This window comes from Pseudomonas sp. PA-5-4B (assembly GCF_021606215.1).
Classification (GTDB): Bacteria; Pseudomonadota; Gammaproteobacteria; order Pseudomonadales; family Pseudomonadaceae; genus Aquipseudomonas; species Aquipseudomonas edaphica.
Genome location: NZ_WKDB01000011.1, coordinates 1 through 56873 on the forward strand (window position 1 = coordinate 1; position 56873 = coordinate 56873).

55 protein-coding genes (1 of these 55 running past the window's edge) are annotated in these 56873 nt (G+C 59.7%); 37 read left to right on the forward strand and 18 right to left on the reverse strand.

All coding sequences use genetic code 11. From position 1 onward, the window contains the following. Positions 1–1091: MFS transporter (locus GIW28_RS07640; RefSeq protein WP_236490389.1), on the reverse strand; the 1091-nt coding region annotated here is incomplete at its 3' end. Positions 1092–1201: 110 nt separating this feature from the next. Between GIW28_RS07640 and GIW28_RS07645 the strand changes: the two genes are divergently transcribed. After that, complete coding sequence (locus GIW28_RS07645) at positions 1202–2104, forward strand: LysR family transcriptional regulator (RefSeq protein ID WP_236448196.1); 903 nt, start codon at positions 1202–1204, stop codon at positions 2102–2104. A gap of 121 nt (positions 2105–2225) precedes the next feature. Here GIW28_RS07645 and GIW28_RS07650 read toward each other — a convergent pair whose 3' ends face one another. Next, a complete protein-coding gene (locus GIW28_RS07650; RefSeq protein WP_099490001.1) occupies positions 2226–2501 on the reverse strand; it encodes a DUF6124 family protein in 276 nt (91 codons plus the stop codon). Positions 2502–3087: 586 nt separating this feature from the next. Here GIW28_RS07650 and phnC point away from each other — a divergent pair. The 13 genes from phnC to phnP all read left to right on the forward strand — a co-directional run bounded on the left by phnC (position 3088) and on the right by phnP (position 13524). Further along, entirely contained in the window at positions 3088–3921 is an 834-nt protein-coding gene (phnC, locus tag GIW28_RS07655; protein ID WP_017136206.1) for a phosphonate ABC transporter ATP-binding protein, read from the forward strand. Positions 3922–3953: 32 nt separating this feature from the next. Further along, positions 3954–4955, forward strand: a complete 1002-nt coding sequence (gene phnD / locus GIW28_RS07660) for a phosphonate ABC transporter substrate-binding protein (protein WP_017136207.1) — start codon at positions 3954–3956, stop codon at positions 4953–4955. Positions 4956–5098: 143 nt separating this feature from the next. Then, positions 5099–5881 (forward strand): phosphonate ABC transporter, permease protein PhnE, encoded by a 783-nt coding sequence (gene phnE, locus GIW28_RS07665; protein WP_017136208.1) that lies wholly within the window; start codon positions 5099–5101, stop codon positions 5879–5881. A gap of 36 nt (positions 5882–5917) precedes the next feature. Continuing rightward, positions 5918–6622 carry a phosphonate metabolism transcriptional regulator PhnF gene (phnF, locus tag GIW28_RS07670; protein ID WP_169985717.1) on the forward strand — a complete coding sequence of 235 codons (705 nt, stop codon included), beginning with the start codon at positions 5918–5920 and terminating at the stop codon, positions 6620–6622. Between the two features lie 3 nt (positions 6623–6625). After that, entirely contained in the window at positions 6626–7063 is a 438-nt protein-coding gene (gene phnG, locus GIW28_RS07675) for a phosphonate C-P lyase system protein PhnG (RefSeq protein ID WP_099490085.1), read from the forward strand. After that, positions 7063–7653, forward strand: a complete 591-nt coding sequence (gene phnH / locus GIW28_RS07680) for a phosphonate C-P lyase system protein PhnH (protein ID WP_138451751.1) — start codon at positions 7063–7065, stop codon at positions 7651–7653. The genes phnG and phnH overlap by 1 nt, the downstream gene beginning before the upstream one ends. Next, a complete protein-coding gene (locus GIW28_RS07685) occupies positions 7653–8729 on the forward strand; it encodes a carbon-phosphorus lyase complex subunit PhnI (protein ID WP_170038999.1) in 1077 nt (358 codons plus the stop codon). Before phnH ends, GIW28_RS07685 begins: the two co-directional genes overlap by 1 nt. After that, complete coding sequence (locus GIW28_RS07690) at positions 8722–9588, forward strand: alpha-D-ribose 1-methylphosphonate 5-phosphate C-P-lyase PhnJ (protein ID WP_170039002.1); 867 nt, start codon at positions 8722–8724, stop codon at positions 9586–9588. Before GIW28_RS07685 ends, GIW28_RS07690 begins: the two co-directional genes overlap by 8 nt. Further along, complete coding sequence (phnK, locus tag GIW28_RS07695) at positions 9549–10358, forward strand: phosphonate C-P lyase system protein PhnK (protein ID WP_171045849.1); 810 nt, start codon at positions 9549–9551, stop codon at positions 10356–10358. Before GIW28_RS07690 ends, phnK begins: the two co-directional genes overlap by 40 nt. Then, entirely contained in the window at positions 10355–11077 is a 723-nt protein-coding gene (gene phnL, locus GIW28_RS07700) for a phosphonate C-P lyase system protein PhnL (RefSeq protein ID WP_236446641.1), read from the forward strand. Before phnK ends, phnL begins: the two co-directional genes overlap by 4 nt. Further along, complete coding sequence (locus GIW28_RS07705) at positions 11067–12212, forward strand: alpha-D-ribose 1-methylphosphonate 5-triphosphate diphosphatase (RefSeq protein WP_017136216.1); 1146 nt, start codon at positions 11067–11069, stop codon at positions 12210–12212. The genes phnL and GIW28_RS07705 overlap by 11 nt, the downstream gene beginning before the upstream one ends. Continuing rightward, complete coding sequence (gene phnN / locus GIW28_RS07710; protein WP_236446639.1) at positions 12212–12784, forward strand: phosphonate metabolism protein/1,5-bisphosphokinase (PRPP-forming) PhnN; 573 nt, start codon at positions 12212–12214, stop codon at positions 12782–12784. Before GIW28_RS07705 ends, phnN begins: the two co-directional genes overlap by 1 nt. Further along, positions 12775–13524, forward strand: coding sequence for a phosphonate metabolism protein PhnP (gene phnP / locus GIW28_RS07715; RefSeq protein ID WP_236446637.1), 750 nt, complete (start codon positions 12775–12777; stop codon positions 13522–13524). The genes phnN and phnP overlap by 10 nt, the downstream gene beginning before the upstream one ends. 117 nt (positions 13525–13641) lie before the next feature. Here phnP and GIW28_RS07720 read toward each other — a convergent pair whose 3' ends face one another. Then, positions 13642–14373: an ArsR/SmtB family transcription factor gene (locus GIW28_RS07720; RefSeq protein WP_138453468.1), complete on the reverse strand. Its 732-nt coding sequence runs from the start codon at positions 14371–14373 to the stop codon at positions 13642–13644. 74 nt (positions 14374–14447) lie between these two features. Here GIW28_RS07720 and GIW28_RS07725 point away from each other — a divergent pair, with 74 nt between their 5' ends. From GIW28_RS07725 to GIW28_RS07780, 12 genes are all read left to right on the forward strand, one after another. Further along, on the forward strand, positions 14448–15569 hold the full coding sequence (locus GIW28_RS07725) for a cytochrome P450 (protein ID WP_236446635.1): 1122 nt from the start codon (positions 14448–14450) through the stop codon (positions 15567–15569). A gap of 278 nt (positions 15570–15847) precedes the next feature. Further along, on the forward strand, positions 15848–16672 hold the full coding sequence (bufB, locus tag GIW28_RS07730) for an MNIO family bufferin maturase (RefSeq protein ID WP_017136221.1): 825 nt from the start codon (positions 15848–15850) through the stop codon (positions 16670–16672). After that, complete coding sequence (locus GIW28_RS07735; RefSeq protein ID WP_017136222.1) at positions 16662–17456, forward strand: HvfC/BufC N-terminal domain-containing protein; 795 nt, start codon at positions 16662–16664, stop codon at positions 17454–17456. Before bufB ends, GIW28_RS07735 begins: the two co-directional genes overlap by 11 nt. Before the next feature lie 653 nt (positions 17457–18109). After that, positions 18110–18742, forward strand: a complete 633-nt coding sequence (gene bufA1 / locus GIW28_RS07740; RefSeq protein WP_017136223.1) for a BufA1 family periplasmic bufferin-type metallophore — start codon at positions 18110–18112, stop codon at positions 18740–18742. A gap of 265 nt (positions 18743–19007) precedes the next feature. Next, complete coding sequence (locus GIW28_RS07745) at positions 19008–20405, forward strand: KamA family radical SAM protein (protein ID WP_017136224.1); 1398 nt, start codon at positions 19008–19010, stop codon at positions 20403–20405. Positions 20406–20440: 35 nt separating this feature from the next. Beyond that, positions 20441–22000, forward strand: a complete 1560-nt coding sequence (locus GIW28_RS07750) for a thioredoxin family protein (RefSeq protein WP_017136225.1) — start codon at positions 20441–20443, stop codon at positions 21998–22000. Then, positions 21997–22968 carry a JmjC domain-containing protein gene (locus tag GIW28_RS07755; protein WP_157786482.1) on the forward strand — a complete coding sequence of 324 codons (972 nt, stop codon included), beginning with the start codon at positions 21997–21999 and terminating at the stop codon, positions 22966–22968. Before GIW28_RS07750 ends, GIW28_RS07755 begins: the two co-directional genes overlap by 4 nt. A 28-nt stretch (positions 22969–22996) precedes the next feature. Further along, positions 22997–23956: an EamA family transporter gene (locus GIW28_RS07760; RefSeq protein WP_080593748.1), complete on the forward strand. Its 960-nt coding sequence runs from the start codon at positions 22997–22999 to the stop codon at positions 23954–23956. Continuing rightward, positions 23953–25230, forward strand: coding sequence for an ATP-grasp domain-containing protein (locus tag GIW28_RS07765; RefSeq protein ID WP_017136228.1), 1278 nt, complete (start codon positions 23953–23955; stop codon positions 25228–25230). The genes GIW28_RS07760 and GIW28_RS07765 overlap by 4 nt, the downstream gene beginning before the upstream one ends. A gap of 49 nt (positions 25231–25279) precedes the next feature. Next, positions 25280–25906, forward strand: coding sequence for a glutathione transferase (gene yfcF, locus GIW28_RS07770; RefSeq protein WP_017136229.1), 627 nt, complete (start codon positions 25280–25282; stop codon positions 25904–25906). Between the two features lie 50 nt (positions 25907–25956). Then, a complete protein-coding gene (cysS, locus tag GIW28_RS07775; RefSeq protein ID WP_017136230.1) occupies positions 25957–27327 on the forward strand; it encodes a cysteine--tRNA ligase in 1371 nt (456 codons plus the stop codon). 31 nt (positions 27328–27358) lie between these two features. After that, entirely contained in the window at positions 27359–28600 is a 1242-nt protein-coding gene (locus tag GIW28_RS07780) for a cysteine desulfurase-like protein (RefSeq protein WP_017136231.1), read from the forward strand. Positions 28601–28630: 30 nt separating this feature from the next. On the opposite strand, the gene GIW28_RS07785 is transcribed toward GIW28_RS07780, so the two are convergent. After that, entirely contained in the window at positions 28631–29830 is a 1200-nt protein-coding gene (locus tag GIW28_RS07785) for an MFS transporter (protein WP_236446633.1), read from the reverse strand. 178 nt (positions 29831–30008) lie between these two features. Between GIW28_RS07785 and GIW28_RS07790 the strand changes: the two genes are divergently transcribed. Continuing rightward, positions 30009–30623, forward strand: coding sequence for a DUF5666 domain-containing protein (locus GIW28_RS07790; RefSeq protein WP_017136233.1), 615 nt, complete (start codon positions 30009–30011; stop codon positions 30621–30623). An 85-nt stretch (positions 30624–30708) separates the two neighbouring features. On the opposite strand, the gene GIW28_RS07795 is transcribed toward GIW28_RS07790, so the two are convergent. The 8 genes from GIW28_RS07795 to gcl all read right to left on the reverse strand — a co-directional run bounded on the left by GIW28_RS07795 (position 30709) and on the right by gcl (position 40169). Further along, the gene (locus GIW28_RS07795) at positions 30709–31713 is read right to left on the reverse strand and encodes a sulfate ABC transporter substrate-binding protein (protein WP_170039947.1); all 1005 of its coding nucleotides are present in this window, start codon (positions 31711–31713) and stop codon (positions 30709–30711) included. Positions 31714–31809: 96 nt separating this feature from the next. Further along, the gene (locus GIW28_RS07800) at positions 31810–32634 is read right to left on the reverse strand and encodes an ion transporter (RefSeq protein ID WP_017136235.1); all 825 of its coding nucleotides are present in this window, start codon (positions 32632–32634) and stop codon (positions 31810–31812) included. Between the two features lie 31 nt (positions 32635–32665). Continuing rightward, positions 32666–33538 carry an urea transporter gene (locus tag GIW28_RS07805; RefSeq protein ID WP_138453073.1) on the reverse strand — a complete coding sequence of 291 codons (873 nt, stop codon included), beginning with the start codon at positions 33536–33538 and terminating at the stop codon, positions 32666–32668. Between the two features lie 137 nt (positions 33539–33675). Further along, a complete protein-coding gene (gene pyk / locus GIW28_RS07810; RefSeq protein ID WP_236446631.1) occupies positions 33676–35091 on the reverse strand; it encodes a pyruvate kinase in 1416 nt (471 codons plus the stop codon). Continuing rightward, positions 35081–36361, reverse strand: a complete 1281-nt coding sequence (locus GIW28_RS07815; RefSeq protein ID WP_099549033.1) for a glycerate kinase type-2 family protein — start codon at positions 36359–36361, stop codon at positions 35081–35083. The genes pyk and GIW28_RS07815 overlap by 11 nt, the downstream gene beginning before the upstream one ends. 168 nt (positions 36362–36529) lie before the next feature. After that, positions 36530–37420 carry a 2-hydroxy-3-oxopropionate reductase gene (locus GIW28_RS07820; RefSeq protein WP_026013623.1) on the reverse strand — a complete coding sequence of 297 codons (891 nt, stop codon included), beginning with the start codon at positions 37418–37420 and terminating at the stop codon, positions 36530–36532. A 180-nt stretch (positions 37421–37600) separates the two neighbouring features. Then, complete coding sequence (hyi, locus tag GIW28_RS07825; RefSeq protein ID WP_056857114.1) at positions 37601–38383, reverse strand: hydroxypyruvate isomerase; 783 nt, start codon at positions 38381–38383, stop codon at positions 37601–37603. 10 nt (positions 38384–38393) lie between these two features. Beyond that, on the reverse strand, positions 38394–40169 hold the full coding sequence (gcl, locus tag GIW28_RS07830; RefSeq protein WP_017136240.1) for a glyoxylate carboligase: 1776 nt from the start codon (positions 40167–40169) through the stop codon (positions 38394–38396). 256 nt (positions 40170–40425) lie between these two features. On the opposite strand from gcl, the gene GIW28_RS07835 reads away from it, so the two are divergent. Further along, entirely contained in the window at positions 40426–40866 is a 441-nt protein-coding gene (locus GIW28_RS07835; protein WP_017136241.1) for a GlcG/HbpS family heme-binding protein, read from the forward strand. Positions 40867–40993: 127 nt separating this feature from the next. On the opposite strand, the gene GIW28_RS07840 is transcribed toward GIW28_RS07835, so the two are convergent. Further along, positions 40994–41452, reverse strand: coding sequence for an REP-associated tyrosine transposase (locus GIW28_RS07840; RefSeq protein ID WP_099549031.1), 459 nt, complete (start codon positions 41450–41452; stop codon positions 40994–40996). Positions 41453–41662: 210 nt separating this feature from the next. After that, a complete protein-coding gene (locus tag GIW28_RS07845; RefSeq protein WP_017136243.1) occupies positions 41663–42268 on the reverse strand; it encodes a TetR/AcrR family transcriptional regulator in 606 nt (201 codons plus the stop codon). A gap of 133 nt (positions 42269–42401) precedes the next feature. Here GIW28_RS07845 and GIW28_RS07850 point away from each other — a divergent pair, with 133 nt between their 5' ends. Together GIW28_RS07850 and GIW28_RS07855 are read left to right on the forward strand one after the other, a co-directional pair. Next, on the forward strand, positions 42402–43307 hold the full coding sequence (locus GIW28_RS07850; RefSeq protein ID WP_236448093.1) for a DUF808 domain-containing protein: 906 nt from the start codon (positions 42402–42404) through the stop codon (positions 43305–43307). 65 nt (positions 43308–43372) lie between these two features. After that, a complete protein-coding gene (locus tag GIW28_RS07855; protein ID WP_236448092.1) occupies positions 43373–45370 on the forward strand; it encodes an FUSC family protein in 1998 nt (665 codons plus the stop codon). A gap of 29 nt (positions 45371–45399) precedes the next feature. On the opposite strand, the gene GIW28_RS07860 is transcribed toward GIW28_RS07855, so the two are convergent. Further along, positions 45400–46188 (reverse strand): MlaA family lipoprotein, encoded by a 789-nt coding sequence (locus GIW28_RS07860; protein ID WP_017136246.1) that lies wholly within the window; start codon positions 46186–46188, stop codon positions 45400–45402. Beyond that, a complete protein-coding gene (locus tag GIW28_RS07865) occupies positions 46181–47479 on the reverse strand; it encodes a serine/threonine protein kinase (RefSeq protein ID WP_236458952.1) in 1299 nt (432 codons plus the stop codon). Before GIW28_RS07865 ends, GIW28_RS07860 begins: the two co-directional genes overlap by 8 nt. 235 nt (positions 47480–47714) lie before the next feature. Between GIW28_RS07865 and GIW28_RS07870 the strand changes: the two genes are divergently transcribed. Further along, positions 47715–48083, forward strand: coding sequence for a hypothetical protein (locus tag GIW28_RS07870; protein WP_099549028.1), 369 nt, complete (start codon positions 47715–47717; stop codon positions 48081–48083). A 113-nt stretch (positions 48084–48196) separates the two neighbouring features. On the opposite strand, the gene GIW28_RS07875 is transcribed toward GIW28_RS07870, so the two are convergent. Further along, entirely contained in the window at positions 48197–49750 is a 1554-nt protein-coding gene (locus tag GIW28_RS07875; RefSeq protein WP_236447700.1) for a glycoside hydrolase family 17 protein, read from the reverse strand. 332 nt (positions 49751–50082) lie between these two features. Here GIW28_RS07875 and GIW28_RS07880 point away from each other — a divergent pair, with 332 nt between their 5' ends. The 3 genes from GIW28_RS07880 (at position 50083) to GIW28_RS07890 (ending at position 53132) form a co-directional block, all read left to right on the forward strand. Continuing rightward, positions 50083–50934 (forward strand): glycine betaine ABC transporter substrate-binding protein, encoded by an 852-nt coding sequence (locus GIW28_RS07880; protein ID WP_017136250.1) that lies wholly within the window; start codon positions 50083–50085, stop codon positions 50932–50934. 231 nt (positions 50935–51165) lie between these two features. Further along, positions 51166–51477, forward strand: coding sequence for a DUF485 domain-containing protein (locus tag GIW28_RS07885; RefSeq protein ID WP_017134441.1), 312 nt, complete (start codon positions 51166–51168; stop codon positions 51475–51477). Further along, positions 51474–53132: a cation acetate symporter gene (locus GIW28_RS07890; protein ID WP_017134442.1), complete on the forward strand. Its 1659-nt coding sequence runs from the start codon at positions 51474–51476 to the stop codon at positions 53130–53132. The genes GIW28_RS07885 and GIW28_RS07890 overlap by 4 nt, the downstream gene beginning before the upstream one ends. 271 nt (positions 53133–53403) lie before the next feature. On the opposite strand, the gene gltA is transcribed toward GIW28_RS07890, so the two are convergent. After that, complete coding sequence (gene gltA / locus GIW28_RS07895) at positions 53404–54693, reverse strand: citrate synthase (RefSeq protein WP_017134443.1); 1290 nt, start codon at positions 54691–54693, stop codon at positions 53404–53406. Positions 54694–55057: 364 nt separating this feature from the next. On the opposite strand from gltA, the gene sdhC reads away from it, so the two are divergent. The 3 genes in view from sdhC to sdhA are tightly spaced (at most 3 nt apart) and all read left to right on the forward strand, a layout consistent with a single transcriptional unit that may run on beyond the window. Next, positions 55058–55432, forward strand: a complete 375-nt coding sequence (gene sdhC, locus GIW28_RS07900) for a succinate dehydrogenase, cytochrome b556 subunit (RefSeq protein ID WP_016979564.1) — start codon at positions 55058–55060, stop codon at positions 55430–55432. Beyond that, complete coding sequence (sdhD, locus tag GIW28_RS07905; protein WP_003172805.1) at positions 55426–55794, forward strand: succinate dehydrogenase, hydrophobic membrane anchor protein; 369 nt, start codon at positions 55426–55428, stop codon at positions 55792–55794. Before sdhC ends, sdhD begins: the two co-directional genes overlap by 7 nt. 3 nt (positions 55795–55797) lie before the next feature. Next, a protein-coding gene (gene sdhA / locus GIW28_RS07910; RefSeq protein ID WP_017134444.1) for a succinate dehydrogenase flavoprotein subunit crosses the window boundary here: on the forward strand, positions 55798–56873 show its 5' portion. The gene runs 697 nt beyond the window's last position; the window shows 1076 of its 1773 coding nt (coding positions 1–1076); the start codon lies at positions 55798–55800; its stop codon lies off the right edge, out of view.

Sequence of the window (56873 nt, forward strand, 5' to 3'; positions counted from 1 at the left end):
CAACCAAACTGCGCCATCAACCACCCACTCACCGTCGCCCCAACCGCTCCACCCACAAACGTCGCGGTCATATACAAACTGTTAATCCGCCCCTGCGCCTTGGGGTCCACCGCAAACGCCCGCGTCTGATTGGCCACCAACCCGGCCTGCACACCGATATCCAGCACGATCACGCCCAGCACCAGCAAGATCAGCGAGGTCTGCGCCCCTGCCAGCAGCAAAAACGCCAAGGTCACAATCCCCACGCTGGCCCCGATCACCTTGCGACAACCCAGTTTGTCTGCCGCCCGGCCGCCATACGACGCTGCGAACGCACCCACCGCGCCGATAATTCCGAAACCACCGGCCCAGGCACTGCCCAGCTGCCACGGCCCATTGGCGAGCAACCCGGCCAAATTCACCCAAAACGCGTTGAAGCATGCCCACAACAACGCCTGCACCAACATTGATTGCCGAATCGGGCTGTTATCGCGCATCAACGGCCACAGTGAAGCCAGCAGGCGAGGGTAGGACAGGTTCGTACTCGGCACGCCCGGCGGCAGTAGCCTCGCCGCGATAAACCACACCGGGATCATGAACGCCGCCTCCATGGCGTACACCGCCCGCCAGCCATACGCCTCACCGACCACACCACTGATGGTGCGGCCGAGCAAAATCCCCAACATGATCCCGCTGACCACCGTGCCCACATTGCGCCCGCGTTCGTGGGGCTGCGACATCACTGCCGCAAAGGGCACCAGTTGCTGCGGAACGCAACACACCACGCCCAGCCCGAACGAGGCGCCGATCAACGCCCAGATACTCGGCGCAAAAGCCGCCGCCAAGGCAAAGCAGAACGCCAGCGCAATCTGCCCGAGTACCAGCTTGCGCCGGTCAAAGCGGTCGCCCATGGGCAATAAAAACGCCAACCCGGTGGCAAACCCCAGCAAGGCCGCGCCTGCCACCAGGTTGACCGTCGACACTGCGACGCCCATGTCCGAGGCGATCAACGGCAGCACCGGCTGGGTGCAGTAAATGTTGGTGACCACCGCGCCGGCGATCACCGCCATCATGATGATCTTGCCTCGCGGCGGTGCATTCTCGGATGTCATGGCGTTTGCCTCATGTCGCTGGGGGATGAGTCGCCAACCTTACGCAGTCGCGTTTATGTCGATAATCCCCTAGGATCGGGAATCATCCTTCCAAAAATTGATAGGGCGTTATGAACCGTCTTGAATCGATGTCGGTGTTTGTTGCGGTGGTGGAGGCGGGCAGCCTGTCGGCGGCTGCGCGCCAGTTGGGCATACCGCTGGCCACCGTCAGCCGTAAAGTCGCGGAACTGGAAGCTCACCTGAAATCCCGGCTACTGCACCGCACCACGCGGCAGTTGTCGCTGACGGACGTGGGCGCTTCCTATCTGGCGGCGTGCCGGCGGATTCTCGAAGAGATCGGCGAAGCCGAACGGGCCGCCACCGGCGAATATGCCGTGCCCAAAGGCGAGCTCACGGTGACCGCGCCCATTGTGTTCGGGCGCCTGCATATCGTGCCGGTGGTGGCGGAGTTTCTGGCGCAATACCCCGAGATCAGCGTCAACCTGATGCTCACCGACCGCGTAGTACACCTGATGGAAGAACAGTGCGATGTGGCCGTGCGTATTGGTGACTTGCCGGACAGTTCGCTCAAGGCGCTGCAAGTCGGCACGGTGCGGCGGGTGGTGTGTGCCAGTCCCCACTATCTGCAAACCCATGGCGAACCGACCACGCCGCAGGCGCTGGCGGACCACAGTTGCATCACCTTTGAAGTGCTGTCCTCGGTGGGCGCCTGGGTGTTTGGGGCGGGTAAAGCGCAACAGAGCGTGCCCGTGCATTCGCGGCTGTCGGTGAACACCGCGGAAGCGGCGATTACGGCGGCAACGCTGGATGTTGGCGTGATTCGGGTGCTGTCGTATCAAGTGGCGGACGCAGTGCAAAAGGGTGATTTACAGGTGGTGCTGCAGCCCTACGAATCAGCGACGTTGCCGATCAGCTTGGTGCACAAAGGGCAGGCGCCATTGCCGCTGAAGGTGCGCGCCTTCCTGGATTTCGTCACCCCGCGACTGCGCGTGCGTGACGCAAATATCCCCTGATGTACGCACAACCAATGTGGGAGCTGGCTTGCCTGCGATACCGTTGGGTCAGTTGGCAGATGGGTAGCTGACACACCGCTATCACAGGCAAGCCAGCTCCCACACTAGATCGCCTCAGCCATCAGGCCACGGGACACTCCCGATTCAGCGCTTGATCCACCAACAATTGCGCAATCTCAACCATCTGCACCACTGCCAGCACCTGCTTGCGGCTTGATCCATCCAAGTGCTCGGCACAGTCGTAGGCACACACCGTCGCCGATTCCAGCATCTCGCTGGCATTGCTCAAGGCAACTTCGGTACTGAGGCCGGGGCGGACGGTGAAGATGAGGTTGGGTGGGGTTTGTGGGGTGTCATCCGAGGCGGATGGCGGAGGGTTAGGCGTGACTTTTTTCATGGTGAAGCTCCTATGAATGAGCACCTCCATCTCGCTACCACACGATGTAAGGAGGCGACTGTACACGGGGTGGTAGACCGGTCATAGAAACCCGGCAGGCCGAAGCCTCCCGTGCACAGCCGCCACAAAGCAGCCCGCACAAAAAAACGCCCGTAAGCGTTTTGGGGATCTATGAAAGAACCGGGCTACCACACCCGTTCGCTGATTTTGCAGCGACCCGCGAAGGTTAGCGGCGAGGTTGCTCGGACGCAACCTGAAAGATGTGTAGGGCAGGTCCCACAACTGACCACCCACCCTGTGGCGAGGGAGCTTGCTCCCGCTGGACTGCGCAGCAGTCCCAACCCAGCCACCTTCGATCCACCTGACACACCGCGTCCGTCGTTTTTTGGGGCCGCTTCGCAGCCCAGCGGGAGCAAGCTCCCTCGCCACAGGGGATTGCGGTGGCTTTGCAACCTTTCACAAAACCTTCATCAAACCGCCCCCCGCCAGTCATGTGCAAGTAATAGCACTGACACCTCCCGCGCCTACTGTCGTTTGAACTCAACCGCAGCCCTTGTGTGGCTGTTCAAACCAGACAGAGAAGCCCATGACTCACGCTATCCATGTCGATCACTTGAACAAGACCTTTGCGAAGAAGTCCGCATTGGTCGACCTCGAACTCACCATTGCCGCAGGTGAGATGGTCGCGCTGATTGGCGCTTCCGGTTCCGGCAAGTCCACATTGTTGCGCCATTTGGCGGGCCTGGCCTGTTGCGACAAGAGCAACGGTGGCAGCGTCAAGGTGTTGGGCCGGGAGGTGCAGGCCAGTGGGCGCTTGAATGGCAAGGTGCGGCGGTTGCGCGCAGACATCGGCTACATCTTCCAGCAGTTCAACCTTGTCAACCGCCTGAGCGTGCTCGACAACGTATTGCTCGGCTGCCTGGGCCGCATGCCACGCTGGCGCGGCAACCTCGGTTTGTTCAATGCCGAGGAAAAAGCCTTTGCCCTCGAATCCCTCGCCCGTGTGGGTTTGGCCGATTTGGCCGGGCAGCGTGCTTCGACCTTGTCCGGCGGCCAGCAGCAGCGCGTGGCGATTGCCCGTGCATTGACCCAGCGCGCCGAAGTGATCCTCGCCGATGAGCCTATTGCCTCGCTGGACCCGGAGTCGGCGCGCAAGGTCATGGAGATCCTCGCCGACATCAACCGCCGCGACGGCAAGACCGTGGTGGTGACCCTGCATCAAGTCGATTACGCCATGCGTTATTGCCCGCGTGCCGTGGCCCTTAAAGGCGGCCGGATTCATTTCGACGGGCAGGGCAGCGCCATGAGCAGCCAGTTCCTCAACGATTTGTACGGTGCCGACGTCGACACCAGCCTGATGTTTTCCGACCACACCCGCACAGCCGTCGCCACGCCTCGGCTGGCCATGGCGCGCGCTTGAAACCCTACTCACGACCCACAGGAATCCCGTCCATGTTGAACCGTATCGGCCAAGTGTTTCTGTCTGCGGTGTTGCTGGCCGGCGCCGCCATGGGCAATGCCCAGGCTGCCGACAAAGCCATCAACTTCGGCATCATGTCCACCGAGTCTTCGCAGAACCTCAAGAGCATCTGGCAGCCGTTTTTGGATGACATGCACAAGAAAACAGGCCTGACCATCAACGCCACCTTCGCCTCCGACTACGCCGGTTTGATCCAGGGCATGCGCTTTAACAAGGTCGACGTGGCCTGGCTGGGCAACAAGGCGGCGATGGAAGCCGTGGACCGTTCCAACGGCGAGATCTTCGCCCAGACCGCCGCCGCCAACGGCGCCGCCGGTTACTGGAGCGTGCTGATCGTGCGCAAGGACAGCCCGATCAACAACGTCGACGACATGCTCAAGAACGCCAAGAACCTGACCTTCGGCAACGGTGACCCGAACTCCACCTCGGGCTACCTGGTGCCGGGCTACTACGTGTTCGCCAAGAACCATGTGGATGCCGCCACCGCGTTCAAACGCACGCTCAACTCCAGCCATGAAGTCAACGCACTCAGCGTGGCCAAGGGGCAGTTGGACGTGGCCACCTTCAACACCGAAAGCTGGGACCGCCTGGAAGTCACCCAGCCGGACAAAGCCGCAATGCTCAAGGTGATCTGGAAATCGCCGCTGATTCCGGCCGACCCGATGGTGTGGAGCAAGGCGCTGACGGACAGCGAGAAAACCAAGATCCGTGATTTCTTCGCCCACTACGGCGACACCGATGAAGAGAAGGCGGTGTTGAAGAACATGCAGTTGGGCAAGTTCCTCGCCTCCAACGACGACCAGCTCTTGCCGATCCGCCAGCTGGAGCTGTTCAAGCAGCGCACCACCATCAGTGCCGACAACAAGCTTGAGGCAGCCGACAAGGCCAAGAAGCTCGCCGACATCGATGCTGACCTGGCCAAGCTGCAACAGCGCATCTCCGAGCTGGACAAGAAGACCGCAGCAAACGGCTAACCCCAGTAGGAACCGGATTCATGTGGGAGCGGGCTTGCCCGCGATTGCGGTGTATCAGCCAACAAATTTGTAACTGACAGACCGCTATCGCAGCGGTGCGGCGATCCGACAAGCCAGCTCCCACATTTTGATCGAGGACAACCATGACGACTTTACATGCTGAAGCGGTGGGTAAAAGAACCTGGCCGCAATACCTCGGCTGGGGCCTGTTCCTGGTCCTGCTGGCCTGGGCCTGGCACGGCGCCGAGATGAACCCGCTGGCGCTGTACCGCGATTCCGGAAACATGGCGACCTTCGCCGCCGACTTCTTCCCGCCGGACTTTCACGAATGGCGCTCCTACCTCAAGGAGATGATCGTCACCGTACAAATCGCCCTGTGGGGCACGGTGCTGGCCATCGTCTGCTCGGTGCCGCTGGGCATCTTGTGCGCCGACAACATCACCCCGTGGTGGGTCCACCAACCGCTGCGCCGCGTGATGGATGCCTTCCGCTCCATCAATGAAATGGTCTTCGCGATGTTGTTCGTGGTCGCCGTCGGCCTCGGTCCGTTTGCCGGTGTATTGGCCTTGTGGATCAGCACCACCGGCGTGCTCGCCAAGCTGTTTGCCGAAGCCGTCGAGGCCATCGACCCCGGCCCGGTAGAAGGCGTGCGAGCCACCGGCGCGAGTGCTTTGCAGGAGGTGATCTACGGCGTGATCCCGCAGGTCATGCCGCTGTGGGTGAGCTACGCGCTGTACCGCTTCGAAGCCAATGTGCGTTCGGCAACCGTAGTGGGCATGGTCGGCGCCGGCGGGATCGGCGTGATCCTCTGGGAAAACATTCGCGCTTTCCAGTTCGTACAAACCTGCGCGGTGCTGCTGGTGATCATCGTGGTGGTGAGCTGTATCGACGTGCTGTCCCAACGCCTGCGCAAGCAGTTCATCTGACGCCTGAGGGGTGCCCGCGCGGCGCTTTTTTTAAGCATGCAGTTGTCTAGACAAGATGAGCCGGTGTACCGCGAACTCGCGGATATCCTGCGCCGTGAATTGAGCAGCTACCAGGCCGGTGACTTCCTGCCCGGCGAGGTGCACATGGCCGAGCGCTTTGGCGTCAACCGCCACACCTTGCGCCGCGCCATCGACGAGTTGGTGTTCGAAGGCAGCCTGCTGCGCCGTCAGGGCAAGGGCACCCAGGTGCTCGACCGCCCGCTGATTTACTCGATGGGCGCCGAGACCTCCTACAGCCAATCGCTGTCGGCCCAGGGCGTCGGCGTGCAGGCGGTGTTGCTCAAGCGCCGCTATTGCTACGCCAGCCGCGACGAAGCCGAGCATTTGGGCATCGCCGAGATGGCCCCGATGATCGAGCTGCAAACCCTGCGCAAGCTTGATCACCAGCCCGTCAGCCTGATCCGTCATCGCTACTGCGCCAGCCGTGCGCCGTTGCTGGCTGATTACAACGGCGGCTCCCTGCGTCAGTACCTGCGTGAACGAGCGCTGCCGCTGACCCGCACCCAAAGCCTGATCGGTGCGCGTTTGCCCAACCGTGATGAAGCCGCGCTGCTGATGATGCCTCGGCACTTGCCGGCTCTTACGGTGTTTACCCTTTCCTGCGATCGCGATGGCCGCCCGGTGGAGCTGGCGCAGTCCACCAGCCGTTCGGATCGCTTCCAGTACCAAGTGGTGACTTGAATGATGAGTGTGTCCCCGCGACAACATTGGATCGGCGTATTAGCCCGCGCCCAGCTCAATGAACTGCAACCCTTTGAGGCCGCCTTGAAGGACGCCGAATACCAACTGATCCGCGCCCCGGAAATCGGCATGACCCTGGTGCGCGGGCGCATGGGCGGTGACGGCGCGGCCTTCAACGTCGGCGAAATGAGCGTGACCCGCTGCGTGGTGCGCCTGGCCGACGGCCGCACCGGCTACAGCTACCTGGCCGGGCGCGACAAGCTGCATGCCGAGTTGGCCGCGTTGGCGGACGCCCATCTGCAAGGCACGCAACCGAGCCTGTGGCTCAGCGACTTGATCACCTCCCTGGCCACTGCCCAAGCCAAACGCCGCGCCGAAAAAGAAGCTGACACCGCTGCCACCAAGGTCGAGTTCTTCACCCTGGTGCGAGGAGAAAACTGATGAACGCTCACCTGTTGCAACCGGCGTTTGTCGAGCCGGTGCTGGATGCCCAACGCGGTTTTCGTGCGGCCCTCAAGGCGCTGGCCGAACCCGGTTTGATCCAGCATCTGCCGTCCGCGCCACGCCTCGACGGCCTGGCGCCGGCTACTTACGCGCTGTGCCTGGCCCTGCTGGATATGGACACGCCGCTGTGGCTGGCGCCGAGCTTCGACACGCCGCTGATCCGCGCCAACCTGGCCTTCCACTGCGGTTGCCCGCTCACCGATAAACGCGAAGACGCGGTGTTCGCGCTGCTCGGCGAGCAAGACCTGCTCGACCTCGGCGGCTTCGACCACGGCAACGACCGTTACCCGGATCAGTCCTGCACCTTGCTCGTGCAGCTTACCGACCTGGAATCCGGTCGCGGCCTGCACTGGCGCGGCCCAGGGATCAAAACCCAGCGCCTGGTCAACCTGCCGGTGCCGCAAGCCTTCTGGCAAGAGCGCCAACGCCGTGAAGCTTTCCCGCGTGGCCTGGACCTGGTGTTCACCGCCGGCCACCACCTGATCGGCCTGCCGCGCAGCAGCCGTATTGCACAGGAGCACGCCTGATGTACGTAGCCGTCAAAGGTGGCGAACAGGCCATCGACAATGCCCACCGCCTGCTGGCAAAAAAACGTCGGGGCGATACGGCCATTCCTGAATTGAGCGTGACGCAGATCCGCGAGCAATTGCCGCTGGCGGTGGCGCGGGTGATGACCGAAGGCTCGTTGTTCGACGAAGAGCTGGCTGCGCTGGCGATCAAGCAGTCAGCAGGGGATTTGGTCGAGGCGATCTTCCTGCTGCGCGCCTACCGCACCACGCTGCCGCGCTTCAGCCCGAGTCTGCCGATTGATACGTCGCAGATGTGCTTGAGCCGACGTTTGTCGGCCACGTTCAAGGACGTGCCCGGCGGCCAACTGCTCGGCCCGACCTTCGACTACACCCACCGCCTGCTGGATTTTTCGCTGCTGGCCGAAGGTCAATACCCAGGCCCGCAGACCACGAAGGATGCGCAAATTGACGCCTGCCCTCGGGTACTCGGTTTGCTCGCCAAAGAAGGCTTGATCAAAAACGAAGCCGACGACAACGCCAGCGTCGCCGACATTACCCGCGACCCGCTGGAATACCCGGCCAGCCGCGCCGAGCGCCTGCAAGCCCTGGCCCGTGGCGACGAGGGTTTCCTGCTCGCGCTGGGCTACTCGACCCAACGCGGTTACGGCCGCAACCACCCGTTTGCCGGTGAGATTCGCATCGGCGACGTCGAGGTGTGGATCGACCCCGAAGAGTTGGGCTTTCCCATCTGCCTGGGCAGCATCGAAGTCACCGAGTGCGAGATGGTCAACCAATTCGTCGGCTCGGCCACCGAGCTTGCGCAGTTTACCCGTGGTTACGGCCTGGCGTTCGGGCATGCCGAGCGCAAGGCCATGGGCATGGCGCTGGTCGACCGCTCGCTGCGCGCCGGGGAATACAACGAAGAAGTCGTTTCACCGGCCCAGCGCGAAGAGTTTGTGCTGGCCCATTGCGACAACGTCGAGGCGGCGGGGTTTGTTTCGCACCTCAAATTGCCTCACTACGTGGACTTCCAGTCCGAGCTGGAACTGATCCGCAAACTGCGCCAACCGGCCGAGGGCAACCGCCATGAATGACTTGACCCAACCGGCTGTGCGCGACCCGGCGTACAACTTCGCCTACCTCGACGAACAGACCAAACGCATGATCCGCCGCGCCTTGCTCAAGGCCGTGGCGATTCCCGGTTACCAAGTGCCGTTTGGCGGCCGCGAAATGCCGTTGCCTTACGGCTGGGGCACCGGCGGCATGCAATTGACCGCCGCGATCCTCGGTGATGATGACGTGCTCAAGGTGATCGACCAGGGCGCCGACGACACCACCAATGCCGTGTCGATCCGGCGCTTTTTCGCCCGCACGGCGGGGGTTGCCACCACCGAAGCGACGCCCGACGCCAGCGTGATCCAGACCCGCCACCGCATCCCGGAAACGGCGCTGCAGGCCGGTCAGATCATGGTTTACCAGGTGCCGATCCCCGAGCCGCTGCGCTTTATCGAACCCTCGGAAACCGAGACCCGCACCATGCACGCCCTCAATGACTACGGGGTGATGCACGTCAAACTCTACGAAGACATCGCCACCTTCGGCCATATCGCCACCAGCTACGCCTACCCGGTGATGGTCGATGAGCGCTACGTGATGGACCCGTCGCCGATCCCCAAATTCGACAACCCCAAACTCGACATGAGCCCGGCGCTGATGCTGTTCGGCGCCGGTCGCGAAAAGCGCCTGTACGCGGTGCCGCCGTACACCCAGGTCACCAGCCTGGACTTCGAAGACCATCCGTTCGAAGTGCAGCAGTGGGAACACAACTGCGCCATCTGCGGCAGCCACGATTCCTTCCTCGACGAGCTGATTCTCGACGACGCGGGAACCCAGAGTTTTGTGTGTTCCGACACCTGGTATTGCGCCCAACGGGTCAAGGAGAACAACCAGTGAGCCAGCCTTTGCTTCAAGTACGTGACCTGTCGTTGCTGTACGGCCCGGAGAAGGGTTGCCAGGGCGTGAGCTTTGATCTTTACCCTGGCGAAGTGCTGGGAATTGTCGGCGAATCCGGCTCAGGTAAATCCACCTTGCTCTCGCTGCTGAGCGGGCGTTTGCCGCCGCAAGCGGGCAGCATCGGCTACCGCAGCAAGGACGGCGAATGGCTGGATTTGTACAGCGCCAGTGAAGCCGAGCGCCGCACCTTGCTGCGCACCGAGTGGGGCTTTGTCGAGCAGAACCCACGGGACGGCCTGCGCATGGGCGTGTCGGCCGGTGCCAACATCGGCGAACGCCTGATGGCCCAAGGCGTGCGCAACTATGCGCAACTGCGCGGCGCCGGTCTGGATTGGCTCGGCCAGGTGGAAATCGACCCGCAGCGCATCGACGATTTGCCGCGCACCTTCTCGGGCGGCATGCAGCAGCGCCTGCAAATCGCCCGCAACCTCGTCTCCAGCCCGCGCCTGGTATTCATGGACGAACCCACCGGCGGCCTGGATGTGTCGGTGCAAGCGCGCCTGCTCGACCTGTTGCGCGGCCTGGTACGTGAGCTGGATCTGGCGGTGGTGATCGTCACCCACGACCTGGCCGTTGCGCGTTTGCTCGCCGACCGCCTGATGGTGATGCGCCGCTCCCATGTGGTGGAAACCGGGCTCACTGACCAGATCCTCGATGATCCACAGCACCCTTACTCTCAACTGCTGGTGTCTTCGGTATTGCAGCCATGACAAATGCCTTGATCGAGGTCCGTGACCTCTCGAAAACCTTCACCCTGCATCAGCAACACGGCGTGGTGCTTAACGTGTTGCGCGGTGTGGCGTTCAGTGTGCAGGGCGGTGAGTGCCTGGTGCTGCATGGCCAGTCCGGCGCGGGTAAAAGCACCTTGCTGCGCACCCTGTACGGCAACTACCTGCCGGCGGGCGGCAGTATTCGTGTGCAGCATGCCGGTGAGTGGCTGGAGCTGGTCGGCGCCGAGCCGCGTGACATTCTTCAGGTGCGTCAGCAGACCCTCGGTTACGTCAGCCAGTTTCTGCGCGTCATCCCCCGCGTGGCCTGCCTGGACGTGGTGATGGAGCCGGCCCTGGCGCGTGGCTGGGCCAAGGCCGATGCGCAAGCCCGCGCCGAACAGTTGCTTACGCGCCTGAACATCCCGCAGCGCTTGTGGCAACTGGCGCCCGGCACGTTCTCCGGTGGTGAGCAACAGCGCGTCAACATCGCACGTGGCTTCATGGTCGCCTGGCCGGTGATGTTGCTGGACGAACCTACCGCGTCCCTGGACGACAACAACCGCCAGGTGGTGCTGGAACTGATGAACGAAGCCAAGGCCGCCGGCGCGGCGCTGATCGGCATCTTCCACGACCGCGCCGCCTGTGAAGCGGTCGCCGACCGCCATTTCGACATGACCCCATCGCCCGTCGCCCAAGAGGAATACGCCCATGCCCGCTGAACAGATCCTCACCCATGCCCAGGTCGTCACGGCGGAGCGCATGTTCCAGGGCACGGTGGTGCTGCGCGACGGCAAGATTGTCGACCTCGCCGAAGGCCGCAGCCAGTTGCCCCAGGCCCAGGACCTGGGCGGCGATTGCCTGCTGCCGGGCCTGGTGGAGCTGCACACCGACAACCTGGAAAAACACATGACCCCGCGCCCAGGCGTGGATTGGCCGTCGATCTCGGCGGTGCTCAGCCATGATGCGCAAATCATCGCGGCGGGGATCACTACAGTGTTCGACGCGGTGTCCATCGGCGATGTGAACCCCAAGGGCAACCGCATGAAAAAGCTGCCGGCGATGCTCGACGCGATCGCCCAGGCTGAAGACGCCGGCCTGACCCGCGCCGAACACCACCTGCACCTGCGCTGCGAGCTGTGCCACCCGGACACCCTCAGCGTGTTCCGCGACCTGGTGGAAAACCCGCTGGTGCGCCTGGTGTCGGTGATGGACCATTCGCCGGGCCAGCGACAGTTCGTGCTCGAATCCAAGTACCGTGAGTACTACATGGGCAAGTACCACCTCAACGACGAAACCATGGACGCGTTTATCGTGCTGCAAATGGCCAATTCCAAGCAATACAGCGACCGCTATCGCGCCGCCATTGTTGCGCATTGCCTGGAACGCGGCCTGTCGGTGGCCAGCCATGACGACGCGACGCTGGCGCATGTGGAGGAGTCGGCGGGCTATGGCATGACCATTGCTGAATTCCCCACCACACTTGAGGCGGCCAAGGGCTGCCAGGCGCTGAACATGAAAGTGCTGATGGGCGCGCCGAACGTGGTGCGCGGAGGGTCGCACTCGGGTAATGTGGCCGCCGCCGGCCTGGCTGCCGAGGGATTGCTGGATATACTTTCCAGTGATTACTACCCGGCCAGCCTGTTGCAGGCGGCCTTTGTGCTGGCCGATCAACAGGATGGCGGCGACCTGTCGCGGGCCGTCAAGATGATCAGCCTGGCGCCTGCACAAGCGGCGGGCCTCAATGATCGCGGTGAAATTGCCATTGGCCTGCGAGCGGATTTGGTGCAAGCCCGCCGCTGCGAGGGGCTTCCTGTAGTGCAACAAGTCTGGCGACAAGCGAAGAGGGTGTTTTGATGGCAGGCAGGTTGATCTATCTCATCGGGCCATCCGGTTCGGGCAAGGACAGCCTGCTGGATGCCGCACGCCCGCGCTTGGCCGAGCGCGGCTGCCGCATTGTGCGCCGGGTGATCACCCGCTCGCCGGAAGCGGTGGGCGAGGCCGCACAAGGGGTGAGCCCGGAGCAGTTCGCCGCGATGCAGGCCGAGGGCGCGTTTGCCCTCAGTTGGCAGGCCAATGGCTTGTGGTATGGCATTCCCAAGGCCATCGACGAATGGCTGGCGGCGGGGGACGATGTGCTGGTCAATGGTTCGCGTGCGCACCTGGCACAAACCCGCGAGCGCTATCCGAGCTTGCTGGTATTGCTGTTGACGGTGGATCAGGCCGTATTGCGCCAGCGCCTGATGGCACGCGGGCGCGAGTCCCAGGCCGATATCGAGCAACGCCTGGCGCGCAATGCGCGGTTTACTGCTGATTTGATCGCGGGCAATGGCCGCGGATTGTTTGTACTCGACAATTCCGGTCCGCTGGAAAACACCGTCGAGCGCTTGCTCTGCTGCCTCGATCACGGGCACACGGCATGCGCCTGACTTTACTGGGCACCGGTGACGCGCGGCAGGTTCCGGTGTATGGCTGCGAGTGCGCGGCGTGCGGTCTGGCGCGCAGTGACGCCAGCCTGCGCCGCCGCCCGTGCAGCGCGTTGATCGAGTGCGGCGAGCAGCGCTGGTTGATCGACAGCGGCTTGCCCGACCTCTGTGAACGCTTCCCGCCACGCAGCTTCAACGGGATTTTGCAGACGCACTATCACGCCGATCATGCGCAGGGTTTGTTGCACCTGCGCTGGGGCCAGGGCTTGATCATTCCGGTACACGGCCCCGCCGACTCGGAGGGTTTGTCCGACCTCTACAAACATCCAGGCATCCTCGATTTCAGCCAGCCGTTTGCCGAGTTTGAAACACGGCAGTTTGGTGAGCTGAGCGTCACTGCATTGCCGTTGCAACATTCAAAACCGACCTTGGGTTATCTGCTGGAAGGCGAGGGGCGGCGCATCGCCTACCTCACCGACACGGTGGGTTTGCCGCCGGCCACGTTGGCCTGGTTGCAACGGCAGCCGTTGGACGTGTTGGTGCTCGACTGCTCCATGCCGCCGCAGCCGCAAGCGCCGCGTAACCACAATGACCTGACGTTGGCGTTGCAGGGCATTGAGGAGACGGGTGCGAAATTGGGCGTGCTGACCCATGTAGGGCACACCTTGGATGCCTGGTTGCTGGAACACCGACGCGAGTTGCCACGGCATGTGACGGTGGCCTGGGATGGCCGGATTATTTGAACACCGCATAACCCTGTGGGAGCTGGCTTGCCTGCGATGGCATCAACTCGGTGTGCCTGATGTGCAGAGGTGCCTGCATCGCAGGCAAGCCAGCTCCCACATTTAGACTGTGTTGCATCAGGTAGATAGGCTTTTGCTTTGCACTTGATCTGGCTCTTGCTTCAACCACTCGACTCCAAAGCGCGCTGCAAACGCCTTGCGCCCCTTGGCGGTGACCCCCAGCGCGCGGCTGTCCAGATCCTGAGTCACCCACCCGCGATGGATCACGCATTGCAAAAAACCTGCGCCTAATGCCCCGGCCAAATGCGGGCGGCGCATGCTCCAGTCCAGGCAGGCACAGGCGAAACGCCGACGTTGCGCGCGCAACGCAGGCATATCCAGCCCCAACGCGATCATTGCGGTTTCGCCGGGGGCCGTCAGTGCATAGGTGCCGTCGCCAACCAGCCAACCAGAGGCAATGAAATGGTCGTGCAGGTGCACCGCCAGCGTGCCGGCCATGTGGTCGTAGCAGGTGCGTGCGAGCTGCAGGCGGTTGGGCGTGCTGGGGACAAATGCCTGGGCGGTGTTGCGGCTGATCACCATCAACCCTTCGATGGCCTGGGCCACGTGTGCGCCGGCGAGGCTGTAGTAGCGGTGTCGGCCCTGGGTGTGCAGCTTGAGCAGGCCATCGTCCTTGAGCCTGGCCAAGTGGGCGCTGGCCGTCGAGGTGCTGACGCCGGCAATCACGGCCATCTCGGTACTGGTGCGCGCATGGCCATCCATCAGCGCGCAGAGCATTTTTGTGCGCGCAGGCTCTGCTATCGCACCGGCGATTTGTGAGAGTGCCGCGTCATCATCAAAGGCGTTCATATTTCGTTCCTGAACGAATCATTGCCGCGTGGGAGGGCCGATAGTAACGCTTCTTTAAGCACAGGACGTCCCGGATGACACCGCTGCAAGCCGCTACCCATGTTGATCCCTATCCGTATTACGCAAGCCTGCGTCGCCATGAAGAACTGCTGTTCGATGCCGAGTTGGGGCTGTGGGTCGCCAGCCGCGCCAAGACGGTGGAGGCGGTGCTGACACACCCGGATTGTCGCGTACGCCCGTTGCATGAGCCGGTGCCCAAGGCGCTTGCACAGGGCGCGGCAGGACAGGTTTTTGCGCGGTTGATGCGCATGAACGAAGGCCCGGCGCATCGATGCCCGCGGGCGGCGATTGAACCGGCGTTGGCGGCGGTGGAGGCGTCGGCCATTGCTGAACGGGTCGCTCGGTTGATCGGCAGCGTGCAGACCCTGGATGCGCTGATGTTTACCTTGCCCGTCTCGGTGGTCGCGTCGCTGCTGGGATGCCCGGCGCCACAGCTGGCGTGTGTCGCCGGGCTAACGCGGGCGTTTGTCGCCGGCCTTTCACCGCTGAGCAGTGAAGCGCAGTTGTGCAATGCGCAGGCCGGCGCGTCGCAGTTGCAGCAGATGTTTTGTGCGGTGTTGGAAGAAACAGCGCTGCTGGCTCATATCCGCACTGGCAACTGGGAAAGTGCGCAGGTATTGACGGCCAATTTGATCGGCCTGTTGTCGCAGACCTGCGAAGCCAGCGCCGGGTTGATCGGCAACTCACTGGTGATGCTCGCGCGGCACCCTGAGCGGGTTGCGCAGATTATGCGCACGCCAGCCCTCGCCACGGCGCTGGTGGAGGAGGTGGCGCGTTACGATTCACCGGTGCAAAACACACGGCGATTCGTGGCGGCGCGCTGCACCATCGGCAACCGGGTGTTGGCGGCGGGAGAGAGTGTTTTAGTCCTGCTGGCATCGGCCAATCGGGACGCTGAGGCCAACCTCGATCCCGACAGTTTTGTGCTGGCGCGCACGCAACGGCGTCTGTTCAGCTTTGGTATCGGGCGCCATCAGTGCCCAGGCCAACAGATGGCGTTGACGATCGCCGCGCAAGCGCTGTTGGGTTTGTTGCGTCATCAGCCTGCCTTGCTGGCGGACGCTGGCCGGTTCAGCTACTGGCCCTCGCTTAACGGCCGTATCCCCAGGTTCAGCGCTGCGGCGCTAAGCCAGTAACCCTTCTCCCTATTCCACAAACGCTTGAGCCTTGGTACTCGCCATTCGACCTGCCGGAAGCGATCAGCTCGGCGGTAGCGCGCTCGATGAGGGCGAGAATATTCTGGCGGATGCGGCGTTGGAGAAGTGGGTGCGTTGTTAACCGGTCAATTCCGGCGCCCGGCTATACAGGTCCTGAGACACCCATTGCTGCACGATAACGTTCGGTAAAAACGCCGGGCTCAGCGCCCCTGCTGCGCTATGATCCTGGGCGGACCATTACGCGAGTGAATTATCCAGTGAGCCCGTTACCACGGATTGGTGTTGGCCTCAGAGCCCCCCACTATCAAGATTTCATGAACCATCACCCTGCGGTCGATTGGCTGGAGGTTCATACGGAGAACTACCTGGGCCCCGGAGGGAAAGACCTGCATATCCTCCGTCAGTTGGCACAGCGCTACCCGATCAGCCTGCATGGCGTCGGTTTGGGTATCGGCTCAGTCCATGGCTTTAGCAACGCACATGTCGAGCGAATTCGGGCCTTGGCCGAGCTGATCAACCCCTTTCTGATTTCGGAGCATTTGAGCTGGGGGGCTGTGGAAGGGCGCTGCTTGAATGATTTGTTGCCATTGCCCTTGGTGGAGGCGTCACTGAACCTGGTCTGTGATCGGGTCGATCAGGTTCAAAACGCTCTGGGCCGGCCGCTCATGCTCGAAAACGTGTCCACCAGCTTGCGGTTCAAGGGCGACACGCTGGGAGAAACCCAATTTCTCGCTGAAGTGGTCGCACGCACGGGGAGTGCTGTGTTACTTGATCTGAACAACCTTTACGTGAACCAGTGCAACCACGGTGAACCTGCGCTCGAGGCGATGCGCAGGCTGGATTCGACCAGCGTTGGCGAATTGCACCTGGCCGGCCATAGCCACGCTGAGGGGCTGTTGATCGATGACCATGGCAGTGCTGTGGCGGAGCCGGTCTGGTCGTTGTATCGCACGGCTTTGCGTCAGTTTGGGCCGGTGCCGGTGCTGGTCGAATGGGACACTCACCTGCCGCCGCTGGGCGAGTTGCTTGATCAAGTACGGATCGCCAGGGCGATTGCCGAAGAGGTGTTGCATGACACTTGAAGAACTGGCGGTGTTACAGCTCGAATTTTCCCGCGCTCTGGAGGACCCGGCTCCATCACCCCGCTTACCGCAGAGCTGGCTGCTGGCCGGTGTATCGGGTAGTGAACGACGCTTCGCTCGCTACCGCAGTGGCCTGTGGCAGCATCAGGAGCAATCGTTGGCACTCACTCATCCGGTGATCAAGGCATTGGTGGGCGATGAATTCTTTCGCACCCTGGCTTTTTCCTATGGTCAACGGTATCCCTCGCATCACCCTGATCTGGGGCGGTTCGGTGAGCACCTCGCGGAGTTTCTGGGTACTTATGTGCCCGTGGCAGCGTATCCGTATTTCGCCGACGTGGCAGCCTTGGAGTGGGCAGTTCATTGCGCCTGCACAGCCAGTGACGTCAATGCATTGGATGCTCGGGCAATGGCGGCGATAGGTGCCCAGGCCCTGGAAAGTACGCAACTCACTTTGGCTCCGGGTTGTGCATTGGTGAGCAGTGGGTGGCCGATCTTTGCTATCTGGGCGGCCCATAACAAGGGTGACCAGAGCGTGCCGAAGGTGGCCGGTGGCGCCTGTTCGGCGCTGGTGTATCGAAGTGGCTGGCGCGTGGAGGTTCGCGAGGTTGATGCTTGGGAGTTCACTGCACTGGCCCGTCTGCTGGAGCATGCGACCTTGGGGGATGCACTGCTGGCCGCGCAGGAACACTATGCAATGAATCGCGATGACGGCGCGTTCATTGACAGCGCTGCATGGGTGACGCGCTGGTTGTGTGATGGGTTGCTGGTCGCCATACCGTAGGTTTTTGAACAGCATTGTTTCACTGGGTGTCACGCCGCTTTCCCAGGATAGGCGCGCAGAGCCGTGGCCGGGAACCAAGGGCTTTCAGATGATTGGATCCAATTTTAACATCTTGAAACATTTGCCGGTCTGAATTAATTCGACATATTTAAGCCATGGGCTATAAAAAATAACGCATAGAACAAAAGCAGTTACCAAGTGTGCATTCAGGAATAAGCACTGTCCGTGCTCCTTTGCTGATCTGGTAACGATACGCTTGGCAGCGTGCGTCTTTGGCTAAGAAAGACGCGTCGCAGACCCGGGTCAGGAATGGATTCCGACGATGCCGCCCCGTGCGGCAAAGTTTTGCAAGGAGCAACACATGCATCCGATCTGCTTAACAGCCGCCTCTGCGTCGTGTCGGCCGGAGAACCTTCTGGTTGCGGGGCACAAAAGCTCCGAGCTTCGGCGTCATGTCGAGTGCCTGGTTCATTCCCTTCGTCTGATCTTCTGCCCCACCTTGATCGCCGAGCCCTGAAAGGCTCCGATCGGCTCAGTGTCGTCTTCACATCTTTGATGAATAACCCCTGACTGGCTCCAATGTTAGTTGGCTCACGTACGTGAGCGTAAAAAAAATAATTGAATGTACCCATCCTTAACCGGGAACTTGCGTGATGAATCTAAAAGATATTCTGGTAGCCACCGCCTTGGCTTCTATCAGCGGTGCTGCGTTGGCCGATGCAGCCACCGAGAAAACAGTAGAAACCGAGGTCTGCTACGGTGTGGCCAAGGCAGGGCACAATGATTGCTCCGACAGCAGTTGCCTGCATGACTGCTCGGAATCGAGCAAGGTCGACAATGACCCGAACGAGTGGATGGCTGTGCCCAAAGGCACGTGTACGCAAATGGGCGGGGTGCTCAGAGCCCAGCCTTATGCATGCCAGGCCGATGAGCAGACGGAAACTTCGGTGAAGAGTGCGCAAATGGGCGAGCGCCTGTTCAATCAAGGCGATCATACCCGTGGTATTCCTGCGTGTTCTTCATGCCATGGCGTGGCCGGTGATTCGCAAAATGCCGACTATCCGAAGTTGTCAGGACAGTTCGGCAAATACCTTGACTCCCAACTGCGTGCCTTCCGCGACGCTTCTCGCCCGTCCCCTGTCATGGTAGCGGCTGCCAAATCCCTGAATGACGAAGACATTGCCAACGTGGTGCAGTACCTGGTCCAGCCCTCGACAACAGCGGTGCCGGCGACGGTGCAAGGTCAGGCTGATACGACCGGCCCGGTAACGGCGGTCACACGCTGATAACAGCGACTGCGCCGGGATGAAATCCCGCCTTTTTAAATACACTCACCTTACGCTGCTCATGCGTTGAATATCGACTAAGTATCACAGTCGATTGCGTGGTTAGTTGCGCGGGCGAGGCGTTATTAAGTTGCAGGTTTTAATGCGGCTCGACGGCCGTCGAGTGTAAAAAAGCAAAATAAAAAAAGACAAAGGCTTGTTGATTTAAAGATGGTTTTCAGTATTGTCTGTCTATGGACGCCACCGCTTGAAAGGGACTGCAAACATGTCGGGTGAAAATGTGGAATATGACTCAGTGGCTGACCGTTTGAATTCGGTGATAGTGAGTTCATTCACGGGGCAATGCGTTGAGCAGAAGGGCACCTCCAAGTATGAATTCAGGCAAGACGAATTTTGGCGCAAGCTGGAGCGTTGGCATTCGGTGGATGCGGATACATTTCTCAATCATCTCTGGCAAGAAAAGAATGCGGTGACCAGTGTTGCGGTACTGGGCGATCTCATCAAAGATATAACGCCTGCCGGTTTTGTGAGCGATATTGAGAAGGGCCATCAACTGGCCCCGATGTCGATAAGACTGACACCCTATATTTTGTCATTGATTGATTGGTCTAATCCTTATTTTGACCCGTTGCGTCGACAGTTCTTGCCACTGGCGTCGGAAATCGAAGTTGATCACCCCATGGTCCAGCTTGATCCGATGGGCGAACAGAATGACTCCCCCGCCATGGGCCTTACTCACCGTTACCCGGACCGTGTGTTGTTTCTGGCAACCAATGTATGCCCGGTCTACTGTCGTTACTGCACCCGTAGTTATGCGGTGGGGCTGGATACCGATGTGGTGACTAAGCAGAAAATCAATGCACCTGGAGAGCGTTGGGAGCCGGCGTTTCGCTACATAGCAGCCAACTCCAGCGTGGAGGATGTGGTGGTTTCCGGTGGCGATGCTTATCGCCTCAAAGCGCGGCAGATCACTGATATTGGCGAGCGTTTGCTGGAGATTCCCCACGTGCGGCGCATGCGTTTTGCCACCAAGGGGTTGGCTGTACTGCCGATGAAAATCCAGAGTGATCACGAATGGACCGATGCCATCGCTCGCTTGTCCGATCGTGCACGCAAAATGGGTAAGTCGATCGCCATTCATACGCACTTCAATCACCCTAATGAAATTACCGACATGACGGTGAAGGCACTGCGGATTTTGTATGAGCGGGGTGTGGAGGTCAGAAATCAGGCGGTTATCTTGAAAGGCGTTAATAATAACGCGACGGACATGCATCGGCTGAATGAGTGCCTGGCGTATTGTAATGTGCGTCCATATTACTGTTTTCAAGGTGACATGATTCGGGGCGTAGAAACACTAAGAACCAGCCTTGCCGACTCTATCGCCCTGGAGAAGTCGACGCGCGGCTTAATCGCCGGGCATAACACGCCGCACTTTATTGTGGACTTGCCGGGTGGTGGCGGTAAACGTGATATTCATAGTTTTGATTATTATGACAAGCACGTAGGTGTGGCTGTTTACCGAGCGCCAGCGGTTAAGAAAGACAAGTTCTTTTTGTATTGTGATCCGTTGCATACGTTGGCTTCGGATGTTCAGGCGTTGTGGCTGAGTCCCGCGTCGAGGACGCAGTTGCTGAATGACGTTGTACACGCTGCATACTAACGAAATGTTCAATCACCGTGAATGGAAGCATCGAAATGAACCAAGTTAATAAGATTGATTGGATTCGTCACCAGGACTACCTTCAGGCCATCGCGCAGTCCAAGTCGACGGGTAAGCCGATACTGATTTATTTCAATAGCCGCTCATGTGGCGGTTGTAACCGGCTGGTGGACAGTGTTTTGAATGATCCGCAATTGATTGGAGCGGTCAGCGGCTCGGTGATTCCAGTCTGGGTCGAAGTGGAAAACGACAAGCCGGATCCACGTATTTCAGAATTGGTAGGCAGCCACATTTTTATTATGTCGCCGGTCCTCCAGCTTATTTCCAGTGAGGGGGATATTTACCACAAGTTCCTGGGCGCTCCCCTGCACACAAGGCTGGACTTGGGTTATTGCCGTGTGCATCACGATGTGGCCGGTGATATCGATGCCAAAGAAGTCCTCGCGCAATTGTCGGTAGGCCTGGCTAAACAGGCGATGGCCTCCCACAACTATAGCGTGGCTGAGTCTCTCCTGAGAAAAGGACTGGATACTCGCGATGCCGAAAGTATCGCAGTGCGTGAAGCTGAGTACTGGCTGCCGATCGCCCAGGCGCGTGGGCAATATCCTGAAGACAGCCTGCCCGAAACGGGGATTGCGCAGACCCCTATCGCTCGAGAAGTGCGACGTTTTTGCAATACGCTGATTCAAGTGCCGGATCATGAATTGATGGTCGACTGGCCCGGCGTACAGGGTGAAGGCGGTTGGGCGCATTACACCGACTGTCTGCGTGAACTGTGCCTGGGTATTTATCAAATGCTGATGGATGTTGCCACGGACGCAGCGCAACAGCGAAACGCGCAAGGTCGAGGCTTGAGTCGTGCGCAGATGATCGTTCGTGACTGGCAAGTGGCATTCCGGGATCTGCAGGCCAGCCTCATCGGGCTCAAGGGCGCTGAATACGATCAGCAGCATCTCCATCAGAATTACACCCTCGGCAAGCAGCGCACGATCCGCAACAATATTGTGCACTGCGTCATGGCTGAGTTCTGGGCGCATGCCCCCGCCATACGTTCGACCCTGGAGGCGAGCCGCTCGAATATCGAGAGAACGGATAAGGTCAGCCCGGCGATGCTCAACTGGGAAAAATATGGCCCAGCGCCGTCTAACTTCGGCAACCTCCATTCTCTGCTGGCGCTTTGGGAGCAGCGTCATCAGCAATTGGTTGAGGAGTTCTCGGGTATCAGCGATGCCGAGCTCGACGCCACCCGCAGCTGGTGGGAGGACTCACCGGTCTCGATAAAATTCCGTATGTGCCGCTTGGGTTGGCATTTCCATGATCATGCAGCGGTTGTCGAAACCATCTGCCAGCGCATCGGCCACGAACGTTCGGAGACGGAGTTGCTGGCCAAGCTTCTGTTTAATGCGCTTGGACGTGCCGAAGGGGAAATGGTTGGCTTGTCTCACGAAGAACAGCACGCGCTTTTCGCCAATGCCGCGCAGCAATTGAAAGAGCGCAGTGACGAGCTTGCCCGGGTTTACGAGGGGTATCTCAATAAGTCCAATGCTGGCGCCCATGCTCCATTGAAAGCCCAGTCGCAAGCAGCTGCGGTGTGAATGACCCGGCGGCGCGCCTTGCGCGCCGCTTCAAGGATGGAACCGTGATGAATATAGTGCAGCAGATGTTTGGTGATCAAACCGAGACGTTCCTGGGAACATGCTGGCCGAAACACGCCTACGTCGCGGACGGTGAGATGAGCCGGTTCAGCGCGTTGGCAGCCTTGGATGAGTTCCAGGATATCCGCAAGCTCTTCAGTGCACTGCCGGGATCTGTCGATCTGCTTTTCCCCGGAGGCAAACGTATCACCGTGGCAAAGTCAGCCGACGCTCTTGCGCCTTACAACGACGGTGCCGCGATGGTTTATATAAAGGACCTGGAAGCGATTCCGACCATTTCCAAGGCCTGTGATGAGCTGGCCAGTGTGTTGGATATTCCACGGCACTATGTCAGCTGTGAAGCGTTTGCCGCCAACTATGGCGTAGAGGTCGCCACGCACTTTGATCACGAAACGAATTTCATGATCCAGATAAAGGGCGAGAAGACCTGGGCCTTTGCCGAAAATACCGCATTGCCCGATCCGATTTATCCGTTTTTCCCAAACAACCCGAACCGCTTTTACACCGACGGTATTCAGCCCTATACAGGGGCGGCCTTACCGCGCGTGATGCCTGAAAATAAACAGGTGCGGTTAGTCAAGCCGGGCACCACAACCTTTATGCCGCGTGGCTATTGGCACAGTACGGTGGCCCATGAGGAGTCGTTTTCAATAGGCTTCGTGATTAATCCTCCGACGCTGGCCGATCTCATTACCTACGCCGTGTTGGAAAAGTTGCATGGCATTGAAGCGCTCAGGGCGCACCCGCTTGATACGTTATCGGTACAGGCGCGCACGTCGATTCTGGAGAGTATTCAGCAGGGTCTTGATGAAGCCGGGAGGTTATCCAGCCAGTTGACGCCCGAGCAATTGCTTCAACGCTATAAGCAATCACGTAAAGGCAATGTGCGTACGTTGAGCGCTCTTTAAGTACGATTTAACCAGCGGACCTCTCGCCATGCGTGCAGCTCAAAGTTTATTTATCGGGATAACCGCCCTGATGCTCGTCAATGCAGTGGACGGGCTTAAGGAAGTTTACTTCGGTATGTTGGTACAAGCGCTCGACACGGTTGTCGTGACATTCGTGTTGTTTGCCATCGCTTGGCCGGTGTTTTTTATCAGTTACCTGTTGAACCCCGGTTCAACCCGCGGGATGCAAAGCCTGACCACCCACAAAGCGTCCGTGAGACGTTGCGTGGTGATGTTGAATTTCAGTTCGGCTGCGCTGTGGATCTCTTTTCTGTGTGCCTTGAAATGGGTCGAACCGGCAATTGTCAGTGCGCTGGTGGGCGGTGTCGGGATGGTGTCGGTATTGATACTGAACAAGCTGATGCGCCCGTCGGCAGTCATGATCGGTGCCGATTATTTGGCCGCTGGTCTTATCGTTTTCGCCAGTCTCTATTTGTGCTGGGCCTCATTTGCTGACCGCACCGCGGTCCAGGATGAACCAGAACGGTATCAGGTATTACTGGGTTATCTGATGATGCTGGTGTGCGGTGTTGCCATGGCATTGACCACGATTCTTTCAAAAATGGTCGCCGACCATGGTGTATCCAGTCGTTATCTCTACGCACATCGGTTTTATCTGTTGCTGGCGATTTCGGGCACCTACGCAGCGTTGAATACCGGCGCGCTGTCTGCGGTGGTCGAGCATCTAGTGACGTTAACCCTGCTGGCATTGGGAGGCGTGATATTACCGCTGCTTTTACTCCAGGAAGGCATAAAGCGCTGCGAACCTGTGACCATTGAAGCCATCCTGGCGATGGCACCGCTATTTACGATCATTTTTCAAGCTGCTGATTCGAGGCTGACGTTTTCAATGTTCAGTTTCATCGGCGTCATCCTCATTTGCATGGCGGCCACCTATAACGGTTATGCCCATTTAAGTCGGCTGCCGACTGAAGGAGTTAACGTATGAAATATGCGGTGATTGTTGATGCTTATTCCACCGGTGCGCGCCTTGCTGACGAACTTAAGCTCCGTGGCTTTGCTTGTATTCACGTGCAGACATCCGCTGAAATTCTCGATTACGACGTCGATAGCTTTCAGCCCGATGATTTTCAGCACCTGTTTGTCGCGACCCAGGATCTCAAGGCGTTGACCGACGCTCTGGCTGTTTTTGAGCCGGCCTTTATCATTCCGGGGTGTGAGTCTGGCGTTGAATTGGCGGACCAGCTCAGCGAGTTGATGGGCACGCCGGGAAATGGCACGGCATTGTCCCCTTGCCGCCGCGATAAATGGCATATGGCGCAGCGCCTGCATCACCTGGGGATTCCGGCCGCACGCGTCGCGCTGATCCATCACGCACACGATATACCCCAGGCCATCGATTTGATTGGCGACTGGCCGGTGGTCATCAAACCCGTGAACAGCGCGGGTGCCGACGGCATCTACTTTTGCTTTGATCAAGAGCAAGTCCGTCACGCCATCGACAAAGAGTTGGGCCGGCTCAACGAAATGGGGTTTATCAATGATCGCATGTTGGCAATGGAGCATCTGGCTGGGCAGCAGTACCTGATTCAAGCGGTTTCACGAGACGGCGAGCACTTGGTGTTTGAAATCTGGCGAGACAATCGCAAGCGTGTACTGGGCGCTGGCGTGGTCAATGACCGCGAAGTGCTGATTGATCTGCAATCACAAGAGGCCGCGCCGATCATCGCTTATGTGCAACGTTGCCTGGATGCCTTTGGAGTGCACATTGGGCCTTCGTTTCTTGAAGTGATGGTGACAGCGGACGGCCCCAAGTTGATCGAGTGGGCGGCCAGGATGATGGGCACCCAGGAACTCAGCGCAATGACGCGTGTAAGTGGGGTGAATGCGGTCAATCTGTGCGTGGCCTGTTACGCCGACCCAACGGCGTTTGATGCCATGCTCGATAAAGTCAATCGTTCGAATGCGACCTGTGAAGTCATCGGCATGATCAATAGCGTGTCAGGCACCGTTGTGCATCGGCATTGGCTCGATGAGCTGAGCGCCAGGCCGAGTTTTTTCAAGATGATCAGAGCTCCGCAGATAGGCGACAGTGTTGCGCCCACCATCGGCATTTCGACCAATTACGGGTTTATCTACCTTATTCACGAAGACCCGGCGGTCACCTATGCAGACTACCTGTGGATCCGTGAGAAAGAGGCTCAAGCCACCGGCTTTTTTGACGTGAAACTCAGTAGCGCAGTTGTCGCGCACCTGTGCTGAGCGCTTTGTCGCACCTGGCCCGAACCTTCCAATTGGCGGAGCATCGCTCATGAAACTTTATGTCGATCATCAATGTACTTCACCGTTCGCGATGTCGGCCTTCGTGGCCCTTCGTGAGTGTCAGGTGGCGTTTGACATGCACTATCTGAACTTGTCCCGTGGCGATCACCACCAGCAACCCTTCAGTGAGGTTTCGCTGACGCAGCGTGTACCGACGTGGGTGGAGGACGGATTTTCGCTGACCGAATCGTCCGCGATTGCCGAGTACGTGAATGAGTGTTCGGTGAACAAACCGTTGTATCCCATTGATGCGCGGGCGCGAGCCCAGGCCCGGCAGATTCAGGCTTGGTTGAGGAGCGATTTTTTCAACTTGCGCGGCGAGCGGCCCACCGAAACCATCTTTATTGAACCTGCCCATGAGCCGCTCGGGCCACTGGCTGCGAGCGACGCGCGACGGCTGGTTGAGGGCTTGTCGCACAGCTTGCGCGACGGCCGGATGTTTTTACTGGGCGAGTGGTGTATTGCCGATGTTGACGCTGCAGGCATGTTGAATCGGCTTATTTATAGTGATGATCCAGTTCCTGATGTACTCAAAGATTACGCACTTCGGGCATGGGATCGTGCGTCTGTTCGTGAGTGGCTGGAGATTGACCGTAGCAGGGCGCGGGCAGGCTGAATCAAGGTGTGAGCCCGCACCGGCAGAAATAAGAAACCTAGGGATGGCACATGGAATTATTCAACACACTGGGTAAGACGCTAATGCCCTTCGTCCCGGTTGCAGGGAAAAACGTGGGGTTTTATGCGTGTGGGCCGACGGTTTATCACTACGCCCACATCGGCAATATGCGTACCTACATATTTGAGGATGTGCTCGCCAAAACGTTACGCGAGCAGGGTTTCAGTGTGCGGCACGTGATGAACATCACGGATGTCGGCCACCTGCAATCGGACGCTGATTTTGGTGATGACAAATTGATGCTGGGGGCGGCGCGTGAACAGAAAACCCCTTGGGAGGTTGCTCGGTTTTACGAGGAGGCATTCTTCAGGCACAGCGCGTCGTTGAATGTAAAACGGCCGGATATCGTATGCCGAGCGACGGAGCATATCCCTGAAATAATCGCCATGGTCGAGCAACTGTTGGAAAAAGGCGTGGCTTATATCAGTGCCGGAAATGTCTACTTCAGCCTGGAAAAATTTCCCACCTATCACGAACTGGGCCAGCTGAAACTTCAAGACCAGCAAGCTACCGACCGGGTTGCTCATGACCCGCTGAAGCGCTCACAGTCGGATTTCGCGTTATGGTTTTCGACGTCGAAATTTCCCGATCAGATCATGAAGTGGGAATCGCCCTGGGGGCTTGGGTTTCCGGGCTGGCATATTGAATGTTCGGCTATGGCAAGCCGCTATCTCGGCGATCGAATCGACATCCATTGCGGGGGTATTGACCATATCAATGTGCACCACTCCAACGAGGTGGCCCAGTCGGAATGCTGTTTTGGCCACCGCTGGGTCAATTATTGGTTTCACTGTGAGTTTCTCAATGTCGATGCAGAGAAAATGTCCAAGTCCAAGGGCGAGTTCCTCACAGTCGACACACTGATCGATAAAGGCTACGACCCGCTCGCGTTCAGATTGCTGGTACTGGGATCCCATTACCGCAGCGCGTTGACGTTCTCGTGGGATGCCCTGGACGCAGCGTCGACCGCCTTACGCAAGGCTCGGCTGCGTATCGCGCAGATCCAGGGCGACAATGTCCAGCCGCAGGCTTCGTTCTCGCCAGAGTATGTTGCAGCTAAAACGCGTTTTTTCGGCGCGCTGGATAAGGATCTGCATACGCCAGGGGCGGTTGCCGAGCTGTGGTGGGTGCTCAAGGCTGATGTGTTGGATGACGCCGAACGCCTCGATTTACTGCGTAGTTTTGACGGCATACTCAGCGTGGGCTTGTTTGACGAGGTACAGGTTGAATTAACCCAGGAGCAGGCAAGTTTGATTGAGGCGCGACGTGTCGCACGCCTGATGAAGAACTGGTCAGAGTCTGATCGGATCAGGGACTTGCTGTTGGCGCAGGGTATCGGTGTCAGCGATCTGAAAGCTTGAGGCATCTGTGCATTGAACAAGGAGCGGCATTGTGGATGTAGCGCTAATCAGGCAGCAGTTTCCGGTCTTTTCCGTGCCCTCTCTGGAGGGTGCGGTATTTTTTGACGGCGCTGCAGGCACGCAGATGTGCAGCAGGGCACTGGAGGCGAGTGTCAGGGCGTCCATTGAAAACAACGCGAATCTGGGGGGGCATTTCTCGACCTCCATCATTGCCGAGCAGGATCTCGACCGCGCGCGATCGGCTGCAGCGGCACTGCTTAATGCATCGTGTGCGCAGGAAATTGTCTTCGGCCAGAACATGACCGCCCTGACGTTTCATATGTCGCGTTGCATCGGGCGAAGCCTGCGCAAGGGCGACGAGATCGTCCTGACCCGTTCAGACCACGAAGCCAATATCTCCCCTTGGCTTGAATTGGCAAAAGACCTGGAATTAACCGTGCGCTGGCTACCTTTCGATTTCGAAACCTATGGTTTTGATCTATCCCAGGCAGCCTCGTTGATCACTGAGCGCACCCGGGTCGTAGCCTTGAGCTATGCGAACAATGTCACGGGCACGATTAACGATGTAGCAGCAGTTGCAGCGTTGGCCAGAAACATGGGCGCGATCGTCTACGTGGATGCGGTTCAGTACGCCCCGCATGGCGTGATCGACGTCCAGGCCTTGGGGTGTGACTTGCTGGCCTGTTCTTCGCACAAGCTCTATGGACCTCATCAGGGGGTTCTGTGGGGCCGTCTTGCTCTGCTTGAGCAGCTCATTGCCTACAAACCTCGACCTACGCTCGATAAGCCTCCCTACAAGTTCGAAACCGGAACTAAAAGCAGGGAGGCCATCGCGGGTGTGGGAGGAGCGATCGAGCATTTAGCGTGGATAGGGCGCACCCTGGGTGGCAGCCCTGTGAATGGGAGCCAACGCAATCAGATCGTGAGTGGCATGCACGCGGTGATTGCCCATGAACAACGCTTGGTGCAAGAGGTGTTGGCGGGGCTCGAAGCACTGGACGAAGTGAAGATTTATGGCCTATGCAAGCCCCATGATCTGCAATGTCGAGTTCCAACCCTGTCTTTTACACTCAAGTCGACGCCCAGTGCGGTGGTCTCCCAGCATATGGCCCGGCAGGGCATTCGCCTCTGGCATGGCAATAACTTCAGCCCTGAAACCCTCCATGCACTCGGCCTTGACCAGAATGATGGTGTGGTCCGAATCAGCTTTGCTCAGTACACGTCTTCGGAGGATGTTCAGCGCTTCCTCTTGGCCATGCAGCATTTTCGCTGAGAGGCGTTGAGCCGCTGATGGCCGCCAGGATTATGAGGCAATCGCGGGTGAGCCCTGGCGCGAAGCGCTCAGGAACCGCAACAACGCCACCAGCGGGAACGCACTGCCCACCAGCATCACGCCCAGCCAGCCGCCGTGTTCATACACGCTGCTGGCAATCGCCGAGCCGAAGGCGCCGCCGATGAAGATGCTGGTCATGTACAGCGCGTTCAGGCGGCTGCGGCTGTTGGCGTCGAGGGCGTAGATGGCGCGTTGGCCGAGGACCATGTTCATCTGCACGCAGAAGTCCAGGACCACGCCGGTCACCGCCAGGCCGATCACGCTGTACAACGGGTGCACAAAGGCTGGCAGAAAACTCAACGCGGCAAACAGCATGGCCAGCAGTGAAGCGCGGTGCGTGTGCCCGGCATCGGCCAGGCGCCCGGCGATAGGCGCGGCGATGGCGCCCAGGGCGCCGACCAGGGCAAACAGGGCGATTTCGCTTTGGCTCAGGCCGTGGTTACGCGCCAGCTCCAACGGTGCAGCGGTCCAGAACAGGCTGAAAGTGGCGAACATGCAGCCTTGGTAGAAGGCGCGCTGACGCAGTAGCGGTTGCTTGCGCAGCAAGGTGCCCAGCGAGCCCAACAGTTGGCCGTAACTGGCGCTGTGGTCGGGTTGGCGCTTGGGGATAGTCAGCATCAGCACGGCACTGATAAACACCATCACCGCGGCCGCCGCCATGAACATCGCACGCCAGCCAAAGTGGTCAGCCACCAGGCTGGACACCGGCCGCGCCAGCAGGATGCCCAGCAACAGGCCGCCCATGATGCTGCCGACTACACGGCCTCGGGACTCGGCGGGCGCCAGATGCGCGGCCAGCGGGATAAGAATCTGCACCGAGACGGAACTGAAGCCGATCAGCAACGACACAAGCAGGAACACATTCGGCTGCTCGGCAAACGCCGCACCCAGTAGGCTGGCGATGGCCACCAGGTTGGTGATGATCATCAGCTTGCGGTTTTCCAGCAGGTCGCCCAGCGGCACCAGAAAGAACAGGCCCAGGGCATAGCCGATTTGCGTGAGTGAGACGATCAGGCTCGCCAGTGCCGGGGTCAGGCCGATGTCCGGCGCGATCAACTCGATGATCGGCTGGGCGTAGTAGATGTTGGCAACAATGGCGCCGCAACAGAACGCAAACAGCATCACCATGCCTCGGGTCATGGTGCTTGAAGCGTGTGAGGTAGCGGTCATGGTGTTCTCATTCAAGCGAAGGAAGGTAGCGGGCGAGAGTAAAGACAACGTCTGCGCCGGTGTAGAGCGCGCGCATTGATATCACTCATGCCGCAAATTAATGACTGAATCGTTAACTTTTGGGGCGAGCGCCAATGATACATTCAGGCATAACTGTCGAAACAGGAAATCCACTGCGATGAAAATCACGCTGAACAAGATGCTCCTGGCCTCCACCCTGGCTGCGGCCATGGCCATCGGGCTGGCCAACGCCGCCGAAGCCCCACGGGTCGGCGTACGCGGCGCCATTACTGCGATGGACGGTGACGCGATGCACGTCAAGGTCAACAGTGGCGAAGAGGTGGTGGTGCATCTGACGCCGGCCACCCAGGTACGCGCCGTTACCCTGGCCAAGATCGATGAGATCAAGCCCGGCAGCTACATTGGCTCGGCCGCCATGCCGAACGCCGATGGCACCCTGACTGCGCTGGAAGTCCACGTATTCCCACCGGCCATGGCCGGCACGGGTGACGGGCACCGCGCGTTTGATTTGAAAGAAGGCAGCAGCATGACCAACGGCACGGTTGGCGACCTGGTGGTCAGCAACGGGCGCACCCTGACCGTGAAGTACAAAGGCGGCGAGCAGAAGATTGTGGTGCCGGATGATGTGCCAATCGTGAACCTGGAGCCGGGCGATCGCAGCTTGCTCAAGGCGGGCGTGAAGGTGGTGTTGTTTGCGGCGCAGGGTGCGGATGGGACCATTACGGCCCAGGCGATCTCGGCCGGCAAGGATGGCGTGACACCGCCGATGTAACGGACCCAACACAAAACAAATGTGGGAGCTGGCTTGTGTGGGAGCAGGCAAGCCAGCTCCCACATTTTTTACCGCGTACCTTCAGTTATTGACCCGAATAGATCTGGTCAAAAACCCCACCATCATTGAAGTGGGTCTTCTGCACGGTACGCCAGTCACCAAAGGTCTTCTCCACCGACAGGAAGTCGACTTTCGGGAAGCGGTCGGTGTACTTGGCCAGCACTTTCGGGTCACGTGGGCGCAGGTAGTTGTTGGCGGCGATTTCCTGGCCTTCCGGCGACCACAGGTACTTCAGGTAATCCTCGGCAGCTACACGGGTGCCTTTCTTGTCGACCACTTTGTCGACCACCGACACCGGCGGCTCGGCTTCGGCGGAGACGCTTGGGTAGATCACTTCGAACTGATCACGGCCGAATTCACGGGCGATCATTTCGGCTTCGTTCTCAAAGGTCACCAGCACATCGCCGATCTGGTTGGTCATGAAGGTGGTGGTAGCGGCACGGCCGCCAGTGTCCAGCACCGGTGCATGTTTGAACAATTCGCCGACGAACTTCTTCGCCTTGTCTTCATCACCACCGTTTTTCAGCACATAACCCCAGGCCGACAGGTAGGTATAGCGGCCATTACCCGAGGTCTTCGGGTTGGGCACGATTACTTGCACGCCATCTTTGAGCAGGTCGGGCCAGTCTTTCAGGGCTTTGGGGTTGCCCTTGCGCACGATAAACACGGTGGCGGAGGTGAACGGCGCGCTGTTGTTCGGCAGGCGGGTCACCCAGTTGTCCGGCACCAGTTTGCCGTTGTCCGCCAGGGCATTGATGTCGGTGGCCATGTTCATGGTGATCACATCGGCCGGCAGGCCGTCGATCACCGAGCGCGCTTGTTTGCTGGAACCGCCGAAGGACATCTGCAACGTCAGCTTGTCGTCCGGATGTTCGGCTTCCCAGTGCTTCTGGAAGGCGGCGTTGTAGTCCTTGTAGAAGTCGCGCATCACGTCGTAGGAGACGTTAAGCAGTGTGACCGGTGCGGCTTGCACGGCACCGGCCAGGGCCAGGCCCGCGGCCAGAAGAGAGGCGCTGAGGATTTTTTTCACTGCTCATTCCTTGTTGTTCGAGAGAAGAGTGGGGGCAATTTGCCAGCGACTATAGCCGGGCCTGCATAGGCGTTTAAAGATTAAAACGTACTGTGCTTATTCCACTTTATGAAACAGGTTGCTGCCGCAGCGCGAGCAAAACGCTGCGTTGGGTTCGTGGCTGTTTTTCTTGCACACCGGGCAATCGTGTTCCAGCTGTTCCCCGCGCATGGCGCTGGCCAGTTCAGCGGTAAAAATCCCGGTGGGCACGGCGATGATCGAGTAGCCGGTGATCATCACCAGCGATGAGATCACCTGGCCCAGCGGCGTCTTCGGCACGATATCGCCAAAGCCTACGGTGGTGAGGGTCACGATTGCCCAGTAAATGCCCTTGGGAATGCTGGTAAACCCGTGCTCCGGGCCTTCAATCACATACATCAGGGTGCCGAATACCGTCACCAGGGTGCACACGCTGACCAGGAACACCACGATCTTCTGCTTGCTGCCGCGCAGCGCCGCCATCAAGTAGTTGGCTTGCTTGAGGTACGGGCTGAGCTTGAGCACGCGGAAAATCCGCAGCATCCGAATGATGCGGATAATCAGCAGGTATTGGGCATCGCTGTAATACAGCGCGAGGATGCCGGGCACGATGGCCAGCAAGTCCACCAAGCCATAAAAGCTGAAGGCGTAGCGCAAGGGTTTGGGCGAGCAGTACAGCCGCAAGCCGTACTCGATGGCGAAGATCAGCGTGAAGCCCCATTCGATATAGGCCAACACATCGGCGTAGTTCTGGTGGATTTCGTCGATGCTGTCGAGCATCACGATCACAATGCTGGCAAGAATGATCAGTAGCAGGATGCCGTCAAAGCGCCGCCCGGCTGCGGTGTCGCTCTGGAATACCATGACATAGAGGCGCTGGCGCCAGTCGCTGTTGCTGTTCATAAAACCCGCCTGAATCGAATATCGAGCAAGCCTAGGGGGATTCGAACGGGCTGTCCACGCGGGCTTTGAACATCCGCTGCGTGGCGCGCACCAGCCAGCAGGCGAGGATAAACGGCGCAGTCAACGCGGGCAGGTGCAGGGTGGCAAAACCGGGTGTGAGGATAATCGCCAGCAGGATGCCCAGCAGTGGCAGCCACGGCTGGCGTCGTGACTGGCTCAAGGCCAGTGCCGCCAGCGCCGGGTTGTAGCTGTGCAGGCCGAGGAGGGCGCTGGCGGGCTCGTCGAGCAGTAGAGCGACCAGCACGCCAGCAGTAGCGCCGATCAAGGCCCACAGGGCGGCGCGACGGTTGGCCAACAACAAGCCGACGGCAATCAAGACTCCCGCCAGTGGTTGGTCCAGCAGCATGACTTGCGCAAGGCCAATAAAGGGCGCGCTGACAATCGCAAAGAAGTTGGGCTCGACCAAGGCAAACGTAGGCTGAGGCGCGCTGCCGATCAACAGCCAACCCAGGCCGACAAAGGGCGCGGTGTACGCGGACAAGTCATCCGGGTGATGGGTATGTTTCAACCATAGCCGCGAGAGCATCGCACTCAGGCCGCCGCACGCCAGGATCAACGGCGGCAACAACGCAGACCAGGCGAAGTGCTGGCTGATCAACATACCCAGCAGCACGCCGTTGTAGCTATACAGGCCGGCCTGGCGCTCTGCCTTGGGATAACCCCGGCGCTGGGCCGTGAGCAAACCGGCGAGGCCGCCCAGCAACGCCCCGCCGAGCAAGGCCGGGGCGCCGATCAGGATGGCCAACAGGCACAGCAGGCCGCACAACGGCTGGCGCTGCAGGAATATCTGGCTGAAGCCGTTGAGCAGGGCTTCGGCCCAGTCGGGGCAGGTTGGGTTGTGCATGGTGGTTAGTCAGTGAGACCGAGTTGCCCTTATCGCAGGCAAGCCAGCTCCCACAGTTGGCTGTGTTCACACATAAAGAGGTGTGAACCCAATCAACTGTGGGAGCTGGCTTGCCCGCGATGAGGCCCTTACAGACGCTAAATCAACGTCTCGATACGCAACGAATTGGTCGACCCCGGCTGCCCGAACGGCACTCCCGCGGTAATCACCAGGGTGTCCCCGCGCTGCGCCATGCCCTGCGCCTGGGCAATCTCCAGCGCCGTCGAGCACACCTCGTCCACCTGGCGCAGCCGGTCATTGACCACCGAATGCACGCCCCAGGCCACACTCAAACGCCGCGCCGTGGACAGGTTCGGCGTGAGGTTGAGGATCGGCGCCACCGGCCGTTCCCGCGCCGCGCGCAGGCTGGAACTGCCGGACTCGCTGTAGTTCACCAGCACCGCCACTGGCAGGATGCTGCTGATGCGCCGGATCGCGCAGCTGATGGCGTCCGACACCGTGGCATCCGCCTTGGGCCGGCTCACATCCAGTTGCGTCTGGTAATCCGGGCCGTTTTCCACTTGGCGGATGATCTTGCTCATCATCTGCACGGCTTCCAGTGGGTATTCGCCCGAGGCGGTTTCGGCCGAGAGCATCACCGCGTCCGCGCCTTCGGCCACGGCGTTGGCCACGTCGGTCACTTCGGCGCGGGTCGGTGCCGGTGAGAAGCGCATGGATTCGAGCATCTGCGTGGCCACCACCACCGGTTTACCCAATTGGCGGCAAGTGCTGATGATGTCTTTCTGGATCTGCGGCACGCTCTCGGCGGGCACTTCCACGCCCAGGTCGCCTCTTGCAACCATGATCGCGTCGCTCAGTTCGGCGATCTCCTGCAAGCGCAGCACGGCTGAGGGTTTTTCGATCTTGGCCATCAGGAAGGCTTTGTCGCCGATCAGTTCGCGGGCTTCGCGGATATCTTCCGGACGTTGCACAAACGACAGCGCCACCCAATCCACGCCCAGCTCCAGGCCGAAGCTCAGGTCGCGGCGGTCCTTGGCGGTCAGCGGGCTGAGTTCCAGCAGCGCTTGCGGCACATTCACGCCTTTACGGTCGGACAGCTCGCCGCCATTGAGCACGGTGGTGTCGATGGCGTCGGCATGTTTGGTGATCACGCGCAGGCGCAATTTGCCGTCGTCCAGCAGCAGGTCCATGCCCGGCTCCAGCGCCGCGATAATCTCGGGATGGGGCAGGTTGACCCGGCGCTGATCGCCCGGGGTCGGGTCCAGGTCCAGGCGCAGCGCCTGGCCGCGCACCAGTTGCACTTTGCCCTCGGCAAAGCGCCCGACCCGCAGCTTCGGCCCTTGCAGGTCCATGAGGATGCCCAGCGGGTAGTTGAGCTGGCGCTCCACCTGGCGAATCCACTGGTAGCGCTGGGCGTGGTCGGCATGCTCGCCGTGGCTGAAGTTCAGCCGGAAGATATTCACCCCGGCTTCCACCAGCTCGCGGATGTCATCGATGCCGTCAGTGGCCGGGCCGAGGGTGGCGAGGATTTTGACTTTCTTGTCAGGCGTCATGTTTGGCAGTCTCAAGAATCAGGATGGCGCGCAAGTCATTGACATTGGTGCGGGTCGGCTCGGTGACGATCAAACCGTCGAGTGCGGCGAAGTAGCCATAGCCATTGTTGTTGTCCAGCTCGTCGCTGGCCGACAGGCCCAGGGCTTCGGCGCGGCGGTAGCTGCACGGGGTCATGATTGCGCCGGCGTTGTCTTCGGAGCCGTCGATGCCGTCGGTGTCACCGGCCAGTGCGTACACGCCGGGCAGGCCTTTGAGGCTGTCGGTCAGGCTCAGCAGGAATTCGGCATTACGCCCGCCACGGCCATTGCCGCGCACGGTGACGGTGGTTTCACCGCCCGAGAGAATCACGCACGGCGCCGCCAAGGGCTGGCCATGCTGCACGATCTGCCGGGCGATACCGGCGTGTACCTTGGCCACGTCGCGTGCTTCACCTTCGAGGTCACCGAGGATCAACGGGCTGAACCCGGCCTGGCGAACTTTCACCGCTACCGCTTCCAGCGATTGCTGCGGGCGGGCGATCAATTGGAAGTGGCTGCGGGCGAGCACCGGGTCGCCGGGTTTGACGGTTTCCGAGGCTGGGTTCTGCAACCAGCTGCGCACCGACGCCGACGCCTCAATGCCGTAGCGCTTGAGAATCGCCAGGGCTTGCTGCGAGGTGCTCGGGTCGCCGACGGTGGGGCCGGAGGCGATCACTGTGGCCTGGTCGCCCGGCACATCCGAGATGGCGTAGGTGTACACCGTCGCCGGCCATGCGGCCTTGGCCAACCGGCCGCCCTTGATGGCCGAGAGGTGCTTGCGCACGCAATTCATCTCGCCAATGGTCGCGCCGGATTTGAGCAAGGCTTTGTTAATGGTTTGTTTGTCGGCCAGGGTGATGCCTTCGGCGGGCAGGGCCAGCAAGGCCGAACCACCGCCGGAGAGCAGGAAGATCACGCGGTCGTCTTCGGTGAGGTTGCTGATCAGTTCCAGCACACGCTTGGCGACGGCCAGGCCGGCCGCATCGGGCACCGGGTGTGCGGCCTCGACCACTTCGATTTTCTTGCACGGTGCGCCGTGGCCGTAACGGGTGACCACCAGGCCCGAGACTTCGCCCTGCCAGCAGTTCTCGACCACCAGCGCCATGGCGGCCGCGGCTTTGCCGGCGCCGATCACGATTACACGGCCGCTGCGGTCGGCGGGCAGATAAGGTTCAAGGACTTGTCGGGGGTGGGCGGCGTCGATGGCTGTGGCAAACAGCTCGCGAAGCAGGTGTTGCGGATCGACCGACATAAGCGGGCTCCCGGGGGATTCTTGTTATTAGAATTAAGACTTGAAACGGGATCAAAATGTGGGAGCTGGCTTGCCTGCGATAGCGGTGTACCAGGCAATGAATGTCTAACTGAAAGACCGCTATCGCAGGCAAGCCAGCTCCCACATTGGCCTGCATTTCAAATCGAATTACTTATCGCGAATCGAAAAATTCGCCATATGCTCCAACCCTTTGATCAGCGCCGAGTGGTCCCAATTACCGCCACCAATCGCCGTGCACGTGCTGAACACCTGCTGCGTGCCAGCCGTGTTCGGCAGGTTGATCCCCAGCTCCTTGGCCCCGGCCAGCGCCAGGTTGAGGTCTTTCTGGTGCAGGTTGATGCGGAAGCCCGGATCAAAGGTGCCCTTGATCATGCGCTCGCCATGCACTTCCAGGATCTTCGACGAAGCAAACCCGCCCATCAGCGCTTCGCGCACCTTGGCCGGGTCGGCGCCGTTCTTCGATGCGAACAGCAGTGCTTCGGCCACTGCCTGGATGTTCAGCGCGACGATGATCTGATTCGCCACCTTGGCGGTCTGGCCATCGCCATTGCCGCCGACCAGGGTGATGTTCTTGCCCATGGCCTGGAACAGCGGCAGGGCGCGTTCGAACGTCTGCGGCTCGCCACCGATCATGATGCTCAAGGTGCCGGCCTTGGCGCCGACTTCACCGCCGGACACAGGCGCGTCGAGGTATTGCGCGCCGGTTGCATTGATCTTGGCGGCAAAGGCCTTGGTGGCGGTGGGGGAGATCGAACTCATGTCGATCACTACTTTGTTGGGTGACAGGCCGGCGGCAACACCGTCGGCGCGGAACAGCACATCGTCCACCTGTGGGGTGTCGGGCACCATCACGATGATGAACTCGGCTTCCTGGGCGACTTGCTGCGGGTTGGCCAAGGCCACGGCGCCGGCCGCGATCAGGGCTTCGGGCGCCTTGCCGTGATGCTCGGACAGGAACAGTTGGTGACCAGCCTTTTGCAGGTTGGCGGCCATGGGTTGGCCCATGATGCCGGTGCCGATAAATCCGATTTTAGCCATGATCAACATCCTCTTTTTATTCTAGGTGCAGGGCGGACACGGTCCACCAAACACTGAAGATCCAAATGTGGGAGCTGGCTTGCCTGCGATGGCATCACCCGGTTTTGCCTGATACACCGCAGTGTCCGCATCGCAGGCAAGCCAGCTCCCACATTCTGTTGTGTTGTTGTGTTGTGTCAGTCAGATGGCGTTATGGGTTTTGAGCCAACCCAGTCCCGCCTCGGTGGTGGTCAGCGGCTTGTACTCGCAACCGACCCAACCGGCATAACCAATCCGATCCAGATGCTCGAACAGGAAGCGATAGTTGATCTCCCCGGTCCCCGGCTCGTTACGCCCAGGGTTGTCGGCCAACTGGATGTGGTTGATCTCACCCAGGTGCGCGGCCATGGTTCGGGCCAGGTCGCCTTCCATGATTTGCATGTGGTAGATGTCGTATTGCAGGAACAGGTTGGCGCTGCCCACCTGCTCGCGAATCGACAGGGCCTGCGCCGTGTTGTTCAGGTAGAAACCCGGGATGTCGCGGGTGTTGATCATCTCCATCACCAGCTTGATGCCCGCCGCTTGCAGCTTGTCGGCAGCGTACTTGAGGTTGGCGACAAAGGTCTTTTCTACGGTTTCGTCATCCACACCGGCGGGGCGAATCCCGGCCAGGCAGTTGATCTGGGTATTGCCCAGCACCTGGGCGTAGGCGATGGCCAGCTTGACCCCGGCACGGAACTCCTCGACCCGATCCGGGTGGCATGCCAGGCCGCGCTCGCCCTTGGCCCAGTCACCGGCCGGCAGGTTGAACAGCACTTGGGTCAGGCCGTTGGCATCCAACTGCGCCTTGATCTCGGCGGAGCTGAACTCGTACGGGAACAGGTATTCCACACCCTGGAAGCCGGCGTCGGCGGCCGCTTTGAAACGGGCGAGAAAGTCCTGCTCGGTAAACAGCATGGACAGGTTGGCGGCAAAACGCGGCATAGGGTTCTCCTTAATCGAGCAGGGAAATGGCAGTCGGCGCGTCGTTGCCGACCAGGGCCAGATCTTCGAATTCGTTGACGGCGTTGATCTCGGTGCCCATGGAAATATTGGTCACGCGTTCCAGAATAATCTCAACAATCACCGGAACCTTGAATTCTTCGATCATTTCCTGCGCCTTGCGCAACGCCGGCTGGATCTGGCCCGGCTCGAATACGCGCAGCGCCTTGCAACCCAAGCCTTCGGCGACAGCGACGTGGTCAACGCCATACCCGTTGAGTTCCGGGGCGTTGAGGTTGTCGAAGGACAGCTGCACGCAGTAGTCCATTTCAAACCCGCGCTGGGCCTGGCGAATCAGGCCCAGGTAGGAGTTGTTCACCACTACGTGGATGTACGGCAGCTTGAACTGCGCGCCCACCGCCAGCTCTTCGATCATGAACTGGAAGTCATAGTCGCCCGACAACGCCACCACCTTGCGGCTCGGGTCGGCCTTGACCACGCCGAGTGCCGCCGGAATGGTCCAGCCCAAGGGGCCGGCCTGGCCGCAGTTGATCCAGTGACGTGGCTTGTATACGTGCAGGAATTGCGCGCCGGCAATCTGCGACAGGCCGATGGTGCTGACGTAACAGGTGTCTTTGCCGAACACCTGGTTCATCTCTTCGTACACGCGTTGCGGCTTGACCGGCACGTTGTCGAAGTGGGTCTTGCGGTGCAGGGTGGCCTTGCGCTGCTGGCAGTCATGCAGCCAGGCGCTGCGATCCTTGAGCTTGCCGGCGGCTTTCCACTCGCGGGCCACTTCAATGAACATCGTCAGCGCAGAACCGGCGTCAGACACTATGCCCAGGTCCGGCGTGAACACGCGGCCAATCTGCGTCGGTTCGATGTCGACGTGAATGAACTTGCGGCCTTCGGTGTATACCTCCACCGAACCAGTGTGGCGGTTGGCCCAGCGGTTGCCGATGCCCAGCACCACGTCCGACTTGAGCATCGTTGCGTTGCCATAACGGTGCGAGGTTTGCAGGCCGACCATGCCCACCATCAGCGGGTGATCGTCCGGGATCGTGCCCCAGCCCATCAGGGTCGGGATCACCGGGATGCCGGTGAGTTCAGCAAATTCAACCAGCAACTCGCTGGCGTCGGCATTGATCACGCCGCCACCGCTGACCAGCAAGGGGCGTTCGGCCGCATCCAGCAGCGCCAGGGCTTTTTCCACCTGGATGCGCGTAGCCAAGGGCTTGGCCAGCGGCAGTGGCTGGTAGGCGTCGATATCGAATTCGATCTCGGCCATCTGCACGTCGAACGGCAGGTCGATCAGCACCGGGCCAGGGCGGCCGGAGCGCATTTCATAGAAGGCTTTCTGGAACGCGTAGGGCACTTGGCCGGGCTCCAGAACAGTGGTCGCCCACTTGGTCACCGGCTTGACGATGCTGGTGATATCCACGGCCTGGAAGTCTTCCTTGTGCATCCGTGCACGTGGGGCCTGGCCGGTGATGCACAGAATCGGGATCGAGTCGGCCGAGGCGCTGTACAGGCCGGTGACCATGTCGGTGCCCGCCGGGCCGGAAGTACCGATGCACACGCCGATATTGCCGGCCTTGGTGCGGGTGTAGCCCTCGGCCATGTGCGAGGCGCCTTCAACGTGGCGAGCAAGGACGTGATCGATGCCACCGACCTTCTGCAAGGCCGAATACAGCGGGTTGATCGCGGCGCCCGGGATACCGAAGGCGGTGTCCACGCCTTCACGGCGCATTACCAGGACGGCGGCTTCGATTGCTCTCATTTTGCTCATGGTTTTGGTGCCTCTTGCGTTTTGTAATTGTATACAATTGGTGTCTGGACAAAGTGTATTCACGGCGAGCGGCGAAGGTCAATGCATTTTGCAAAGTGGCCATGGCGTTCGTCGGAAGCACTTTTTTCGACGTGTGGAGCCTTTGTGCGAAAATATTGTATACAAAAATAAATGTCATTGTGTTCTATTTGTTTGATCGAGCATCTGATCAAACAGACCTCCACCGCATTCCCAATAACAAAAGAAGGACGGCACCATGAGCGCTTTAACCTTGAAACTTGCCACCCAACTGGCCAGCCAGGCCCTCACCGCTGGCCGCACGATCTCGGCTGCGCCGCTGACCATCGCGGTGCTCGACAGCGGCGGCCACTTGATCACCCTGCAACGCGAAGACGGCGCCAGCCTGCTGCGCCCACAAATCGCCATCGGCAAGGCCTGGGGCGCGATTGCACTGGGCAAGGGCTCGCGCTTGCTGGCGCTGGACGCACAGCAGCGCCCGGCGTTTATCGCCGCGTTGAACAGCCTGGGGCAGGGCAGCGTGGTGCCGGCACCGGGTGGTGTGTTGATACGGAATCAGGATGGGGTAGTGCTGGGGGCGATCGGGATCAGCGGGGATACCTCGGATATTGATGAGCAATGCGCGATTACGGCGATCGAGGGGGTGGGGTTGTTGGCGGATGCGGGGGTTTCTGCTTGATTCTGTGGTGACTGTAAGGGCCTCTTCGCGAGCAAGCCCGCTCCCACACTTGGCTGCATTCCAAAGGTGGAACTCGGTCAAGTGTGGGAGCGGGCTTGCTCGCGAAGGCGGCGACCCGGTCTTGGCTTTAAACCCAAATCGCATCCCACAACGGATAGTCGCCAATCCGCTCTACCAACCCTGCTCGCAGTGGATTGGCCACCACATACCTGGCCATTTTTACCAAATCATCCTCCCTGCGCAGTGCCCGATCATGAAAACCGGTTTGCCAAAGCCGGCCCTTGCGCCCGGTTGCACCATTCACCGATCGCGTACTTTTGGATTTCACCTGACACATCAAATCCCCCAACGAGCCTTTTTGCAGTTCGATCAGCCAGTGGAAATGGTCTGGCATCACCACCCAGGCCAATGAATTAGCCAGGCCTTGGTATTGGGCCAGTCTGAACTGCCAGACCACCAGGCGGCCGAGGTGAAAGTCGCCGAATAGTGGGACTCGCTCCTGGGTGTTGGTGGTGATCAGGTAGACGCGGTTCGGTTCGCTGAACCGCCCGATGCGCAGGCGGTGTGAAGTCGCTAGATCAGGCATTCCATGGCCTCTCTTCAGATGGGTTCTGAGAGGCTAGATCTCGGTGGCTGATGCTGATCGGCAGGCTTTTGGCAGGATGTGTCTGGATGGGCGCTTTCGCGAGCAAGCCCGCTCCCACATGGGGTCTGCGGTGTTAATACAATTTATGTCTCGCGCGGATCAAAATGTGGGAGCGGGCTTGCTCGCGAATAGCACCGGCACCTCGGCCCATCAGCCCAACTCACACCCCTTCAACACCAACCGAATAATCGTTTGCGCCGCTGCCTCATAATCCGCTTCATCCAGCTTGGCTTTGCCGGTCACCGCCGATATCTGCCAGTCAAAATCGGCATACGTCTGCGTCGCCGCCCAGATGCTGAACATCAGGTGGTTGGGGTCTATGGCGGCGATCAGGCCGCGATCTACCCAGCTTTGGATGCAGTTGATGTTGTGCTTGGCCTGGGCGTTGAGCTGCTCGATCTGCTCGGGGCTCAGGTGCGGGGCGCCGTGCATGATTTCGCTGGCAAACACCTTGGATGCAAACGGCAAATCGCGGGAGATGCGGATTTTCGAGCGGATGTAGTTGCTCAGCACCACCGACGGCTCGCCCTCGGGGTTGAACGGTGTGGAGGCGGCCAGGATCGGCTCGATAATGCTTTCGAGCACCTCTCGGTAGAGGTTGTCCTTGGACCTGAAGTAGTAATAGACGTTGGGCTTGGGCAGCCCGGCCTTGGCGGCGATGTCGCTGGTTTTGGTCGCGGCGAAGCCCTTGTCGGCAAACTCCTCGCTGGCCGCCCGCAGGATCTTTTCTTTATTGCGCTCGCGAATGGTGCTCATAAACCAGGAGTTTCCTTGCCAGATCGGCGGTTGTGCATGGTAGCACCGGCTATCCGCGAGCCTCAAGAATGCGCCCGTAAAGCTTTGCGCCGCGCTATGCTCGGCGTTTCTCATTCTTATGGAAGCCCGATTGATGGCAGGAAGCAGCTTGTTGGTATTGATCGACGATATCGCCGCCGTACTCGATGACGTTGCGCTGATGACCAAAATGGCCGCCAAGAAGACCGCCGGCGTGCTGGGCGATGACTTGGCACTCAACGCCCAGCAGGTTTCCGGCGTGCGCGCCGAGCGGGAAATCCCTGTGGTGTGGGCGGTGGCCAAGGGGTCGTTTGTCAACAAACTGATCCTGGTGCCGGCGGCATTGCTGATCAGCGCTTTTGCGCCGTGGGCGGTCACGCCGCTGTTGATGCTCGGCGGCGCCTATTTGTGTTTTGAAGGCTTTGAGAAGCTTGCGCACACCTTCTTGCATAAACGCACCGAAGAACAGGCTCACCTGGTTGAAGCCGTGGCTGATCCGGCGACTGACTTGGTGGCATTTGAGAAGGACAAGATCAAAGGTGCAATTCGCACCGATTTCATCCTCTCGGCGGAAATCATCGCCATCACCCTGGGTACCGTTGCGGATGCGCCTTTGATGCAGCAAGTGATAGTGCTGTCGGGCATCGCCATTGTCATGACCATTGGCGTGTACGGGCTGGTGGCCGGTATCGTCAAGCTCGATGACCTGGGTCTGTGGCTGACGCAAAAGCCCGGCCAGGCGGCTCGCAGTATCGGTGGGGCGATCTTGCGCGCCGCGCCTTACATGATGAAAAGTCTGTCGGTGATCGGCACAGCGGCGATGTTCATGGTCGGCGGCGGCATACTCACCCATGGCGTGCCGGTGGTGCATCACTGGATCGAGAGCGTCAGTCAGAACGTTGGCGGGGTGGCGTGGTTGATGCCTACGTTGCTCAACGCAGTGGCCGGGATTATTGCCGGGGCGCTGGTGCTGGCCGTGGTTTCACTGGTAGGCAAAGTGTGGCGCGTGCTGAAACGCTAGATTGGCATTCGGCGGGTATATAGATACTATGCTAATCATTAGCTAGCTATCTATGTGTTCGCTGAATGAAGCTTTCCACGTTTCAACTGCCTGACTTCTGGCAAGCCACCCTGGCGCCCTCGCGGGACGATCTGCTGTTTGCGTTGCGCAACATGATCGCCGGCGGGGTCGCGTTGTATCTGGCCTTTTGCTTGGACTTGCAGCAGCCGCAATGGGCGCTGACCACGGTATTTATCGTCGGCCAGTCCACCAGCGGCATGGTCTTGGCCAAGGGTGCCTATCGGTTACTGGGCACGTTTGTGGGCGCGGCGGCTTCGGTGGTGATGATTGCTGTCTTCGGCCAAGCGCCTTTGTTGTTTCTACTGTGCATGGCGTTGTGGTTGGCGTTTTGCACCACAGGCGCGTCGTTGCTGCGCAATCACGCCTCTTATGGGTTTGTGCTGGCGGGCTACACCACGGCGATTATCGCGCTGCCTGCGACTGCGGCGCCGCTTGGGGTTTTCGATGAGGCGGTAGCCCGTTGCCAGGAAATCAGCCTGGGGATTCTCTGCGCGTCTATCGCCAGCACGATTTTATGGCCGCGCCGGGTTGAGCAGACGCTGGCGGTTCAAGGCCGTGCGGCCTGGCAGGCGGGCCTGCGCGCCGCGGCGTCGGAGCTGCTGGGCACCGATCAGCGCAAGGGGTTGCTCGAAGCACTGGGCCGTCTGGTTGCAGTTGATGCCCAGCGTGACCATGCCTGGTTCGAAGGCCCCAAGGGCCGGCGCAGATCCCAGGCGCTGCGGGTGCTGAGCCGGGACTTGCTGGGACTCTTGCGCGCGGCCCGCGGCGTGGCACGGCAGCGACTGATGCTGGAAGATACGACCCGCGTGGCGCCTTGGGTGGACGAGGTGGCCGCGACGCTACAGCAAGAGCGGCCCGATGCGCTGCCTGCACTCTCGCAGCGCCTGAGGTTGGCGCTGGGTGATCCAGGTTTGAGCGCGGAGGCGCACTTTTGCCTGGTGCAATTGGCCGAGGTGCTGCGCTTGATTGACGTGGGCACAGTGACCCTGGCGGCCGTCGAAGCCGGCAGGGTGCCGTCCGGTGCGCCAGGCGCCCTGTCCTGGCATCGGGATATCGAGCAAGGCATGCTCGGTGGGCTGCGCAGTGCCTTGGCGTTTCTGGCCGTTGCGGCATTCTGGATTTTTACCGACTGGCCCTCGGGCCTGGGCGCAGTGTCGATCAGCGGCGTGGTCTTGAGCCTGTTTGCCGCACGGGAAAACCCTTCTGCGTCGGGCCTCAATTTTCTCAAGGGCATTGCGCTGTCGATCCCGATAGCCGGCTTTGTGCGCTTTGCCTTGTTGCCCGGGTTTGATGCTTTCGCGCTGTTATGCGTGGCGTTGGGCGTGCCGTTGTTTTTCGCCTCGCTGTGCATGAGCCGGGCAAAACTTGTGGCCACCGCTTCGGCGTTTTGTATCTTCTTCGTCAACAACGTCGGGCCGAGTAACCTGATGAGCTACGACATTGCCGCCTTCCTCAACAAGGCCATCGCGACCTTGGTGGGCGTCGGGATTGCGGTGCTGGTGTTTCGCCTGATTCAGCTCAACCCTGGCGAGCGACACTACCGGCGTATGTTCAAGGCTTCGTTGTTCGATTTGGCGCAGTTGACTTCGCGCCCTCTGGAGCAGGCCGAGAGCTGGTTTGGCGGGCGCATGGCCGATCGCTTGATTCGCCTGTCACGCTACAGCCAAACCTTGCCCGCCGAGCGTCGTACCCATTGGGACAATGGCCTGCTCGGGTTGGACCTGGGTGATGAGTTGCTGGAGTTGCGTGCAAGCCTTGCGGGCAGCCAGGGCGCCTTGGCTGGCGAGCGTGATGATTATCTACGGCAGTTGGCGGTGATACTCAGGCACGCGGGGCCAGGCTTGGCAACGGCGGGGATGCTGGATGGGCCAAGTGCTGCACTGCTTCAAGCACTTGAGCGGCCGTCGGGGTTGACGGAGCAGGATCGGGAGATGGCCAGGGCGGCGGTGCTGCAGTTGCGGTTTACCTGGCAGAAATGGTTTCAACGGGGCGTTGAGCAGTAGGAGCTGGCGAACCAGCTCCTGCAGGGAGGTTACTCGGCGATCTGCAACTTGCGCGACTCGGTATAGATGTAGCGCACCTTTTCATACTCAAACGGCGAGTTCATCTGACCGTAGCGGAAGCTGGTCTGGTAGCGCTTGTCGACGGCGCGCAAAGCCCAGATTTCCGGGTGGTTTTCGCTGACCTTGGAGACGTTGAGGAAGTTGATCTCGGTCTCGGCGCCGTAGTCGACGATCAGGCCGGTAGTGTCACGCAGGTTCGAGGGGCCGAAGATCGGCAGCACCAGGTAGGCGCCGCCAGGGACGCCGTAGAAGCCCAGGGTCTGGCCGAAGTCTTCGCTCTGGCGCGGCAGGCCCATGGCGGTGGCCGGGTCCCACAGGCCGGCGATGCCGATGGTGGTGTTGAGAAGCAGGCGCCCGGTGGTTTCCAGGGAGCGGTGGCCCTTGAGTTGCAACAGGCTGTTCACCAGGTTGGGCACATCGCCCAGGTTGTTGAAGAAGTTGCTCACACCGGTACGCAGGAAGCTGGGAGTGACGTAGGTGTAGCCGTTGACCACCGGCAGGAACACCCATTGGTCGAAGCGGTAGTTGAAGTGGTACACGCGGCGGTTCCACGACTCCAGCGGGTCATAGACGTTAAGTGCCGTCAGTGATGAACGCTCGAATTCACGCTGGTCCAGGCCCGGGTTGAACTTGAGTTTGGTCAGCGGTTCCTTGAAACCGTCGGCGCCGACTTTGACCGGCTCGTGGGCCTTGCTGTTGTCGGCATTGGCCACGCCTGCGCACATCAAGGCGGCAAGCAGCAGAAGATATTTAGCCACGGAAGAACTCCAGCATGGCGTCGGCGTTGACGCGGTAATTGAGGTTGCCGCAGTGGCCGCCCAACGGGTAGACGGTCAAGCGATCGCCGAAGGTTTTACGCAGGAAACCCAGGTCGCCAGGGCCGAGGATCAAGTCGTCGGCGTTGTGCATCACGGCAATTTTCGGGCTGTCGTGCAGGTAGTCCTTGAGGGCATACAGGCTGACCTGATCGATCAGTTGCAGCAGGCTGCCGCCGTCGGAGCGCGCGCGCCACATCGGGATCACTTGTTCGGTGAGGTAGCAGTCGAAGTCGCATTGCAGCGCACGCTTGAGGAACGGCGTGAGGCTGGTGCCTTCGGTGATCGGGTATTTCGGCGGGATGATCAGGCCGCGACGGTTGATCAGGTCCGAGGTGAAGGCAATGTCGGCCGCCGAGAAGCGGAACGAGGTGCCGATCAGCATCGCCATCTGTTCGTTGGTCAAGTGCTGCTTGGACTGCTGGAAGTCGTAGAGCAGGGCATCGTTGAGGTCGATGTAGCCTTTTTGCTGGAAGTAACGGGTCAGCTTGCTCAGCACCAGCTCATAAAACGTGGTGGTGTTGTTGATGCCCTTGACCTCGGTCTGTACCAGCTTGTCGAGGTTGGTGATCGAGGTGTAGAGGTTGACCGGCGGGTTGAGCAGCAGCACTTTCTTGAAGTTGAAGCTGCGGCGGGTCTCGTCGAGCTTGCTCACAAATGCCGCGTCCAAAGCGCCCAGGCTGTAGCCGGAGAGGTAGTAGTCGGTCACCGGCAGCGTGGAGTTCTGCGCGCGCACCGCCTGCATCACGCGGTACATGTCTTCGGCGTCTTCCTGGGTAATGCCGGGAGTGGCGAAGCGCGAAGCCGCGGCGATGAAGTCGAAGCTGGTGGGCGAGGACAACTGGACCACGTGGTAGCCAGCTTTGTAATAGAGCTTTTTGAGGTATTCGTTGATGCTGCTGTCATACCGCGCACCGGTGCCGGAAATCAGGAAAATCAGCGGTGCGGCGTGGTCTTGCTTGGCGATGCGGTAGGTGAGTTTCTTCACCGCCCAGAAGTTGTCCGGCAGGCTGAACTGGCGCTCAGGGCGCATGGTCAGGCTGTAGTCGGACTGGTTGATCTCGTCGTCGCTCGGCAATTGCGGGCGCAGACTCGGCGGAGTGGTGGCGATAGTCGCTTCGAACGGGTTGGTCAAAGGGTAGCCATAGCTGGCTGGGTCGATATCGACGGCCAGTGCTGACGCACTCAAAAATAGGCTGCCCAGCAAGGCAGCGCAGCGCAAGGAACGGAGCATGACTTAATCCCTAAGAGGAAACGTGCTGAATGAAGTTCGCAGGCTATGACCACCGCGTTGCCACCGAAGTGCCAGCCCTCGGCACTAAAAGTCGGAAAAAACCACGGAATCGGGGTAATAGTAGCCAGAAGATACACGTTGCCATGCATTGATGAACACTAATTGTGTGTATGCGCCTTGCTAACGGCTGCCGGCGCATTAAGCTGAGCGCCGTTTTTGCCTATCGGAGTACCCCATGTCCCGTCGTTTGCCACTGATCCTGCTGCTTATTGCCCTGCCGTTATGGTTGGCCGCCAGTTATGGCGCCCGTTACGGGTTTATGGAAGACGGCCAGTGGGTGGGGGTCTGCGTTGACGAGGCCAGCCGCTGGGAATGCCAGTTGCGCTCGAACCTGGGGCTGATGATTCACTTCAAGGTATTGGGCTGGGCCGCATTGGTCACGTCGGTGCTGGCGTTTTTTGTGCCGGGGCGAGCGGGCTGGGGTTTGGCGGTGTTGGGGATGGTGTTCGGGTTGCCGGCACTGGCGTTGTATAACACCACGTTTGCGGTGTTTGCGGTGGTGATTGCGGGGTTGCGGTTGGTCAGGAAGCCTCGGGGCGTCTGATAGAGCCTCATCGCAGCGGTGCGACGATTCGACAAGCCAGTTCCCACATTAGATTGGGTGCATCCAATGGAATTCGGTCGAATGTGGGAGCTGGCTTGCCTGCGATAGCATTTTTAAGCTTTGCGCACCCGCAAGCAACGCCACAACGCTACAACCATCAACACGCTGACCACCGCCCAACCCCACGCCTGCTGGTTCAGCAAGCCTTCGCGATACAGCTGCGGCGCAATGCCGGCGCCAATAATGAAGGCCAGCAGCGCAATCTCCCGACGCGGGCCGGTGACCGGGCGAACCAGGTAAACCAGTGCCGGCAATACCAGTGCCGCACTTGGGAAGCTGCGATAGCGCGGGTCAAACACCAGCGCCAGCATCATCACTGCACCGGCGAACCCGGCAATTGCCACCAGCCAACCTGCGCGTTGCTCCAGCCAAGTGAAGGCGCGTTCCCGCCAAGCTTCCCGAGCGCTTAAAGCCAGCGCGGCATGGGCCAGTACCAACAGGTTCAACACCACCAGTAAGCCCGCCCACACCCATTCATCGTTGAAACGTGCTGTGACACGGGTCAGCTCGGCCCAGGTGCCAATGGAGCAGGCGGCCACTACGCCGAGTAATGGCAGCATGAATGCGGCACGCGCGCTGCGCACCCGGCCGCCCAGTGCCAGAGTGCCCAGCAGAATCAGGCCGCCGATGCCCAGCCACAGCGGCCAATACGGCACGTTACTCACCGGCCCGGCAAGGATACCCTTGTCCTGGCGGTCGGCGTCAAACAAGCCCCAGTAACCACCGACTGCACCTTCGCTGGCGCGTTTCCACGGCTGGTCAAACGCTTCGATCAGGTTGTAGCGCCAGCCATTGGCCTCGGCCATGGCCACAAAACCACGCATGAACTTGGCCTCGTTGACCCGGCTCGGCACCGCGGTTTCGCGCTGGCGGCCTTCGCTGGGCCAGCCGGTCTCGCCGATCAGCACATCTTTAGGGGCGAATTTGTTGCCAAAGGTCTGGCGCACATCCCCAACATGCTTGAGGGCCTGGTCGATGCCCGACGGGTCATCTTCCCAGTAGGGCAGCAGGTGAATGGTCAGGAAATCCACCGCCGGGGCGATTTCCGGGTGTTGCAGCCAGAACTCCCACACATCGGCATAAGTGACCGGCTGCTTGATCTGGCTTTTGACCTGATGGATCAGCGTCACCAACTGCCTGGCGGTGACTTCCTTGCGCAGCAGGGCCTCGTTACCGACGATCACCGAAGTGACCACATCGGGGTTGGCATTGGCAGCAGCAATCAATTCTTTGATTTCTTTTTCGGTTGCCACCGGGTCACTGCTGACCCAAGCGCCGGCCATCACCTTCAAACCATGCTTGCGCGCCATGCCAGGCAGGGCTTCCAGGCCGGTCATGGAATAAGTGCGGATGCATTCAAAACGGGTGGCCAGCAGCGCCAGGTCGGCGTCCATGCGCTCAGGGCGCAGTTTGAACGGCTGGTCGAACGGCGACTGGTCCTTGTCGAACGGCGTGTAGGACGCGCATTGCATCTTGTGGCTGGCACTGGCCACATCCGGCAACACCACCGGTCGGCCAAGGCCGTACCAATAGCCGACGAGGGCAAGCACGCCGAGGATCAAGGCGCAGAAATAGGGCAGGGCAGGAAAGCGGGCAGTCGCGGGCATGGTCAGCTTATCTGGGGGAGCAAAGGCGCGCATCTTACCCGGATTTGGCCCGTCCCAGTGGGGCTGCATAATTTAGACATGCAAAGTTCGGGCGGGAAATTGACGCCAAGTCCTAGGAACTGTCCTGCTGGCGATGTGATGTCGTTTCTTGCTTACCCGAGGTCGCTGACAGAGCAGGTCCAAGGCCCCGGCAGGTTGATGATCGAAGTGTCAGCACTCCACTGGCGGCGCACCACCGTGATCGACGCGCGTGAAGGGGGCGCGATGCACCCTATAACAACAGGTTGACGTCGCTCGGCATCCGCCGAGCGCAGCACTTTCGGGGAAGTATTATGAAGATGCGACGACTCTTGGGCGCAGCTGCCACTCTGGTAGTTGCGATGGGCTCCACACTGGCCAGCGCCGACAGCAAAACCCTGAGCATCGGCTATGTAGATGGTTGGTCCGACAGCGTTGCCACGACCCATGTGGCAGCCGAGGTGATCAGGGAAAAACTCGGTTACGACGTGAAACTGCAAGCGGTCGCTACCGGGATCATGTGGCAGGGCGTAGCTACCGGCAAACTCGACGCCATGCTCTCCGCCTGGCTGCCCGTGACTCACGGTGAATACTGGACCAAGAACAAGGACAAGGTGGTCGACTACGGCCCCAACTTCAAGGATGCCAAAATTGGCCTGATCGTGCCGGAGTACGTTAAAGCCAAGTCCATCGAAGACCTCAAGACCGACACCACCTTCAAGAACAAGATCGTCGGCATCGACGCCGGTTCAGGCGTGATGCTCAAGACCGACGAAGCCATCAAGGCCTATGGCCTGGACTACAAACTGCAAGCCAGTTCGGGCGCTGCGATGATCGCCGAGCTGACCCGTGCCGAAGACAAGCAGGAATCCATTGCGGTGACCGGCTGGGTGCCACACTGGATGTTCGCCAAGTGGAAACTGCGCTTTCTGGACGACCCAAAAGGGATTTATGGTGCTGCTGAGACCGTCAACAGCATCGGCAGCAAGGGCCTGGAGAAGAAAGCGCCGGAAGTCGCCGCTTTCCTGAAGAAATTCCAGTGGGCCTCCAAGGACGAAATCGGCGAAGTGATGCTGGCAATTCAAGAGGGCGCCAAGCCTGATGCCGCGGCCAAGGATTGGGTCGCCAAGCACCCTGAACGTGTCGCGGAGTGGACCGCAAAATAAAGCACTAACCCTTGTGGGAGCGGGCTTGCCCGCGATGGCGGCGTATAAGTCACAGATGTTTTGACTGATACACCGCCATCGCGGGCAAGCCCGCTCCCACATTAGCCTCGCACGCCCGTAAACCCTCGCTACACTCCCTCTACTACTAAGGTCGTCTGGAACCTGTTCCGCAGCCGCATACAGTGGATATGTTCCAAAATAATAAAAAGCTGTGCTGCGAGGATAAAAACAATGAACGACAGCATTTACCTCTCGATTCAAAACAGCCCGCGTTTCAAGGAGCTGGTCAGAAAAAGGGAAAGGTTCGCCTGGATACTCTCGGCGATCATGCTAGGGCTTTACTCCGCTTTCATCCTGTTGATTGCCTACGGGCCACAAATACTGGGGGCCAAACTCAGCCCCGGCTCATCCATCACCTGGGGCATCCCCATCGGGGTCGGCCTGATTGTCTCGGCCTTTGTCCTCACCGGCATCTATGTACGACGCGCCAACGGCGAATTCGACGACCTGAACAATGCGATTCTCAAGGAGGCTGCGCAATGATCCGTCGTCTATTGGCTGTACTTGGCGCTTCGGTCTTTGCGCCCGCCGTTTGGGCGGCGGATGCATTGACCGGTGAAGTGCACAAACAACCGCTGAACGTTGCAGCGATCCTGATGTTCGTGGTCTTCGTCGGCGCGACGTTGTGCATCACCTACTGGGCGTCCAAACGCAACAAGTCGGCGGCCGACTACTATGCGGCCGGCGGCAAGATCACCGGTTTCCAGAACGGCCTGGCGATTGCCGGCGACTACATGTCGGCGGCGTCCTTCCTGGGGATTTCCGCGCTGGTGTTCACCTCCGGCTACGATGGCCTGATCTACTCGATCGGCTTCCTGGTGGGCTGGCCGATCATTCTGTTCCTGATCGCCGAGCGCCTGCGTAACCTGGGCAAGTACACCTTTGCCGACGTGGCGTCCTATCGCCTGGGGCAAACCCAGATCCGCAGTCTGTCGGCCTGTGGCTCGCTGGTGGTGGTGGCGTTCTACCTGATCGCGCAAATGGTAGGGGCGGGCAAGCTGATTCAGCTGCTGTTCGGTCTGGACTACCACGTAGCGGTGATCCTCGTGGGTATCCTGATGTGCATGTATGTGCTGTTTGGCGGCATGCTGGCAACCACTTGGGTGCAAATCATCAAGGCGGTGCTGTTGCTGTCCGGTGCTTCGTTCATGGCGTTGATGGTGATGAAGCACGTCAACTTCGACTTCAACATGCTGTTTTCCGAGGCGATCAAGGTTCACCCTAAAGGTGAGGCGATCATGAGTCCCGGCGGCTTGGTGAAAGATCCGATTTCGGCATTCTCGCTGGGCCTGGCGCTGATGTTCGGTACGGCCGGCCTGCCGCACATCCTGATGCGCTTCTTCACCGTAAGCGACGCCAAGGAAGCACGTAAGAGCGTGCTGTATGCCACCGGTTTCATCGGCTACTTCTATATCCTGACGTTTATCATCGGCTTTGGCGCGATCCTGCTGGTGAGCACCAACCCGGCGTTCAAGGATGCTGCAGGTGCCTTGCTCGGCGGTAACAACATGGCGGCGGTGCACCTGGCCAACGCGGTGGGTGGCAGCATTTTCCTCGGCTTCATCTCGGCCGTGGCGTTTGCCACCATCCTGGCAGTGGTTGCCGGTTTGACCCTGGCCGGTGCTTCGGCGGTGTCCCATGACCTGTACGCCAGTGTGATCAAGAAGGGCAAGGCCAACGAGAAAGATGAGATTCGCGTGTCGAAGATCACCACCGTGGCGTTGGGCGTGTTGGCGATCGGCCTGGGTATCCTGTTCGAAAGCCAGAACATCGCGTTCATGGTCGGCCTGGCGTTCTCGATTGCTGCCAGCTGTAACTTCCCGGTGCTGCTGCTTTCCATGTACTGGAAAAACCTCACCACCCGTGGCGCCATGATTGGCGGCTGGCTGGGCTTGATCAGTGCCGTCGGCCTGATGATCCTTGGCCCGACCATCTGGGTGTCGATCCTGCACCATGAAAAAGCGATCTTCCCTTACGAGTACCCGGCGCTGTTCTCGATGATCATTGCGTTCGTCGGCATCTGGTTCTTCTCCATCACTGACAAGTCGGCGGCGGCAGAAAAAGAGCGTGCGCTGTACTTCCCGCAGTTTGTGCGTTCGCAGACTGGCTTGGGGGCAAGCGGAGCGGTTAATCACTAATATTTGTAACGGTTACAAAAAAATGCCCCGGTCGTGAGATCGGGGCATTTTTTTGCTTTTATTGGTAACGGATTTCACAAAACAGTTTCTCAACGCTTGCATCAATAAAGTGCCTCTACGCCGATCGTTCCCATGCTCTGCGTGGGAATACAGCCATGGACGCTCTGCGTCCCGGTTGGCGCTGGCCTCCGGTCTTGCGCTCAATTCCTGCACAAATAAAAACGGCCTCCTTGTGAAAGGAGGCCGTTTTTAAGACCAAATAGTTAGATGCTTACTTGCGATCTTCCAGTTTGGTGATATCACGCGACTCGTAGCCGGTGTACAGCTGGCGCGGACGGCCAATCTTGTACGGGCTGGAGAGCATTTCTTTCCAGTGCGAGATCCAGCCGACAGTACGTGCCAAGGCGAAGATCACGGTGAACATGCTGGTTGGAATGCCGATCGCCTTGAGGATGATCCCCGAGTAGAAGTCGACGTTCGGGTACAGCGAGCGTTCGATGAAGTAAGGGTCGGTCAGGGCGATCTCTTCCAGGCGCATGGCCAGTTCGAGTTGCGGATCGTTCTTGATGCCCAGCTCCTTCAACACTTCGTCGCAGGTCTGTTTCATCACGGTGGCACGCGGGTCACGGTTCTTGTAGACGCGGTGACCGAAGCCCATCAGTTTGAACGGATCTTCCTTGTCCTTGGCCTTGGCGATGAACTTGTCGATGTTGGACACATCGCCGATTTCATCGAGCATGGTCAGCACGGCTTCGTTCGCACCGCCGTGGGCAGGGCCCCACAATGCGGCAATGCCGGCGGCGATACAGGCGAACGGGTTGGCACCCGAAGAACCCGCCAGACGTACGGTGGAGGTGGAGGCGTTTTGCTCGTGGTCGGCGTGGAGGATGAAAATCTTGTCCATCGCCTTGGCCAGCACCGGGCTGATCGGTTTGATCTCGCACGGGGTGTTGAACATCATGTGCAGGAAGTTTTCCGCGTACGTCAGGTCGTTGCGCGGGTACATCATGGGTTGACCCATGGAGTACTTGTAAACCATTGCGGCCAGGGTTGGCATCTTGGCAACCAGGCGGATCGCGGAAATTTCGCGATGCTGCGGGTTATTGATGTCCAGGGAGTCGTGATAGAAGGCCGACAGGGCGCCGACTACACCGCACATGACGGCCATCGGGTGGGCGTCGCGACGGAAGCCGTTGAAGAAGGTCTTCAACTGCTCGTGAACCATGGTGTGGTTCTTCACGGTGCTGACGAACTGGGCTTTCTGCTCAGCTGTTGGCAATTCGCCATTTAGCAGCAGGTAGCAGGTTTCCAGGTAGTCCGACTGTTCAGCAAGCTGTTCGATCGGGTAGCCGCGGTGCAGCAAAATACCATTGTCACCATCGATATAGGTGATCTTCGACTCGCAAGAGGCGGTCGACATGAAGCCTGGGTCGAATGTGAAACGGCCCGTGGCCGTCAGGCCCCGTACGTCGATAACATCGGGACCAACGGTGCCGGTTAAAATGGGCAGCTCGACGGGGGCTGCGCCCTCGATGATCAACTGCGCTTTTTTGTCAGCCATGTGGCCTCCTATTTATGCTTCAAATCATCAGACAGACCCCCCACGCAGGGCCCGCACCACTATATTGATATAAATCCAGATGTCAATTTGCCTAAAGTCTTGCTCCAGAAGGCTTTAACCATACTTTTTCGTCGAAATTGACTGCCATTTACGCCTTTTATACCGCCAGCGCAATCCGCTATTAGGGTGAGGAGTGCGCGTTGTCATTAGTAACCTAACTGTCTATACTCGGCCACCGACCGCCAAGGGCTTTTGGGCTTGCTTTCATTGGGGGTCGCACTCCCTGGGTGGTGCTTACCTGACCAGTGCACTCCCCAACAACTTTGCCCTGATTGTTAGGGGCTCTTCAGTGTGAAAAAAAGCCGTGAATAGCCAACGACCTGTAAACCTAGACCTAAGGACCATCAAACTCCCCATCACCGGCGTTACGTCGTTCCTGCACCGTGTTTCCGGCATCATCCTGTTCCTGGGCTTGGGCATCATGCTTTATGCATTGAGCAAATCCCTGGGTTCCGAGGAAGGATACGCCGAGGTGAAGGCATGCTTGACCAGCCCGCTGGCCAAGTTCGTAGCATGGGGCCTCCTGTCCGCTCTGCTGTATCACCTGGTAGCCGGTGTGCGCCACTTGATCATGGATGCGGGTATCGGTGAGACGCTGGAAGGCGGCCGCCTGGGCTCGAAAATCATCATCGCCATTTCCGTGGTGCTGATCGTTCTGGCAGGAGTTTGGATATGGTAACCAGCGTTACGAACCTTTCGCGTTCGGGCCTCTATGACTGGATGGCACAGCGTGTGTCTGCGGTCGTTCTCGCGGCTTATTTCATTTTCCTGATCGGATACCTCGTCGCAAACCCGGGCATCGGCTATGAGCAATGGCATGGCCTGTTTTCCCACAATGCGATGCGAATCTTCAGTCTGCTGGCCCTTGTAGCCCTGGGCGCTCACGCCTGGGTCGGCATGTGGACCATCGCGACCGACTACCTGACGCCGATGGCGCTGGGCAAGTCCGCGACTGCAGTACGTTTTCTCTTCCAGGCAGTCTGCGGCGTTGCGATGTTCGCGTACTTCGTCTGGGGTGTGCAGATTCTTTGGGGTATCTGATTCATGGCTAACATTCCAACTATTTCCTTCGACGCCATCATTATTGGTGGCGGCGGTGCCGGCATGCGCGCAGCGCTGCAGCTGGCTCAGGGCGGTCACAAGACTGCCGTGATCACCAAGGTGTTCCCGACCCGTTCCCACACTGTGTCGGCCCAGGGTGGCATCACCTGCGCCATCGCCTCCGCCGACCCGAACGATGACTGGCGCTGGCACATGTACGATACCGTCAAGGGTTCCGACTACATCGGTGACCAGGACGCTATCGAGTACATGTGTCAGGAAGGCCCGGCCGCCGTGTTCGAGCTGGACCACATGGGTCTGCCGTTCTCGCGTACCGAGCAAGGTCGTATCTACCAGCGTCCATTCGGCGGCCAGTCGAAGGATTACGGTAAAGGCGGGCAGGCTGCCCGTACGTGCGCCGCTTCCGACCGTACCGGTCACGCGCTGTTGCATACCCTTTATCAGGGCAACCTGAAAGCCGGTACCACGTTCCTGAACGAGTACTACGCCGTTGACCTGGTGAAGAACGCCGACGGCGCCTTCGTCGGTGTGATCGCCATCTGCATCGAAACCGGTGAAACCACCTACATCCGTGCCAAGGCTACTGTGCTGGCAACCGGCGGTGCAGGTCGTATCTACGCGTCGACCACCAATGCCCTGATCAACACCGGTGACGGCGTCGGCATGGCCCTGCGTGCTGGCGTGCCGGTACAAGACATTGAAATGTGGCAGTTCCACCCGACCGGCATCGCCGGCGCCGGTGTACTGGTTACAGAAGGTTGCCGTGGTGAAGGTGGTTACCTGATCAACAAGCACGGCGAGCGTTTCATGGAGCGTTATGCTCCGAACGCCAAAGACCTTGCAGGTCGTGACGTTGTGGCCCGTTCGATGGTTAAGGAAATCATCGCCGGTAACGGCTGTGGCCCGAACGGCGACCACGTACTGCTGAAACTCGATCACCTCGGTGAAGAAGTCCTGCACAGCCGCCTGCCAGGTATCTGCGAATTGTCCAAGACTTTTGCGCACGTTGACCCGGTAGTTGCTCCGGTTCCGGTTGTTCCGACTTGCCACTATATGAT

Bases quoted from the DNA above. Each gene is read 5' to 3' on its own strand.
- GIW28_RS07800 (WP_017136235.1), bottom strand. From the start codon at position 32,634: ATGAACAGCAACAGCGACTGGCGCCAGCGCCTCTATGTCATGGTATTC.
- phnG (WP_099490085.1), top strand. From the start codon at position 6,626: ATGAGTGTGTCCCCGCGACAACATTGGATCGGCGTATTAGCCCGCGCC.
- GIW28_RS07705 (WP_017136216.1), top strand. From the start codon at position 11,067: ATGCCCGCTGAACAGATCCTCACCCATGCCCAGGTCGTCACGGCGGAG.
- bufA1 (WP_017136223.1), top strand. From the start codon at position 18,110: ATGAATCTAAAAGATATTCTGGTAGCCACCGCCTTGGCTTCTATCAGC.
- yfcF (WP_017136229.1), top strand. From the start codon at position 25,280: ATGAAACTTTATGTCGATCATCAATGTACTTCACCGTTCGCGATGTCG.
- GIW28_RS07845 (WP_017136243.1), bottom strand. From the start codon at position 42,268: ATGAGCACCATTCGCGAGCGCAATAAAGAAAAGATCCTGCGGGCGGCC.
- GIW28_RS07815 (WP_099549033.1), bottom strand. From the start codon at position 36,361: ATGTCGGTCGATCCGCAACACCTGCTTCGCGAGCTGTTTGCCACAGCC.
- phnD (WP_017136207.1), top strand. From the start codon at position 3,954: ATGTTGAACCGTATCGGCCAAGTGTTTCTGTCTGCGGTGTTGCTGGCC.
- GIW28_RS07760 (WP_080593748.1), top strand. From the start codon at position 22,997: ATGCGTGCAGCTCAAAGTTTATTTATCGGGATAACCGCCCTGATGCTC.
- phnC (WP_017136206.1), top strand. From the start codon at position 3,088: ATGACTCACGCTATCCATGTCGATCACTTGAACAAGACCTTTGCGAAG.
- GIW28_RS07745 (WP_017136224.1), top strand. From the start codon at position 19,008: ATGTCGGGTGAAAATGTGGAATATGACTCAGTGGCTGACCGTTTGAAT.
- GIW28_RS07690 (WP_170039002.1), top strand. From the start codon at position 8,722: ATGAATGACTTGACCCAACCGGCTGTGCGCGACCCGGCGTACAACTTC.
- GIW28_RS07855 (WP_236448092.1), top strand. From the start codon at position 43,373: ATGAAGCTTTCCACGTTTCAACTGCCTGACTTCTGGCAAGCCACCCTG.
- GIW28_RS07805 (WP_138453073.1), bottom strand. From the start codon at position 33,538: ATGCACAACCCAACCTGCCCCGACTGGGCCGAAGCCCTGCTCAACGGC.
- GIW28_RS07850 (WP_236448093.1), top strand. From the start codon at position 42,402: ATGGCAGGAAGCAGCTTGTTGGTATTGATCGACGATATCGCCGCCGTA.
- GIW28_RS07875 (WP_236447700.1), bottom strand. From the start codon at position 49,750: ATGCCCGCGACTGCCCGCTTTCCTGCCCTGCCCTATTTCTGCGCCTTG.
- phnL (WP_236446641.1), top strand. From the start codon at position 10,355: ATGACAAATGCCTTGATCGAGGTCCGTGACCTCTCGAAAACCTTCACC.
- GIW28_RS07865 (WP_236458952.1), bottom strand. From the start codon at position 47,479: ATGCTCCGTTCCTTGCGCTGCGCTGCCTTGCTGGGCAGCCTATTTTTG.
- sdhD (WP_003172805.1), top strand. From the start codon at position 55,426: ATGGTAACCAGCGTTACGAACCTTTCGCGTTCGGGCCTCTATGACTGG.
- GIW28_RS07790 (WP_017136233.1), top strand. From the start codon at position 30,009: ATGAAAATCACGCTGAACAAGATGCTCCTGGCCTCCACCCTGGCTGCG.
- phnF (WP_169985717.1), top strand. From the start codon at position 5,918: ATGCAGTTGTCTAGACAAGATGAGCCGGTGTACCGCGAACTCGCGGAT.
- phnP (WP_236446637.1), top strand. From the start codon at position 12,775: ATGCGCCTGACTTTACTGGGCACCGGTGACGCGCGGCAGGTTCCGGTG.
- GIW28_RS07685 (WP_170038999.1), top strand. From the start codon at position 7,653: ATGTACGTAGCCGTCAAAGGTGGCGAACAGGCCATCGACAATGCCCAC.
- GIW28_RS07880 (WP_017136250.1), top strand. From the start codon at position 50,083: ATGAAGATGCGACGACTCTTGGGCGCAGCTGCCACTCTGGTAGTTGCG.
- GIW28_RS07720 (WP_138453468.1), bottom strand. From the start codon at position 14,373: ATGAACGCCTTTGATGATGACGCGGCACTCTCACAAATCGCCGGTGCG.
- gltA (WP_017134443.1), bottom strand. From the start codon at position 54,693: ATGGCTGACAAAAAAGCGCAGTTGATCATCGAGGGCGCAGCCCCCGTC.
- GIW28_RS07650 (WP_099490001.1), bottom strand. From the start codon at position 2,501: ATGAAAAAAGTCACGCCTAACCCTCCGCCATCCGCCTCGGATGACACC.
- GIW28_RS07840 (WP_099549031.1), bottom strand. From the start codon at position 41,452: ATGCCTGATCTAGCGACTTCACACCGCCTGCGCATCGGGCGGTTCAGC.
- phnE (WP_017136208.1), top strand. From the start codon at position 5,099: ATGACGACTTTACATGCTGAAGCGGTGGGTAAAAGAACCTGGCCGCAA.
- phnH (WP_138451751.1), top strand. From the start codon at position 7,063: ATGAACGCTCACCTGTTGCAACCGGCGTTTGTCGAGCCGGTGCTGGAT.
- GIW28_RS07725 (WP_236446635.1), top strand. From the start codon at position 14,448: ATGACACCGCTGCAAGCCGCTACCCATGTTGATCCCTATCCGTATTAC.
- gcl (WP_017136240.1), bottom strand. From the start codon at position 40,169: ATGAGCAAAATGAGAGCAATCGAAGCCGCCGTCCTGGTAATGCGCCGT.
- hyi (WP_056857114.1), bottom strand. From the start codon at position 38,383: ATGCCGCGTTTTGCCGCCAACCTGTCCATGCTGTTTACCGAGCAGGAC.
- cysS (WP_017136230.1), top strand. From the start codon at position 25,957: ATGGAATTATTCAACACACTGGGTAAGACGCTAATGCCCTTCGTCCCG.
- phnN (WP_236446639.1), top strand. From the start codon at position 12,212: ATGGCAGGCAGGTTGATCTATCTCATCGGGCCATCCGGTTCGGGCAAG.
- GIW28_RS07750 (WP_017136225.1), top strand. From the start codon at position 20,441: ATGAACCAAGTTAATAAGATTGATTGGATTCGTCACCAGGACTACCTT.
- GIW28_RS07870 (WP_099549028.1), top strand. From the start codon at position 47,715: ATGTCCCGTCGTTTGCCACTGATCCTGCTGCTTATTGCCCTGCCGTTA.
- GIW28_RS07885 (WP_017134441.1), top strand. From the start codon at position 51,166: ATGAACGACAGCATTTACCTCTCGATTCAAAACAGCCCGCGTTTCAAG.
- GIW28_RS07735 (WP_017136222.1), top strand. From the start codon at position 16,662: ATGACACTTGAAGAACTGGCGGTGTTACAGCTCGAATTTTCCCGCGCT.
- GIW28_RS07890 (WP_017134442.1), top strand. From the start codon at position 51,474: ATGATCCGTCGTCTATTGGCTGTACTTGGCGCTTCGGTCTTTGCGCCC.
- GIW28_RS07645 (WP_236448196.1), top strand. From the start codon at position 1,202: ATGAACCGTCTTGAATCGATGTCGGTGTTTGTTGCGGTGGTGGAGGCG.
- GIW28_RS07835 (WP_017136241.1), top strand. From the start codon at position 40,426: ATGAGCGCTTTAACCTTGAAACTTGCCACCCAACTGGCCAGCCAGGCC.
- GIW28_RS07820 (WP_026013623.1), bottom strand. From the start codon at position 37,420: ATGGCTAAAATCGGATTTATCGGCACCGGCATCATGGGCCAACCCATG.
- pyk (WP_236446631.1), bottom strand. From the start codon at position 35,091: ATGACGCCTGACAAGAAAGTCAAAATCCTCGCCACCCTCGGCCCGGCC.
- GIW28_RS07765 (WP_017136228.1), top strand. From the start codon at position 23,953: ATGAAATATGCGGTGATTGTTGATGCTTATTCCACCGGTGCGCGCCTT.
- GIW28_RS07785 (WP_236446633.1), bottom strand. From the start codon at position 29,830: ATGACCGCTACCTCACACGCTTCAAGCACCATGACCCGAGGCATGGTG.